This is a genomic window from Streptosporangium sp. NPDC005286 (assembly GCF_040607515.1).
Lineage (GTDB): Bacteria > Actinomycetota > Actinomycetes > Streptosporangiales > Streptosporangiaceae > Streptosporangium.
In genome coordinates, this window is record NZ_JBEXGU010000067.1 from 1 (window position 1) to 44,640 (window position 44,640).

General features: G+C 68.2%; 46 protein-coding genes, 1 tRNA gene and 1 pseudogene. 30 read left to right on the forward strand and 18 right to left on the reverse strand.

Annotated features, from left to right (window positions below):
- Window positions 1-391: 391 nt before the first annotated feature.
- Together ABZU75_RS23725 and ABZU75_RS23730 are read right to left on the reverse strand one after the other, a co-directional pair.
- Window positions 392-1,105: a creatininase family protein gene (locus ABZU75_RS23725; RefSeq protein ID WP_355558016.1), complete on the reverse strand. Its 714-nt coding sequence runs from the start codon at window positions 1,103-1,105 to the stop codon at window positions 392-394.
- The gene (locus ABZU75_RS23730; RefSeq protein ID WP_355558019.1) at window positions 1,102-2,433 is read right to left on the reverse strand and encodes a helix-turn-helix domain-containing protein; all 1,332 of its coding nucleotides are present in this window, start codon (window positions 2,431-2,433) and stop codon (window positions 1,102-1,104) included. The genes ABZU75_RS23725 and ABZU75_RS23730 overlap by 4 nt, the downstream gene beginning before the upstream one ends.
- Before the next feature lie 1,096 nt (window positions 2,434-3,529).
- Between ABZU75_RS23730 and ABZU75_RS23735 the strand changes: the two genes are divergently transcribed.
- The 8 genes from ABZU75_RS23735 to ABZU75_RS23770 all read left to right on the forward strand — a co-directional run bounded on the left by ABZU75_RS23735 (window position 3,530) and on the right by ABZU75_RS23770 (window position 10,103).
- Window positions 3,530-4,261, forward strand: a complete 732-nt coding sequence (locus tag ABZU75_RS23735; protein WP_355558022.1) for a GntR family transcriptional regulator — start codon at window positions 3,530-3,532, stop codon at window positions 4,259-4,261.
- Between the two features lie 122 nt (window positions 4,262-4,383).
- Window positions 4,384-4,809 (forward strand): plasmid replication, integration and excision activator, encoded by a 426-nt coding sequence (locus tag ABZU75_RS23740; protein ID WP_355558025.1) that lies wholly within the window; start codon window positions 4,384-4,386, stop codon window positions 4,807-4,809.
- Entirely contained in the window at window positions 4,806-5,132 is a 327-nt protein-coding gene (locus ABZU75_RS23745; protein WP_355558028.1) for a hypothetical protein, read from the forward strand. Before ABZU75_RS23740 ends, ABZU75_RS23745 begins: the two co-directional genes overlap by 4 nt.
- A gap of 82 nt (window positions 5,133-5,214) precedes the next feature.
- Entirely contained in the window at window positions 5,215-6,639 is a 1,425-nt protein-coding gene (locus tag ABZU75_RS23750; protein ID WP_355558030.1) for an FtsK/SpoIIIE domain-containing protein, read from the forward strand.
- The gene (locus tag ABZU75_RS23755) at window positions 6,636-6,830 is read left to right on the forward strand and encodes a hypothetical protein (RefSeq protein WP_355558033.1); all 195 of its coding nucleotides are present in this window, start codon (window positions 6,636-6,638) and stop codon (window positions 6,828-6,830) included. The genes ABZU75_RS23750 and ABZU75_RS23755 overlap by 4 nt, the downstream gene beginning before the upstream one ends.
- Window positions 6,827-8,551, forward strand: a complete 1,725-nt coding sequence (locus tag ABZU75_RS23760; RefSeq protein ID WP_355558036.1) for a replication initiator — start codon at window positions 6,827-6,829, stop codon at window positions 8,549-8,551. Before ABZU75_RS23755 ends, ABZU75_RS23760 begins: the two co-directional genes overlap by 4 nt.
- Window positions 8,548-8,742 carry a helix-turn-helix domain-containing protein gene (locus ABZU75_RS23765; RefSeq protein ID WP_355558038.1) on the forward strand — a complete coding sequence of 65 codons (195 nt, stop codon included), beginning with the start codon at window positions 8,548-8,550 and terminating at the stop codon, window positions 8,740-8,742. Before ABZU75_RS23760 ends, ABZU75_RS23765 begins: the two co-directional genes overlap by 4 nt.
- A complete protein-coding gene (locus ABZU75_RS23770; protein WP_355558041.1) occupies window positions 8,739-10,103 on the forward strand; it encodes a tyrosine-type recombinase/integrase in 1,365 nt (454 codons plus the stop codon). The genes ABZU75_RS23765 and ABZU75_RS23770 overlap by 4 nt, the downstream gene beginning before the upstream one ends.
- A gap of 233 nt (window positions 10,104-10,336) precedes the next feature.
- On the opposite strand, the gene ABZU75_RS23775 is transcribed toward ABZU75_RS23770, so the two are convergent.
- A tRNA-Tyr gene (locus ABZU75_RS23775) sits at window positions 10,337-10,421 on the reverse strand.
- Between the two features lie 472 nt (window positions 10,422-10,893).
- On the opposite strand from ABZU75_RS23775, the gene ABZU75_RS23780 reads away from it, so the two are divergent.
- Window positions 10,894-11,388 (forward strand): YajQ family cyclic di-GMP-binding protein, encoded by a 495-nt coding sequence (locus ABZU75_RS23780; RefSeq protein ID WP_355558044.1) that lies wholly within the window; start codon window positions 10,894-10,896, stop codon window positions 11,386-11,388.
- A gap of 259 nt (window positions 11,389-11,647) precedes the next feature.
- On the opposite strand, the gene ABZU75_RS23785 is transcribed toward ABZU75_RS23780, so the two are convergent.
- Window positions 11,648-12,310, reverse strand: coding sequence for an SGNH/GDSL hydrolase family protein (locus ABZU75_RS23785; protein WP_355558046.1), 663 nt, complete (start codon window positions 12,308-12,310; stop codon window positions 11,648-11,650).
- 342 nt (window positions 12,311-12,652) lie between these two features.
- On the opposite strand from ABZU75_RS23785, the gene ABZU75_RS23790 reads away from it, so the two are divergent.
- The 7 genes from ABZU75_RS23790 to ABZU75_RS23820 all read left to right on the forward strand — a co-directional run bounded on the left by ABZU75_RS23790 (window position 12,653) and on the right by ABZU75_RS23820 (window position 18,405).
- The gene (locus ABZU75_RS23790; protein WP_355558050.1) at window positions 12,653-13,261 is read left to right on the forward strand and encodes a TetR/AcrR family transcriptional regulator; all 609 of its coding nucleotides are present in this window, start codon (window positions 12,653-12,655) and stop codon (window positions 13,259-13,261) included.
- 172 nt (window positions 13,262-13,433) lie between these two features.
- The gene (locus tag ABZU75_RS23795; RefSeq protein ID WP_355558053.1) at window positions 13,434-14,423 is read left to right on the forward strand and encodes a hypothetical protein; all 990 of its coding nucleotides are present in this window, start codon (window positions 13,434-13,436) and stop codon (window positions 14,421-14,423) included.
- A 21-nt stretch (window positions 14,424-14,444) separates the two neighbouring features.
- Window positions 14,445-15,020, forward strand: a complete 576-nt coding sequence (locus tag ABZU75_RS23800) for a pyridoxamine 5'-phosphate oxidase family protein (RefSeq protein ID WP_355558056.1) — start codon at window positions 14,445-14,447, stop codon at window positions 15,018-15,020.
- Window positions 15,021-15,376: 356 nt separating this feature from the next.
- Entirely contained in the window at window positions 15,377-15,517 is a 141-nt protein-coding gene (locus ABZU75_RS23805; RefSeq protein ID WP_355558059.1) for a hypothetical protein, read from the forward strand.
- 27 nt (window positions 15,518-15,544) lie between these two features.
- Entirely contained in the window at window positions 15,545-16,018 is a 474-nt protein-coding gene (locus ABZU75_RS23810; protein WP_355558062.1) for a carboxymuconolactone decarboxylase family protein, read from the forward strand.
- Between the two features lie 157 nt (window positions 16,019-16,175).
- Entirely contained in the window at window positions 16,176-17,099 is a 924-nt protein-coding gene (locus ABZU75_RS23815) for an RNA polymerase sigma-70 factor (RefSeq protein WP_355558065.1), read from the forward strand.
- A 427-nt stretch (window positions 17,100-17,526) separates the two neighbouring features.
- A complete protein-coding gene (locus ABZU75_RS23820) occupies window positions 17,527-18,405 on the forward strand; it encodes a hypothetical protein (RefSeq protein WP_355558068.1) in 879 nt (292 codons plus the stop codon).
- A 36-nt stretch (window positions 18,406-18,441) separates the two neighbouring features.
- Here ABZU75_RS23820 and htpX read toward each other — a convergent pair whose 3' ends face one another.
- The 7 genes and pseudogenes from htpX to ABZU75_RS23855 all read right to left on the reverse strand — a co-directional run bounded on the left by htpX (window position 18,442) and on the right by ABZU75_RS23855 (window position 26,697).
- The gene (gene htpX / locus ABZU75_RS23825; RefSeq protein WP_355558071.1) at window positions 18,442-19,293 is read right to left on the reverse strand and encodes a zinc metalloprotease HtpX; all 852 of its coding nucleotides are present in this window, start codon (window positions 19,291-19,293) and stop codon (window positions 18,442-18,444) included.
- A gap of 73 nt (window positions 19,294-19,366) precedes the next feature.
- Entirely contained in the window at window positions 19,367-21,001 is a 1,635-nt protein-coding gene (locus ABZU75_RS23830; protein ID WP_355558074.1) for an NADH-quinone oxidoreductase subunit N, read from the reverse strand.
- The gene (locus ABZU75_RS23835) at window positions 20,998-22,704 is read right to left on the reverse strand and encodes an NADH-quinone oxidoreductase subunit M (protein ID WP_355558077.1); all 1,707 of its coding nucleotides are present in this window, start codon (window positions 22,702-22,704) and stop codon (window positions 20,998-21,000) included. Before ABZU75_RS23835 ends, ABZU75_RS23830 begins: the two co-directional genes overlap by 4 nt.
- A gap of 162 nt (window positions 22,705-22,866) precedes the next feature.
- The gene (locus tag ABZU75_RS23840) at window positions 22,867-24,822 is read right to left on the reverse strand and encodes an NADH-quinone oxidoreductase subunit L (protein WP_355558080.1); all 1,956 of its coding nucleotides are present in this window, start codon (window positions 24,820-24,822) and stop codon (window positions 22,867-22,869) included.
- A gap of 299 nt (window positions 24,823-25,121) precedes the next feature.
- A pseudogene (gene nuoK / locus ABZU75_RS23845) lies at window positions 25,122-25,406 on the reverse strand (NADH-quinone oxidoreductase subunit NuoK); the annotation flags it as partial.
- Window positions 25,407-25,408: 2 nt separating this feature from the next.
- The gene (locus tag ABZU75_RS23850) at window positions 25,409-25,945 is read right to left on the reverse strand and encodes an NADH-quinone oxidoreductase subunit J (protein WP_355558083.1); all 537 of its coding nucleotides are present in this window, start codon (window positions 25,943-25,945) and stop codon (window positions 25,409-25,411) included.
- Complete coding sequence (locus ABZU75_RS23855; protein WP_355558086.1) at window positions 25,942-26,697, reverse strand: 4Fe-4S binding protein; 756 nt, start codon at window positions 26,695-26,697, stop codon at window positions 25,942-25,944. Before ABZU75_RS23855 ends, ABZU75_RS23850 begins: the two co-directional genes overlap by 4 nt.
- A 247-nt stretch (window positions 26,698-26,944) precedes the next feature.
- Between ABZU75_RS23855 and ABZU75_RS23860 the strand changes: the two genes are divergently transcribed.
- Entirely contained in the window at window positions 26,945-28,357 is a 1,413-nt protein-coding gene (locus ABZU75_RS23860) for a protein kinase (RefSeq protein WP_355558089.1), read from the forward strand.
- Window positions 28,358-28,375: 18 nt separating this feature from the next.
- On the opposite strand, the gene ABZU75_RS23865 is transcribed toward ABZU75_RS23860, so the two are convergent.
- The 5 genes from ABZU75_RS23865 to ndhC form a co-directional block, all read right to left on the reverse strand.
- The gene (locus ABZU75_RS23865; protein WP_355558092.1) at window positions 28,376-29,344 is read right to left on the reverse strand and encodes a hypothetical protein; all 969 of its coding nucleotides are present in this window, start codon (window positions 29,342-29,344) and stop codon (window positions 28,376-28,378) included.
- A gap of 125 nt (window positions 29,345-29,469) precedes the next feature.
- Window positions 29,470-30,426 (reverse strand): NADH-quinone oxidoreductase subunit NuoH, encoded by a 957-nt coding sequence (gene nuoH, locus ABZU75_RS23870; RefSeq protein ID WP_355558094.1) that lies wholly within the window; start codon window positions 30,424-30,426, stop codon window positions 29,470-29,472.
- Between the two features lie 51 nt (window positions 30,427-30,477).
- Window positions 30,478-31,020 (reverse strand): NADH-quinone oxidoreductase subunit C, encoded by a 543-nt coding sequence (locus ABZU75_RS23875; RefSeq protein ID WP_350918216.1) that lies wholly within the window; start codon window positions 31,018-31,020, stop codon window positions 30,478-30,480.
- A complete protein-coding gene (locus ABZU75_RS23880; RefSeq protein ID WP_350918679.1) occupies window positions 31,013-31,453 on the reverse strand; it encodes an NADH-quinone oxidoreductase subunit B family protein in 441 nt (146 codons plus the stop codon). The genes ABZU75_RS23875 and ABZU75_RS23880 overlap by 8 nt, the downstream gene beginning before the upstream one ends.
- A gap of 100 nt (window positions 31,454-31,553) precedes the next feature.
- Window positions 31,554-31,925 (reverse strand): NADH-quinone oxidoreductase subunit A, encoded by a 372-nt coding sequence (ndhC, locus tag ABZU75_RS23885; RefSeq protein ID WP_350918219.1) that lies wholly within the window; start codon window positions 31,923-31,925, stop codon window positions 31,554-31,556.
- Window positions 31,926-32,104: 179 nt separating this feature from the next.
- On the opposite strand from ndhC, the gene ABZU75_RS23890 reads away from it, so the two are divergent.
- From ABZU75_RS23890 to ABZU75_RS23930, 9 genes are all read left to right on the forward strand, one after another.
- A complete protein-coding gene (locus tag ABZU75_RS23890) occupies window positions 32,105-33,580 on the forward strand; it encodes a polysaccharide deacetylase family protein (protein WP_355558099.1) in 1,476 nt (491 codons plus the stop codon).
- 377 nt (window positions 33,581-33,957) lie between these two features.
- Complete coding sequence (locus tag ABZU75_RS23895; protein ID WP_355558102.1) at window positions 33,958-35,811, forward strand: 2-oxoacid:acceptor oxidoreductase subunit alpha; 1,854 nt, start codon at window positions 33,958-33,960, stop codon at window positions 35,809-35,811.
- 10 nt (window positions 35,812-35,821) lie between these two features.
- The gene (locus ABZU75_RS23900; protein ID WP_355558105.1) at window positions 35,822-36,868 is read left to right on the forward strand and encodes a 2-oxoacid:ferredoxin oxidoreductase subunit beta; all 1,047 of its coding nucleotides are present in this window, start codon (window positions 35,822-35,824) and stop codon (window positions 36,866-36,868) included.
- A 143-nt stretch (window positions 36,869-37,011) separates the two neighbouring features.
- Window positions 37,012-37,962, forward strand: coding sequence for an SDR family NAD(P)-dependent oxidoreductase (locus ABZU75_RS23905; RefSeq protein ID WP_355558108.1), 951 nt, complete (start codon window positions 37,012-37,014; stop codon window positions 37,960-37,962).
- Between the two features lie 105 nt (window positions 37,963-38,067).
- Window positions 38,068-38,481: a DUF3592 domain-containing protein gene (locus tag ABZU75_RS23910; RefSeq protein WP_355558111.1), complete on the forward strand. Its 414-nt coding sequence runs from the start codon at window positions 38,068-38,070 to the stop codon at window positions 38,479-38,481.
- A 38-nt stretch (window positions 38,482-38,519) separates the two neighbouring features.
- Window positions 38,520-38,651 carry a hypothetical protein gene (locus ABZU75_RS23915; RefSeq protein ID WP_355558114.1) on the forward strand — a complete coding sequence of 44 codons (132 nt, stop codon included), beginning with the start codon at window positions 38,520-38,522 and terminating at the stop codon, window positions 38,649-38,651.
- Between the two features lie 185 nt (window positions 38,652-38,836).
- Complete coding sequence (locus ABZU75_RS23920; protein ID WP_355558117.1) at window positions 38,837-39,268, forward strand: hypothetical protein; 432 nt, start codon at window positions 38,837-38,839, stop codon at window positions 39,266-39,268.
- 420 nt (window positions 39,269-39,688) lie between these two features.
- A complete protein-coding gene (locus tag ABZU75_RS23925) occupies window positions 39,689-40,210 on the forward strand; it encodes a hypothetical protein (protein WP_355558120.1) in 522 nt (173 codons plus the stop codon).
- Window positions 40,211-40,330: 120 nt separating this feature from the next.
- Window positions 40,331-40,669 carry an XRE family transcriptional regulator gene (locus ABZU75_RS23930; RefSeq protein WP_329089275.1) on the forward strand — a complete coding sequence of 113 codons (339 nt, stop codon included), beginning with the start codon at window positions 40,331-40,333 and terminating at the stop codon, window positions 40,667-40,669.
- 63 nt (window positions 40,670-40,732) lie between these two features.
- Here the strand turns inward: ABZU75_RS23930 and ABZU75_RS23935 are convergent, their stop codons facing one another.
- Both ABZU75_RS23935 and ABZU75_RS23940 read right to left on the reverse strand, forming a co-directional pair.
- The gene (locus tag ABZU75_RS23935) at window positions 40,733-40,945 is read right to left on the reverse strand and encodes a DUF397 domain-containing protein (RefSeq protein WP_355558123.1); all 213 of its coding nucleotides are present in this window, start codon (window positions 40,943-40,945) and stop codon (window positions 40,733-40,735) included.
- A complete protein-coding gene (locus ABZU75_RS23940) occupies window positions 40,936-41,757 on the reverse strand; it encodes a helix-turn-helix transcriptional regulator (protein WP_355558126.1) in 822 nt (273 codons plus the stop codon). The genes ABZU75_RS23935 and ABZU75_RS23940 overlap by 10 nt, the downstream gene beginning before the upstream one ends.
- A 653-nt stretch (window positions 41,758-42,410) precedes the next feature.
- On the opposite strand from ABZU75_RS23940, the gene ABZU75_RS23945 reads away from it, so the two are divergent.
- The 4 genes from ABZU75_RS23945 to ABZU75_RS23960 form a co-directional block, all read left to right on the forward strand.
- Entirely contained in the window at window positions 42,411-42,764 is a 354-nt protein-coding gene (locus ABZU75_RS23945) for a hypothetical protein (protein ID WP_355558129.1), read from the forward strand.
- Window positions 42,761-43,594, forward strand: a complete 834-nt coding sequence (locus ABZU75_RS23950) for an ATP-binding protein (protein ID WP_355558131.1) — start codon at window positions 42,761-42,763, stop codon at window positions 43,592-43,594. The genes ABZU75_RS23945 and ABZU75_RS23950 overlap by 4 nt, the downstream gene beginning before the upstream one ends.
- Before the next feature lie 154 nt (window positions 43,595-43,748).
- Complete coding sequence (locus tag ABZU75_RS23955; RefSeq protein WP_355558133.1) at window positions 43,749-44,159, forward strand: VOC family protein; 411 nt, start codon at window positions 43,749-43,751, stop codon at window positions 44,157-44,159.
- Between the two features lie 182 nt (window positions 44,160-44,341).
- A partial coding sequence (locus tag ABZU75_RS23960) for a helix-turn-helix transcriptional regulator (protein WP_355558135.1) occupies window positions 44,342-44,640 on the forward strand: 299 nt, incomplete at its 3' end.

Genomic DNA, 44,640 nt, shown 5'->3' on the forward strand with positions numbered 1-44,640 from the left:
CCAGTCTCAGCAAGAAGGACTCAAAGATCCCGGAACGAAGAAGGCATCCGCCCCCCGACCGGGGAACGCGCCCGCACCGTCATTAGGAACGAAGCATCGGATCGTCGATCGCCCCCGGCCATGCGGGGAGATCGACCGAAGGCAGGCGATCGTAAGGGCGAGACCTGGGCGGCGGTGCGGCCCCGGTGCGGCGAGTGACGGTCTGGTACGGCGAGTGTTGGGTGCGGAGCGCGGCCCTGAGTCCCGCGCCGGCCGGGACCGGCGCCCACGCCGCACGCCCGGACGGCAGGCGGGCGGCGGGCCGTGCGGCGGCGTGCCGCGCCGCCGCCTTGATACCCCATGAGAACAATTCGGCAGTGACTCAGGTCGTGATCGGCTGGTGTGCCGTTACTCAGGGCTTCGCGAAGAGATCCAGCACGTCGCCGAAGCTGTTGGTGAGGCTGTCGAGGAGGGCTTTGCCTTTTTCGGCAGTGGCCAGGGAGGGGCGGCCGATGACTCCACTGTCCGTGTAAGCCTGCATGCCCTTCGTTAGAAGATGACGGCGGTCGTCTGCGATCCAGTCGGCGGAGTGGTAGCCGGGGCGGATCACCTCGGGGCAGGCATGGAGCAGGAGGGAGGTCTCCAGTTCTCCGGCGTGCATGTCCTCGTGCATGGAGCTGGTGAGCCGGGCGGCGGCTCGGGCTTCGTTCCAGTCTTCACGGGAGGGGAACAGCGCCATGTGGCGGCCTTCGGCGTTGCCTTCCTGGACGACGTTGCTCAGCACGTAGTTGCCGCCGTGGCCGTTGACGACGACCAGGGCCGCGGGTCCGGAGCGGGTGACGGAGTCGTAGACGTCGGTGACGATCGCGTGCAGGGTCCGCGCGGAGATGCTGACGGTTCCCGGCCAGGCGCTGTGCTCGTGCGAGCAGGAGATCGTCACCGGCGGAAGCAGCAGTACGGGGTAGGCGTCGGCGATCTGGCGGGCTATCAGGGTCGCGACGATGGTGTCGGTGCTGAGCGGTAGGTAGTCACCGTGCTGTTCGAAGCTGCCGACGGGCAGGATCGCGACCTGGGCGTTGCGCTGTCGTTCCTCGGTGGTGGTCGCGGTGGGCAGCAAGGGGGTCACCGGTCTCCTTGTGGCTGGGATGCTGGCAGGGAGAAGGACTCCGAGAGGATGTCGACCCTGGTGAGCAAGTCTGCCATGTACGGATCTGTCGACCATCGGGCCAGGTGAGCGCGTAGCGCTGTGAGCTGGCCGGCGACTCGGCTGGATCGAAGGGCCTGCATGCGGGACAGAGCGTCTTCGGTCACTGCGCAAGCTTGTTCGCGCTCGCCCGCTATGGCGTAGGCGGTGGCCATGCGGGTCAGGAACAGCACATGGTCGCGCGCCTGGCTGGATTCGGGCCATTGGGAGCGGCTGGCTTCGAATATCGGGATGGCCGCGGTGGCCTCGCCCAGCAGTACGCGGGTCGCGCCGGTCTCCATGGCGATGTAGGCGGGAGTGCAGTACGGGGCACGGTCGCTCTCGCTCTGCACCATCCCTGCGGTGGCTTCGACGAGGGCCATCTCTGAATCACGAGCGGAGTCCGCTGCCTCTCCGAGGTAAGCGTTGGCTGTCGCGCGGGTTCTCAAGATGACCGCTCTGAGCCGGGGAGTGAGGACATCGGGGTTGGCCAATGCTGCGTTCGCCATTCCAAGGCCGTGGCCGTAGTCGCCGGCCTCGGTGGCGATGATGCTTTTGCGCATGAGGATGTAGGAGATGACGCGTTGGTCGCCCAGTTCCATCGCGTAGTCCAGGGCCTTGTTGGTCCACGTGGTGGCGCGGGTGAAATCACCCAGGTCCTGGTGCAGCCATCCGCAGAATTCCAGTAGCTCGCTGGCGAAACTCAAGGCTTCGGCGCGGTCGGCTCCCCGGGTCACCCGGCAGACCTGCCCGATCACGGGCACCTGGTCCTGAACGGCGTTGATCAACAGGAGCGGTCCCATGATGGCCTCGGCCTGGATGTGGCCGGTGAGGACGTGCCGGAGTCCGGAGATGACGGGGCGGCTGGACGCTCCGGTCAAACTGGCCAGGTACGGGGTCAACAGACCTGTGCCTGATGACGGCACCGCTTCGTCAGATGGTGGTGTGCGCTGGGGATGCGGGCTGATGGCGGGAAGTCGTCGCGGTGCCAGGCCGAGAGCCAGCCTGGCGGAATCGGGCATGTCCAGGCCGTCGGCGACGCGCTCGAACACCTCGAACGAGGTGACCTTGATCGTTCCCCTCATGATCTCGCTGATCTTGCCCTGGCTGAGATTCACGGCGGTGCCGATGCGGGTTTGGCTGACCCCGGTGTACTGGCGGATTAGTTGAAATACCTGGCCGATATTGCGATTTCGGAGAGCCGTTAGCATTTCCGGGCGCTGCCACAGTTCCGGCAGGATAACGACTGGTTTAGTCGCATCTGCTGGCATACGCGCTATCTCCCCTTACTGCCTCGGCTTCCGAATACCCAACGCTTGCCGCTGCGAGTTATCCCGTCAAGGGATATCGACTATTCGGGGCAAGGATTCCGGCCTGGGATGGGTTGGCCGGCCCCTGATGACGACCCTTGATCCATGGTTGCCGAGGATGAGTCGACGGATCAGGGGTGCGGGACCTGCTGCGGCCGTGGCTGGCGGTGGATCCGTAGGAGTCGCGCCGATGTCGAGTGCCGCATTGACGGCCAGGTCGTAAAGCCGGTCCGCATCGAGTGCTTCGACTGCCTGGGCTCCGGCGAGATGGCGGCCTGATGAGCGGGAATGGGATTCCGGCCATCAGCCGACAGAAAGCGATCACGCCGGTGCGGGCGGCGCGGTGTCTGCGGGCTGAGTTGGCCGCGTTGAACATCGCCTCGGATGTTCATGACGGGTACGGGCTGGCGCTGGTGTCGGTCTGGTTCGGGCTGGTCGTGTGGACCGACGGCCGGGTGTTTCGCTGGTGGGCCGGACAGGAGGAAGGGCGGGCTCGACGTCGGCGCTACGCCTTCTGCCCCGCGAATGATCCGGTGACAGCCGCGCGTCGTGTGGCCGATCGTTGCCTTGAGCTTCGCGAGCGGGGGCCTGTTCCGGTTCCCGGTCCGACTGGTTGTGCTCCGCAGTGATCGAGCTGACGGGCTGCCTGAGCCCACACGTGTCCACACCGCAGCGTGATCACACGCGGCTCGTCTGGCTGACCCCCGACGAGTGGACAACGCGCCTGCGGGTGATCACTTGGACCTGCCGGTGCCGGGCCACGTTGTATGAGCTGTGCCAGGCCGGAGGACAGGGGTTCATCCGCCGCACGCTCCAACTGGACGGCAGTCCGGAAGTTCACGAGACCTATCGATGGCCGATCCGGCAGGCCAGCGATATCTGGAGGGCGTTGCTCTCCGGTGAGGCCCGATAGGCGGGCGCGGCGGCATGGCTGGCCTCGGTCTTCGGTGTCGCCGCGTCATGGGGTGAGGGCTTCCTGTCGGTCGAAGGGCTTCGCATCGTCGACATGCGCTGATAGCCTGCTTGGCTAGGCAAGCATGTTGAATGTGAGGCTTCAATGTCGTTTGAGTACACGCCTCCCAAGTACGCGCAACTGATCACCGAGCTTGAGCGGCGCATCGACTCCGGCGAGTATCCGGCGGGCTCGCTGCTACCCAGCGAACACACGCTCATGGCGGAGTTCAGCATGGCACGGCCCACGGTGGTCAAGGCTCTCGGCGTACTGCGCGACCAGGGATGGATCGTCACCCAGCAAGGCAAGGGCCGTTTCGTGCGCGGTCGCCCGGCGATCCCCAAGGACCAGAAGGCGCGCACGGGCCGCGAGCTCCTCGACCGGACAGAGACCCAGGCCGCGAGCAAGCTGCTGGCGGCCGGACCGGTGGAGGCTCCCAACCGCATCGCCGCCTATCTCGGTCTGGAGCAGAAATCCGCGGTCGTGCTGCGTAAGATCCTGGTGGAGCGCGACGGCGAACCTACCGAGATCTCCGCCACCTGGGTTCCGGCCACTGTCGCCGAGGGTACGGCCCTGGCGGAGTCGGCCGATCTGCGGCAGGGCATCCGGCGCTACGTGGAGAGCGCGGCCGGCGTCTCCCTGGATCACATCATCGAGCACATCACCGCGCGCAACCCCACGGCTGAGGAACGCAAACTCCTGGGCGTGAAGAACTCAGCTGCACTGCTGGCCGTGTACGCCGTCGCCTGCGATGCGACGGGCAAGCCGTGGGTGGTGGTGGAGACCGTACTCCCCGGTGATCTTCACGAGCTGGAAGACGCCTACCCGATCCGGTAATCCAACTTTCCCCACGAAGCCCGCTTGGTGCACTTGACTAACCAAGCGGGCTTCGTGCTTAATGTAGAAGCAACTTGGTCAGTCAAGCAGACTGGCCAACCAAGAAGAGGAGTTGTTGCGCTATGGCCATCCAAGGCCCCATCCCCGTCCGTTTCGAGCAGGTCTTCCCGCACGGCTGCTTCATCGTCGGCGAGGTCGAGCAGGTCAAGGACTTCGACGCCTCGTCCAAGGGCCGCACCGTCTACGCCAAGGACAAGAACACCGGGGAACTGGTGTGGCAGGTCGCGGTCATGGACGCCGATCCGACCGTCAAGGCCGGACAGAAGACGGTCTCGGTCAAGATCCTGTCCCCGGTTCAGCCGATCGTTCCGGCTGCGCTGCCGGGTCTGCCGTTCGTGCCGGTGGAGTTCGACGGCATGACCGCCACCGCCTACGTCGCCCAGAACACCGGACGATTGGCCTGGTCCATCCGGGCAACCGCGATGCGCCCTCCCCGCACCGCGGCGGCTCCGGTCAAGGCTTCGGCCGGTAAGGACGTGGCGGCGTGAGCGAGCACCTTCCCTACACCCGCGCCGTGGTGACGTTCGACGAAGACGGCACCCGGCTCGACACCTCGTTTCGCACTCCGTACCTGTCGGTCACGGTGCTGGGCGCCGAGGGCGGGCGGCCGTTCCTGCACCTGTCCTCCTGTGAGGCACAGGTGATCATCTCCACCACCGGCGGCGGACCGGTCACCGAACGGGACGTGACCCTCGCCCGGCAGATCGCCGAAGCAGCTGCACGCTACCTGGCCGACTGCGAGCGCCTGCACACCGAACAGTCCACCGGCCTCCACCAGGTCGACGAGTCCGAGCAGGGCAAGGCGGCCTGACACGAAGCGGGGCCGCTGGAACTGGCATTCCGGCGGCCCCTCGGTTCTCCCCAGACGCGAATCAAGAGAGGTCTCAAGCCTAATGTTCAAAAAACTGCCCGGCGACGAGGCGCGCACCCTCGTCTCCACGACCCCCGACACCGCCATAGTGTTCCGCCCGGCCGTGGTCCGTACCCCGGCCATCTTCACCATCACCATCTTCCTGTGGCGGCTGCTGGCCGGAATCGTTCGGCTCATCTGGCGTCACCCGATCGCCCTGGCCCTGCTCGCCGTGCCCTCCGTACTCGGTGTTCTGTACGGCTGGCGCGTCGCCCTGGTCGCCGTCACCGTTCCCATCTCACTGCTGGCTCCGTGGCCGTTCTTCGATCGGGCCTCGTTCAACCGCTGGATGGGCTGGCGACTGCTGGCCTGGTGGCGGCTGGTGTGGGTCTACCGGCGGCACTGGCAACCAGTGATGATCATCTCTGGGCTCGGCCGTCACCTTCAGGGCCGGGACTATCTGCCTCACCTCGTCCGCGTCACCTGCACCTCGTGGGCCGATCTGGTCACGGTGAAGATGATCAGCGGCCAAGCGGTCAAGGACTGGTCCGACCGTATCGAGCACCTAGCCCACGGGTTCGGCGCCACCTCGTGCCGAGTGACCGTCGCCCGGTCGGGCCGGCTGCTGCTGGTCTTCCCTCGGCGTGATCCGCTGGCCACCCCCTTACCCGCGCTGCCGATCCCCCAGGTGGCTTCGGTCGGGCCGGTCGAGATCGGCCGGTGCGAGGACGGTACCCCCTGGCGACTCAAGGTCCACGGCACTCATGTCCTGGTGGCCGGTGCCACCGGAGCGGGCAAGGGCTCCATCATCTGGTCTGTCATCCGGGGTCTGCTGCCTGCGGTTCGGACGGGTCTGGTCCAGGTCTGGGCGCTGGACCCCAAGCGGATGGAACTGTCCTTCGGCCGTGACCTGTTCAGCACCCGGTACGCCGCGAGTCCGGCGGCCTGCGCCGATCTGCTGGAAGCGGCCGTGTCGATCATGCAGAAGCGGGCCGATCGGTTCGCCGGAGTTCAGCGCTCCCACACGCCCACCGTCGATGACCCGTTCGTCCTGGTGGTGGTCGACGAGGTGGCGTTCCTGACCGCCTACCAATCCGACAAGGGCCTGAAACTGCGTATCTCGGCTGCGCTGGCGACGCTGACCACGCAGGGCCGGGCGGTCGGGTTCGGCGTCATGGCGGCCCTCCAAGACCCCCGCAAGGAGGTCATGAACGTCCGCAACCTGTTCCCCGACAAGATCGCCCTCCGGCTGGACGAGTCCGAGCAGGTGGACATGGTCCTCGGCGACGGCGCACGCGATCGAGGCGCGCTGGCCGATCACATCTCCCCGGTTCCCGAGCAAGGGGCAGGCATCGGCTACGTCCGTCTGGAAACCTCGCCCGACCCGATCCGTGCCCGTGCCGGCTACGTCTCCGATGCCGACATCCGCGCCATGGTCGCCGACTTCGCCGAGGAGGCAAACCAGTGAAGATCATCATTCAGGGCACCCTCGCCGAGATCGACATGATCCCCTTCCGCCTCCTCGGCTCCCTGGTCGACTCCCCGCCACGGTTTGAGCTGGTGCTGTCCAACCTGGTCAACATCCGGCTGCGCCGCGACCCCTACAGCGCCTCCTACCGGTTCACCGCCGACGTGCTCGCCCCAGAGGAGGACAGGTGACCGACGCCCCCACCTCCCCATCCATCTCCTCGCCGGACGGCTCCGACCGCACTCTTCCCCGCCTCGTCCGTGACACTCTGCCCCTTGCCCTGGACGTCGCGGTGGAAGTCGCCAAACTCAACGGGGTCTGCATCCGCCCCCTCGAACTGCGGCGCCTTGACACCCACACCGGCATGACCGAGTCGTTCAATATCCCCTGCGGGACCACCCAGGAAGCCAAGTGCCCGCCGTGCGCTCAGCGCAACAAGCAGCTGCGCAAAGCCCAGTGCCGCGAGGGCTGGCACCTGGATCACGAACCCATCGCCGAACCCCATCCCTCCACCGAAGACCAGCGGTGGCTGATCGAGTTCCGGGCCGACGTGCAGGCCAAACGGGACGAGGCTGAGCAGGATGGGGAAGACACCCTCGACTGGGACGAGGCAATAGCCGGGATCGATGCGGAGATCAACGCCGCTGGGATGCGCGGCAACGTCCTGGGCGGGCGGACGGCTCCCAAGCGTTCCCGCTCGACAAGGCGGCGCCAAGATGCGCCGGACCTGCCCAAGCGGGCCAAGCAGGACACCACCCTCGGCCGGACCTTCATCGCCCCCGATGGCAGGGTCTACCGGCCGTCCCTGTTCGTCACGCTCACCCTGCCCTCCTACGGCAAGATCCGTTCCGGTCTGGGCGTGCCGGTCGATCCGAGCACCTACGACTACGCGGCGGCGGCTCGCGATGCGCTGCACTTCTCCAAGCTGGTCGACCGGTTCGTGCAGAACCTGCGGCGGGTGGCCGGCTACGACGTGCAGTACTTCGCCACCGTCGAACCACAAAAGAGGCTCGCTCCGCATCTGCACATGGCCATCCGCGGCACCATGCCCCGCGCGGAGATCAAGGCCATTGCCGCCGCGACCTACCACCAGGTGTGGTGGCCATCGGTCGATGAAGTCCGCTTCGACGGTGACCACCTGCCCATTTGGGCGGAACGAGCCGAGCTGGGTGACGGCGCCACCTACCCGGATGGACAGAGCGGCGACTACCTCGACCCTGTCACGGGTGAACTGCTGCCCACCTGGGACGAAGCCCTCGACCAGCTCGACACCGACGAGACGGCCGAACCCCTGCACGTGGTGCGCTTCGGTCCTCAAGTCGATGTTCAGGGCATCGTCGCCGGATCACCGGACGCACACAAGCGCATCGGCTACCTCACCAAGTACCTGACCAAGAACCTCGGTGACCCCCTCGACCCTGACGACCAAGACAACCAGGCCCGTCGTGACCACGCCGTGCGGATGGTCGAAGCACTGCGCTACGAACCGTGCTCACCGACGTGTCCGAACTGGCTGCGCTACGGCATCCAGCCCAAAGGCGCCAAGGCGGGCATGCTGCCGGGCCGGTGCAAAGGCAAGGCACACAAGGCCGAACACCTCGGCTACGCGGGCCGTCGGGTCCTGGTCTCACGCAAGTGGTCCAACAAGACCCTGCGCGAACACAAGCAAGACCGGCGGGCCTGGGTACTCGACATGCTCGGCCTTCCCGACGAGACGGTAACCGACCCGCACCGCTACGTCTGGCGGCCGGTCTCTTCCAAGGATCCCAACCGCACACCGCTGGCCAAACGCCTGCTGCGCGAAGTCGCCAACCGTCAGCGCACCCGCGCACGCCTGATCGAACTTCAAGCCAGAGCGGACGGACAACCCGTTTCAGATCTTTCGGTAATCGAGACTCGGGAGGCGGCATGAGCAAGAACCGCGACCAACTCATGACCGTTCCGGAGATCCTCGACGAACTCGGCGGGGTGTCCCGGCGCACCTTCTACCGCTGGCGGGAGATCGGCCACGCTCCGCAGGGCCTCAAGCTCCCGAACGGCGAGATCCGCATTTACCGCAGCGAGTTCACGGCCTGGCTTGAGACTCTTCGGGAGGCGGCGTGAACACCTCCTACGACGTGAAGTTCTGGGAGATCCGCCGGAACGAGACGAGCAAGACGCCGTCCTACGTGACCCGTTGGAAGGTCGGTGGTCGCCAGAAGTCGAAGACCCTGCGGACCAAGGCACTCGCCGAGAACCTCCTGTCGGACCTGCGGCAGGCAGCGAAGCGGGGGGAAGCCTTCGACATGGAGACCGGGCTCCCGCTCTCCATGCTTCAGGCCAAGAGCGCCCGGACGGTCTTCGAGTTCGTACGGGCCTACATCGACATGAAGTGGCCTCACGCGGCGGCCAAGAGCCGGGACAGCATGTCCGACGCGCTCTCGACGGTGCTCCCCGCGCTGACCAAGGATCGGCCCGGCCGTCCCGATGCCGAGACCCTGCGAACCGCCCTCCGCAAGTACGCGCTCCTCCCGAACTGCAAGAGCCTCGACGTTCCCGCCGAGATGGCGCAGGCGATCCGCTGGCTTGAGGCGGCCTCTCTCGACCTGGTGGACCTGGGCGAGACCAAGGTCGTGCGGCTGGCGCTGGATGCGCTCGCCCTTCGTCTGGACGGCAAGGCCGCGGCGCCGAACACGATCGCCCGTAAGCGGGCCGTCTTCCATGCCGTGCTGGAGTACGCGGTGGAGTTGGAAGAGCTGGCGGCCAACCCGCTGCACAAGGTCAGGTGGAAGCCTCCCAAGACCACCGAGACCGTTGATCCTCGCGTCGCGGTCAACCCCCGGCAGGCTCAGGAACTCCTGACCATGGTCACCTACGTCGGCAGGCGTGGCCGGGGCCGGCGACTCATGGCGCTGTTCGCCTGCATGTACTACGCGGCGTTGCGCCCGGGTGAGGCGGTCGGCCTGCGTCTCCAGGACTGCCACCTGCCCGCGAAAGGCTGGGGACGGTTGACGATCGACGTCTCCCGGCCCGAGGTCAACAGGCAGTGGACGGACAGCGGGGATGCCCACGAGGAACGGGGCCTCAAGCACCGAGGCAATGCCGACGTCCGGCCGGTGCCGATCCCTCCCGAACTCGTGAAGATCCTGCGGCAGCACATCGACGAGTACGGGACTGGCGCGGACGGGCGCATCTTCCGCAGCGAGCGCGGCGGCGTGATCGCCTCGACGGCCTACACCGAGGTCTGGCAGGAGGCACGGGCACTCGCTCTCACTCCGGCTCAGGTCGCCTCTCCCCTGGCCCGGCGGCCGTACGACCTGCGGCACGCGGCGGTCTCGCTCTGGCTCAACGCGGGCGTCCCCGCTCCCGACGTGGCCGAGCGGGCGGGCCATGGCGTGGACGTCCTGCTGAGGGTCTACGCCAAGTGCCTCGACGGACAGAAAGAGATCGCCAACCAGCGGATCAGTGACGCGCTGACCGCATGAGACGCACACCGCACGACCAGGGTCCCGGACACCACCGGGACCCTTCGGCGTTCCAGGGCCGGTTCTCGCCCGTACGGCACTCGGAAAGCCCGATGCCACCTGGGAAAACAGCCTCAAGATCATTGCGCGTATATTGCGCGACCACCGACATAGGGCCGCTCAGAGCGGCATACGGCTGCATGTCCCGGAAAAGCAAAAGAGCCCCTCGCGGGGCTCTGAGCTGGGGAAATCCCTGGTGGCAGGTGCAGGACTTGAACCTGCGTAGGCTGAGCCGACGGTTTTACAGACCGCTCCCTTTGACCACTCGGGCAACCTGCCGCGTCCTCCGCGTGCCGCGGCGACAGGAAAAGAATAGCGGACTTCCAGTGGGGTCGTGACATCCGCGGAGGGCACCCGCCGATAGATGGGCACACTGGGACTTTTGGGGCGGGCGTTGTCGCTCGTGCCGGTCTTGAGCGGGGCGGGCGAGGCAGGAGGGACGTCGCGATACGGGCGTGATACGGGGTTCGGCGGCGGGTATCGGGCGGGTGAGGCGGGCGGGCCGGGGGTGACCTGAGGGAGAGCCGGCCGTGGAGTGGGACGGCGGAGCGGGGTAGCGGAGTGGGACGACACGCTGTGGGCGAGGCGGGACACACTGCCGCCCCAGCATTGACAGGAGATGCTGGATAGGCTGATCCGTTACGTACGCGTCTACCGAACCTGCTCGCGGACGCCGCCGCGGTTCGCGGACCGCGATATTCGGGAGCCGGGCAGCGGGTGATAGTTCCAGCAGTTCAAAGGGGATTGGGCTTTGGCGGATTCATCGTTCGACATCGTTAGCAAGATCGATCATCAGGAGGCCGACAACGCGCTGAACCAGACGGTCAAGGAGGTCGGGCACCGGTTCGACTTCAAGGGTACCGGCGCGACGATCGCCTGGTCGGGTGGTCAGAAGGCCGTCGAGATCAAGGCCAACAGCGAGGAGCGCGCCAACGCGGTCCTCGACGTGTTCAAGGACAAGCTGATCAAGCGTGGCCTGTCGCTCAAGATTCTTGACGCGGACGAGCCCAAGCTGTCCGGCAAGGAGTACCGCCTTCTGATCACCCTCAAGGAGGGCATCGACCAGGAGCAGGCCAAGAAGATCTCGAAGATCATCCGGGATGAGGGGCCCAAGGGGGTCAAGGCCCAGATCCAGGGTGATGAGCTGCGGGTGAGTTCCAAGAAGAGGGACGAACTGCAGGAGGTCATCGCCCTTCTCAAGGGCAAGGACCTGGAGGTCGCCCTCCAGTTCACCAACTACCGGTAGACCGAGGGCCGGGCGGAGCCGTGACTCGCACGGTTACCGCCCTCCACTCTCAGATGCACGCTGCCGAGAGTGGAGTCGACGACAGGCGCTTCGGGCCACTCTCCTCCGGACGCGTTCAAAGCGATCATGAGGCTTGAGTGGCCCAGAGCCACCCGGTATCGGATGGTCCACCGCGACCGGACGGCTTCCTGCTTCCGAAAACGCACCGCCATGCTCAGCGGGTGCCCGCGACGGTTCCAGCGATGGACGCACGCGCCCTTCAGGCCGAGGCGAGGTGACGGCCCAGTCGTCTGATGGTCTCCGCGGCGAGCAGGGCGTGGCCCCGCATCGAGGCATGGATCATGTCTGAGCTGTACGTCGAGATATCGGCGCAGGCGGGGTGGCTCCACATGTCGACGACCAGCGCGCTGTGCCTGGCGGAGACCGCGCTCACCCGCTCGTTCAACCTCAGCAGTTTAGGACTGAGCGCCTCAAGCTGAGGGATGGCCGAGGCGATGTTCATGAGGCGGTACGTGATCACTGTCGCACCGGCCGCCCGTAATCCGCCGATGATGGCGTCCAGCTCGCCCTCGACCGCGTCCATGTCGACCACCGGGCGGAACAGGTCGTTGCCCCCGCAGATCACGGCCGCGAGGTCGGGCCCGAAGTCCAGTGCCCGGCCGAGCTGCTGTTCCCGCACCTCGGCGGCGACCAGGCCGCGCAGGCCGAGGTTCACATAGGCCAGGTCGGGCCGGCACCGGGCCAGCGCCTCCTGGGTCCGGTCCGCCCAGGGCAGGGTGCGGTAGCCGGGGGCAGGCTCGCCCAGCCCTTCGGCGAGGCTGTCGCCGAGCACCGCGAACCGCTTCCACGGGGCGGTGGCGAGGAGCCTGTCGGCCTCCTTCGCCGGGAGGTGGAAATCATCGGTTGAGACGTCTTCGGTCACGTTCACTGCCTTTCTGGGCATCGGTCCGGCCCAGCTGGTGGCCGACCCGCCTGCCGACAGCATAAGAACGAACGATCGTGCTATCAACACCCATCAAGCTGGAAATTGTCTGGTTGATTTAACAGAACGTTCGTGCTTAAAGTTTGACTCGCGAAGGACATGCTCGACAGCTGTTCCGGCACTGCTCGGCTCCGGACCACGGCGGGCCGGTCGCGCCGGGGAGCACGGCTCGGGCAGCCCGCCGCGTATGGTCTCCGCACCGGCTGTCGCCGATCAGTGACGAGCCGCTGTGCCGACGGGATCCAGTGGACGGGAACGGTTGAGATGACACAGGACGGGCGTGTGGTGCGCGGGGACCAGACCCGGCAGCGAATCCTGGACCGCGCGATGGCCATCGCGTCCCAGGACGGGCTCGAAGGGCTGTCGATCGGGCGCCTCGCCACCGACCTCGGGGTGAGCAAGAGCGGGCTGTTCGCACACTTCGGCTCGAAGGAGGAGTTGCAGATCGCGGTCGTACGGGCTGCCGAGGAGGTCTTCACCCGCGAGGTGGTCAAGCCGGCGCTGCGGACCGCGCCCGGCCTGCCACGCCTGGTCGAGCTGTGCGGGGGCTGGCTCGACTACTCAGAACGGCGGGTCTTCCCCGGCGGTTGCTTCTTCTACGCGGCGGGTGCGGAGTTCGACTCACGGCCTGGCCGGATCCGCGATCTGCTGGCCCAGGCACGCCGCGACTGGCTGCGCCTGTACGAGCAGACCATCCAGGACGCCCAGCAACTCGGCCAGCTCGACGCGGATGTCGAACCGGCCCAGCTGGCGTTCGAGTTCGACGCGCTCGCCACCGCGGCGAACTCGGCCGCGCTGCTGCTCGACGACGCCTTGGCGTACCGGCGCTCGCGCGCCGGGATCCGTGCCCGGCTGCGCGCCCTGGCCACCCGGCCGGAAGAGGTTCCCTGACGATTCCACAGCGAGGCCCAGTCCGGGTTACCTGAAATGCCGGTGGCCGAGAACCGGCCCCGGTCCCCCTTCCGCTTCCGCGGCGCGACCGTCTCTCCGGACCTTTCGCCGGCTCTTGACGCAACTTTTCCCGCCGGGGCCCCATCTATCAGGGGGACGGAAGGAAACACCGATGAGACCCTCACACGGATTCGCCGTACTCGCAGTCGCCGCCGTAGCGGCCACCGGCATGATCGCCACTCCGGCAGCGGCGAAGACGGACAACCCGGCCAGGTACGCCTGGCTCAAGAGCTGCCCCAAGGGAGACGGCAGCGTCCCCTGCGGTTCGTGGATGCTGACCCTGCGCAGCGGGAAGACCGTCAAGCTGCCCGACGCGCAGGTCCACCCCAGGTCCGCAGGTGGCAAGGTGGACAGGACCGCCAGCAACTCGATCTCCATCAGCGACGACGGCCGCTTCGTGAACTACTTCAAGGGCGGCGAACTCGTCGTCCGTGAAGTGAGCAGTGGAAAGGTCCACCCGCTGCCGGGTGGTACCGCGAGCCTGCCCAAGGGGATCGGCCAGAGCGACGTGGACACGACGCTCTCTCCTGACGGCTCGGCCATCGCGGTCGACTACTATGACGCCGCGAACAGGCTGCCGACCCTGGTCATCAACCTGAAGACCGGCGAGACGGCCAAGCTGCCGCCGAAGAACAGCCTGATGGGTTTCAGCCCCAGCGGGAAGTACCTGCTCACCTCCCGATTCACCGATGACAACACCACCGAGTTCGTGGTCTTCGACGCCGAAGGCAACAGGACGGCGAGCCAGATCATCCCGCAGATCGTGTCCAACAACGCGCCTGTCGCACTGGCCGACGACGGGAACACCGTGGCCCTGGTCATCTCCAGCGAATCGAGCAGGCCCCGCCTGCGTACCTATGACCTGTCCTCTGACACCGTCTCCGAGGCGATCGGAATCGGCATGCCCAAGGGCGAGGCCGCGCAGCGTCTCTCCTGGGACACGGCCGGCTCGCTCACCCTCTGGACCAGCCGCAGCGACCAGGAGGGCGAGCTGGGCTCCGCCGTGAAGCGAACGCTGAACGCCGAGACCGGGAGCACTCACAAGCTGGACTCCTTCAGACTCAGGAAGAACGCGTGGGTCTGGTGGCTGCCCGGCGAGTGACCGTGAATTATCTTCGCTTTTATGGGGAAAATTCATGACAAGATCAATGACCGGCTGCGCGAGTTCATCAAAGCGCAGCCGGTCTATTTCGTGGCGACGGCTCCCGAGCAGGGCGGTCACGTCAACATGTCCCCCAAGGGATACGCCGACACCTTCGCCGTTCTCGACGACACCACCATCGCCTACCTGGACCTGGACGGCAGCGGGGTGGAGACCATCTCCCACCTCCGCCAGAACGGCCGGATCACGGTCATGTTCTGCGCCTTCTCCGGCCCTCCCAACATTCTTCGCCTGTACGGCACCGGCCGGGTCGTCGTACCGGAGAGCCCTGACTTCGCCACACTGATCAAGAGCTTCGGCCCGCACCCGGGTGTGCGGTCGATCATCGTCGTCGACTGCGACCGCATCGCCGACTCCTGCGGCTTCTCCGTGCCGTTCATGTCCTTCGACAGTGACCGGACGCTGCTGGACGAGTGGGCGGGCCGCAAGGACGTCCAGGAGCGGCGTGCCTACCGGGCGAAGAAGAACCGCGAGAGCATCGACGGCATCCCCGGTCTCTCCTCCGAGGAGACCGACCCGGTCACCCAGCACTCCTGAGACCACCGCCTCACCCGGACCGGCCCCTGAGGACCGGCCTTTTCGCCCTGGTCCGACCGGGCTTTCTCCGAGGTCGGATGACACCCATGATGCCAAGCGACACGAGGGTGTCAGTGCGCGGGCGTTCGGTTCGCCGTGCCTGATGCTCCCAGACCCGCGGGTGGGCCTGTGCGTGGTGTCAGGAGAGGCCTTCGGGGAGGATCGGACCGGATTTCGGCGGAAGCCGTAGATGAGGCTCGGCGTGCGGGTGGTGGCGCGATCAGGACTGGCTGACCGGTGACCCACTGCGCCGCCTCCGCCGCCGGGCACGCGCACCGGACCGGACCCGGGCGCTGCCTCGGGCCGAAATGGAGGCGTTGCCGACCCGCCCGGACCTGGCCCTGCGCGAGCGCGCCCAGCAGATCGACGCCGAGCCGGCCGGGCTCGGTGGCCGGGAGACGCAGGTCACATTCGTCTATGTCACAGGGGGTCGGGCTACCCCGTCTCAGGGGGTGTAGCCATCAACGACCACAGAGGAGCACACCATGGACGCGCGACTCAACTACTTCGCCGACCCGACCGCCGGCAAGGTCCTCAAGTACTTCATGTCGGCGGGAAAGGTGCTCAAGGACTCGCCGCTGCCGACCGCCACGCAGGAACTGGTGGCGCTTCGGGTAAGTCAGATCAACGGCTGCGCCGTCTGCATCGACATGCACACCAAAGAGGCCGTCGCTGCCGGCGAGACCTCGGTGCGACTGAACCTGGTCGCTGCGTGGCGGGAGGCCACGGTCTTCACCGAGGCCGAGCGTGCCGCGCTGGAGCTGGCGGAGGAGGGGACCCGGGTCGCGGATGCGGCCGGTGGGGTCAGCGACGAGGTGTGGGCGTACGCCGCCAAGCACTACGACGAGGGGCAGCTCGCCGCCCTGGTGCTCCTGGTCTCCTTCATGAACACGGCGAACCGGCTGAACATCATCACCCGGCAGCCGGCCGGCGACTACGTGCCCGGGCAGTTCCACTGAACGGCATCGGCAACTGACTCGGGGTCCGGCTGCGGGCTCCGAGCCCCCGGGCTCGGGGGCGTTACTCTGGCGTGCCGGCGGCTCGGATGATCACCAGAAGATGCCTGCGCCGGCGAGTACGGCCGGGTGAGAGGGGTTCAAGGGGAGGGGGTTCGGCGTGAGCAAGGTCGAGGAGTTCGAGGAGCTGCGGCCGCTGCTGTTTTCGATCGCCTATCGGATTCTGGGGAGTGTGGGTGAGGCCGAGGACGCGGTGCAGGAGACATGGCTGCGCTATGACGGCTTGGCGACCCGGCCCACGTCGACCAAGGCTCTTCTGTCGGCCGCGGTGACGCGGATCTCGATCGATGTGCTGCGCTCCGCGCGGGTGCGGCGGGAGGCGTACGTGGGCCCGTGGTTTCCCGAGCCGCTGCTGAGCGATCCGTATCAGGATCCGGCGCGGTCGGTGGAGCTGGCCGACTCGGTGTCGATGGCGGCGTTGCTGCTGCTGGAGCGGCTCAGCCCGCTGGAGCGTGCGGTGTTCGTGCTGCGGGAGGTGTTCGGCTTCGGGTTTGACGAGGTCGCCGCAGCGGTGGGGCGATCGGAGGCGGCGTGCCGGCAGCTGCTGGTGCGGGCGCGGCGGCATATGGAGGCCGGGCGGCCGCGCTTCGAAGCGGTCCGCAAAGAGCGGGAGGAACTGGCGTCGCGGTTCTTCGACGCCCTCCGCGAAGGCGACGTCGCCGGCCTGCGGGAACTGCTCGCCGCCGACGTATCGATGGTCGGTGACGGCGGCGGCAAGGCCCCGCAGCTGGCCAGGGCCGTCATCGGCGCCGAGAACGTGGCCCGGTTGCTTGCCTCCCTCTTTCCCCGGTTGGCCCGGATCGACGTGACGTTCGAGCCGCACGAGGTCAACGGCCAGCCGGGCGCGATCTTCCGCGACCGGGACGGCAAGGTGCTCCACATCCTGGCGCTCGATGTACTCGACGGGCAGATCCAGACGATCCGCTCGGTGATCAATCCCGACAAGCTCGGGCACGTGGGCCCGGTAGCGGACGCCTGGGCAATCGACCGCGAAGTAAGACAGGCACGCCGGCGCACGGAATGACCGCAACACCGGCAGGGCATTTCGCCATCCCGGGGACGAGGCAAGGACCGGCCGGAGTGCACACCGGCCGCACCGCCGCTGACACCGAGGGTCCGGTGGGCACGGAACGGTGAGTCCGGCTTGGTGTCACATTCGCTGACATGATCATCGTGAGTCAGTGTGTTACCAGGCACAACGAGTGTGTTTCCAAAAGCCGGTGTTCGCCCGTGCCCTGCTGCGCGCGTCGGCGGTATCGGCGGTCAGCGGTTGTGGTCGGCCCTGCGTCACCATGCTGCGGTGGCGAGCACGCCCGCTGACACTCTCATGTCGCCTGGCACATGACGGCAGCCGGTCAGCCTTGACCGAGGCGTACAGTAGCCCGTACGTAACGGACGCCCCCCGAATGTCCGGAAGACTCGGGGGGGCCTCAGTGGGATTGTTCCGCCGCTTGAGTGTTTGCGTCGTCGTGGTCGTCGTGGTCATGGGGGCGGGCGTCCCCGCCCAGGCCGGGGGCGCGAGGTCTCCGGTCCGGTACGCGGGGCTCGACGGATGCGTCTGTGCTCCGTGGAAGCTCTGGGTACGCGGCGGCAGGGTGGTCAGCCTCACCGACGCCCGGGTGTTCTCCAGGGGCAGGCAACGGGCTCCGCTGGCCCTGTCGCCCAACGGTAGGTATGTCACTTATTTCCAGCTCGGCGACGGGGCGCTGGTGGTACGGGAGATGACGACCGGCGAGATACGCACGGTGCCCGGCGTGAAGTGGTCGAGCGCCATGCGCGCGGCGCGGATCGAACTCTCTCCCGGCGGGCGGTACGTGGTGCTGGGCATCCGGTGGGGGCACCGGATCCTGGACACGTACAGCGGTAAGAGTGTCCCGGTGCCGCCGGGGCTGCGGCCTTGGAGCTTCAGCCCCGACGCGAGGTTCGTGCTGGTGGTGGATGACTCGTTCCAGGCGGGGATCTACTCGATGTCGCCCTTCGCCGAGTGGGGACGCGTCCCGGTGGGAGGCGCGCTCGGTCCTGACGGGGAGACCGTGGCCCATTTCACGGCGCGTGACGCGGGGATCGGCCTGTGGAACGTGTCCGCGGGCAGCGCGCTGAGGCACGGCCCCATCCCCGTGCCCCGTGGCAGGACCCCTACCAGGCTGCGTTGGAACGGCAAGGGCCACCTCGACCTGCAGACGGTCACCCCGCGCAGGTTAAGGAGAGGGGGAGGCACTCGCTACGCCTGGTATCGGGTCGACCCGGAGTCAGGCCGGACGGAGCGGATCGGCGGCTTCATCGTGCCCGGATCCGTCCACAACCCGATCATCACCGGTCTGACGCCCTGACCCGCCTCATCCGGCGGGGTCAGCGGCGGCAAGCGGTCAGCGGCGGTACCCGGCCATGCGCTCCAGGCGGGCGACGCGCTCGGCGGTGGGCGGGTGGGTGGAGAACATCCGGCCGAGCCCCGCACCGCGGAAGGGGTTGGCGATCATCAGGTGGGAGGCGGAGGCGATCCGCCCGTTCTCCGGGAGGGGCAGATGGCGGGTGCCCATCTCGATCTTTCTCAGTGCCGAGGCGAGTGCCAGCGGATCGCCGGTCAGCCGAGCCCCTGACTCGTCCGCCTGGTATTCGCGGGAGCGGGAGATGGCCATCTGGATCATCCCGGCCGCGACCGGGCCCAGCACGATCATGAGGAGTGCGCCGATGAATCCGGGACCCTCGTCGTCCTCTCCGCCGCCGAAGAACAACCCGACGTAGCCGAGATAGGTGATCATGGTGGCGAGCGCTCCGGCCACCGAGGAGATCAGGATGTCGCGGTTGTAGACGTGGGAGAGCTCGTGCCCGATGACACCGCGCAGCTCGCGCTCGTCGAGTATCTGAGTGATCCCGTAGGTGACGCAGACGGCGGCGTTACGAGGGTTGCGCCCCGTCGCGAAGGCGTTGGGCTGCATGGTCGGCGAGACGTAGAGCCGGGGCATGGGCTGGCGGGCCTGTGTGGAGAGCTCACGCACGATCCGGTAGAGCAGCGGCTGCTCGACCTCACTCACCGGCCGGGCGCGCATGGCCGACAGCGCGATGCGGTCGGAGAAGAAATAGGCGGCACCGTTGGTCACCAGCGCGACCAGAACCGCGATCTGCACGCCTGCGCCGCCTCCGAACCACGCCCCCACCACGATGATCACCGCGGACAGTGCGCCGAGAAGGACCGCGGTACGCAGACCGTTGTGGTGCACTACACCCCCCTTTCGGTTGATGCCGATTCACCTGTGACAACGTTTCCAGCCAGGACAAACGTTCCCAGGTGTTTCAGCCCGCGGCGATCAGTGCTCCGGGGACGAGGTCGAGGACCAGTTGGGGGGCGACCGAGAACGCGACCGCGACGATCCCGGCCACCGCGATCGCCACACCGGCAGGTATCCATCCGGCGGCGCGGCCGGCCGTTTCCGTGCCCTCGGTGGCCGGAGTGAAGATCCGCACCACCCAGGCGATGTAATAGTAGAGGCCCGCGACCGTGTTGACCGCCATCACCACGGCCAGCCAGCCGCCGCCACCGCCGAGAAGCTCCCGGAACACCACGATCTTGGCGAAGAGCCCGGCCAGCCCCGGGGGCAGGCCCGCCAGGCAGATCAGGAAGAAGGCCAGTGCCAGTCCGGCCACCGGGTTCCGGAACGCCAGGCCCCGGTAGTCGTCCAACTCCCCCCTGCCGGAGCGCCTCGACACCAGCGTGACCACGGCGAACGCCCCGAGGTTCATCGCCGCGTAGAAGACCAGGTAGGCGATCGAAGCGTTCATCGCCTCGTGGCGCCCGGTGCCGAGGGGAGCGAGGATGTAGCCCGACTGGGCGACGGACGACCAGGCGAGCAGCCGCACCGCATGGCGCTGGCGCATGGCCAGGAGGTTACCCACGGTCATGGTGAGCGCGGCGATGATCGCGATCAGCGGGACCCAGATGGCGCCCTGGCCGCCCAGGGCGACGACCAGGATGAGGATCAGTCCGGCGAACCCGGCAGCCTTGGAGATGACGGAGAGCAGGGCCGCGACGGGGATGGGCGCACCCTGGTAGACATCGCCCGCCCACGCGTGGAACGGCACCGCCGCGATCTTGAAGGCGAACCCGGCGAGGACCAGCACCACCGCCACGGTGACCACGGCGGGCAGGTCGTAGCCGATCTTTAGTGAGGAGGCGTAGGCGGTGTCGACACCGTCCAGGACGAGCCTCAGGCCGGGCGCCCCGAGAACACGCTGCTGCAGAGCCTGGGCGATCCGGTCGAGGTAGACGGTTCCGGTCGTCCCGTACAGCAGGGAGACCCCGAAGAGCATCACCGCCGTGGAGACCACGGAGACCAGGAAGAGCTTGACCGCGGCCTCGGAGCTCCGGCCGTCGTAGCGTCTGAGCGCGGTGAGCGCGAACACCGGCAGCGAGACGAGCTCCAGGGCGACCACCAGCATGATCAGGTCACGGGAGGCGGGCAGGGCGACGGCACCCGCCAGCGTGCAGAGCAGCAGGAAGTACCACTCGCCGACGGGGATGTCCCCGAAGGAGAGCTCTGCCGCCGAGAGCAGCACCACGACGATTCCGGCCGCCAGTGCGAGTCCCGCGAAGACCAGTGTGAAGTCGTCGACCACGAACGAGCACGGCGCCGCGGCGGCCGGATTCACCGCCTGTTCGGTGTTCAGGGGGGCGATGGCACCGATCACCGCGTGCGGGGAGCCGAGCAACCCCTCCGGCACGCAGAAGGTCCGCAGCGGGTCTCCGGTGCGCAGTGCCTGCGAGACCACCACCGCCAGGGCACCGATCACCCCTGCCAGGGTGACCGCGCCGAGCGCCGGCCGGACGTACGGCCTGCGGGGCAGGAAGGCGTCCAGGAGCAGCACCAGCCCGGCGGTGAGGGCGAGGATCAGCAGCGGCGCGACCGCGTAGTAGTCGATCGACTGGATCACGGTGCCCCCACCAGGGTCCGGACCACCGGATCGGTGAGCAGGAGGAGCGCCTTGGGCCAGAGCCCGAACAGCAGGATCAACGCGATCAGCGGCACCCAGGCGGCCAGCTCGTAGCCCATGACGTCGGGCATCTGCGGCCTGCCCGCGCTCACCGCTCCCGGCGGGTGCGTGTCTCCCCCACCCGCGGCCGCGGGGAGGTCCTCCTCCTCGCCCGCCCTGGATCCGAGGGCGTCGTCCTCGGATCCGGTCGGGCCCGTGGAGGGGAGGGCATCCGTGCCGGCCGCGGCGAGGATCGGGACGTGGACGGTCTCGGTGCTCCGGCCGTGGGTGACGCGGGAGAGCATGAGCAGGAAGTAGGCGGCGGTCAGCACGGTGCCGAGACCTCCGAGAGCCATGAAGACCAGGTAGAGGGGGCCGGACAGGCCCGTGGCCGGTTCGAAGGCGCCGAGGAGGGCCAGCATCTCACCCCAGAAACCCGCCAGCCCCGGCAGCCCGAGTGAGGCGACGCAGGCGAAGGTGAGCAGGGAACCGAGGTGGGGAAGGCGGGTCAGCATGCCGCCACCGAGGGCGGGCATGTCCGAGGTGCCGTAGCGCTCCTTGATTGCCCCGGCGACGAAGAACAGCAGGGCGGTGATCAGGCCGTGGGCGATGTTGCCGAACAGCGCGCCGTTGATCCCGACGGGGGTCAGCGTGGCGAAACCGAGGAGCACGAAACCCATGTGGCCGACCGAGGAGTAGGCGATCATCCTTTTGAGGTCGCGCTGGGCGAGGCAGGCCAACGAGCCGTAGATGATGCCGATCACCGCGAAGGCTCCGAGCCAGGGGGCCACAGCGGCGGCCCCGTCGGGCAGGACCGGGATCGCGATTCTGGCGAAACCGTACGTACCCATCTTGAGCAGCACCCCCGCCAGGAGCACCGAGCCGACGGTGGGCGCCTCGGTGTGGGCGTCGGGCAGCCAGGTGTGCAGCGGCCACATCGGGGCCTTGACCGCGAGACCGATGCCGACGGCCAGGAAGGCGATGATCTGCACCGAGCGGGACATGCCCGTCCCCCGCGCCTGGGCCAGAGCGGTCATGTCCAGGGTGCCGGTCTGCGACCAGATGATCAGTAGGCCGAGCAGGAGGACCACCGAGCCCAGCAGGGTGTAGAGGATGAACTTGGTCGCCGCCGCCCGGCGGGCACGTCCTCCCCAGATGGCGATCACGAAGTACATCGGGATGAGGACGACCTCGAAGAACACGAAGAACAGCAGCAGGTCGAGCGCGAGGAATGTGCCGATCATGCCCACTTCGAGGACGAGCAGCGTGAACACCAGTGCCCGTGGCCGGTTACCGCCGCGTCCGGGGCTCAGCAACTGCCCGGGGCCGTCGGCGCGGCCCCGGCACAGGTAGACGAAGCAGAGAAAGGTCAGCAGCGTGGTCAGCACGACCAACGGCAGTGAGATCCCGTCCACGCCGAGGTGGAACCTGAGGTCCAGGCCGGGGATCCAGGCCAGGTCGGTCACGAACTGCACGCGGGCGGCGTCACCGTGGTCGAACGCGGCGGCCAGCACCACCGACAGTGCGAAGGTGACCCCGGAGACGGCCGGCCCGTGCACCCTGAGCAGCCGCTCCCTTGCCGCCGTATCCGCACCGGACGGCACGAGCAGCACGGTGGCTCCGGCGAGCGGCACGCCGAGAAGTGCGATCAGGAGCCAGCTCATGGCGCGGCCACCTCACAGAAATTCGGCCCCGGATTCGGCTCTGGGTTCGCTTCCAGGTTCGGCACTGAGTTCGGTCGCCGGGGAGAGGTCAACGGCGCGTCACCGCCAGACGGGTGGAGAGCGGTACGGCGGCGCCCACGCCGCCCCGGGGGGACAGAGAGCTCACCCGAAGATCACCGCCCCGGCCGCGATCAGGAGGACGCCCGCCAGCAGGCCGGTGACGTAGAGCTGGGCGTTGCCGTTCTGCACCAGGCGGACCAGCCCCGCCAGTCTCAGGGTCGTCCGGCCCGAGCCGCGTACCGTGCCGTCCACCACGCGGTTGTCCGTGCGGACGACGAGGCGCGCGAGGAGCAGCACGGGCCGGACGAGGAGCCCGGTGTAGACGGAGTCGACGTAGAAGGCCCGCTCGCAGGGGACGCGGAAGGGGCCGAGCACGCGGGCCGGGTCGGTCTGGGGCGCGGAGCGCCACACCGCGTAGACCGCCCCCGCGCCCAGCAGTGCCACCGTGAGGCTGAGGGCGGCGGTGCCCCAGTGGACGTCGCCGATGCGGGCGAAGCCGAGGAGCAGGGCCGGAACGGCCAGCACGACGATGGGCCAGCGCATGCTGGCCGGCACCTCATGTACGGCAGGTACGGCGGCGTGGGCCTCGCCCGCCACGGGCTCGGGCCGCGAGGCACGCTGCCCGAAGAAGGTGCGCAGCCACGCGCGGGTGGCGTAGGCGCCGGTCACCGCGATCGTGGCGAGGGCGCAGCCGTAGAGCAGGAGGGCCGCGGCATCGGTCAGCGGGCCCGCGGACAGGGAGTGCTCGATGCCCGTCAGCATCTCGTCCTTGCTGAAGAAGCCACTGGCCGGAGGCAGGCCCATCAGGGCGGCGAAGCCGATCGTCATCGCGGCGAAGGTGACCGGAAGCCCCCTGCGGAGACCTCCCATCGTGCTCATCAGGTTGGAGCCGACCGCGTGGATCACCGCTCCGGCGCAGAGGAAGAGCAGTGCCTTGAAAGCCCCGTGGGTGATCAGGTGGAAGATCGCGGCGTCCCGTGAGCCTGCGGCCAGGGCACCCGCCATGTAGGCGAGCTGGCTGATCGTGGAGTAGGCGAGGACACGCTTGAGATCGTCCTGGGCCAGGGCGGCGAGGGCCGCGCCGAGCATGCCGAGGGCGGCCAGGACCGCGAGCACGTCCAGGGTGGGCCGGGCGCCGAGGAAGGCGGGGTAGAGCCGGGCGACGACGAAGATCCCGGCGGCGACCATGGTGGCCGCGTGGATGAGGGCGCTGATCGGTGTCGGTCCTGCCATCGCGTCGGGGAGCCAGACGTGCAGCGGAACCTGGGCGCTCTTGCCCGCGACCCCGGCCAGCAGCAGCATGGTGGCGGCGATGAGGGTGCCGGACGACATCTCGGGGACCCCGGCGATGACGTCGGCGATCCTGAAGCTGCCGGCCGCCGTCCCGAGGACGAAGATGCCGAACAGGAAGCCGACGTCGCCGATCCGGGTGACGAGGAACGCCTTGATCGCCGCTCGCGAGTTGGCCCGCTCCTCCCACCAGTGCCCGACCAGCAGGTACGAGCACAGGCCCATGATCTCCCAGCCCACGTAGAGGACCAGGAGGTCCGCCGCGTAGACGACCAGCAGCATGGCGCTGGTGAACAGGCTGATGAAGGAGCTGTAGGACGGGTAGCGCCGGTCACCGCGCAGGTAGCCGATGGAGTAGACCTGCACGGCCAGCGCGACCACGGTGACCAGCACCGCGATCGACGCGGCGAGGCCGTCGACGAGCAGCCCGACCGAGATCGGCACCGATCCCGTCTCGATGACGGTGAACGTCGCGGTGACGCCGTCGGCCGCGGCCTGGCCCCCGCTCCCGATCGGGACCCGCGGCTCGATTCCGCCCTGGCCGGTGGCCGCCCAGGTGGCGTAGGCCAGCCAGATCGCCAGGGCGGTGGAGATCGCGGTGGGCAGCACGGCGATCCAGGCGGCCCGGCGGTTGGCGCCGGCGTTGAGGTCTGTGCCGGGGGTGCGGGACGTCGCGCCGCGAAGCCCCCGGGGGAAGCGGGAGCCGAGAAGCCCGGTGGCCGCGGCGAGGAAGGGCAGCAGGATCACGAGCGAGGCGACAGTGATCATGACGCGTCACCCGGCCTGGTGTCCGTCTCGGATCCGGCGGGAAACCGGGACTGCCGCGTGCGGGTCGCGGTCCGGGTGCGGCCCTGAGGCAGGCTCCGGGTCTCGGCCGGGGCCTGCTCCGGGCTCTGGGTCCGAGGTGGGGAGTGGGCACCGGCCTCGCCGGGGAGTGCCTCTCCGGCGGGGTCGGTGGATCCGGGATCGGTGGGCTGGATGCCATCGGGTCCGGGGTCGACCGGCCCGGGGTTCGTGGCCCCAGGGTCGGTGGGCTCGGGGTCGGTGGGCTCGGACAGGGAGCGGAGGCGGTCGAGGTCGATGGTCCGGCGGTTGCGGTAGAGCGCGAGAACGATCGCGAGACCGAGACCGACCTCGGCGGCGGCGATCACGATGACGAACAGGGTGAGCACCTGCCCGCTGTGCAGCCGGTCGCGCAACCAGACGTCGAAGACGACCAGGTTGAGGTTGACGGCGTTGAGCATGATCTCGACGGACATCAGCACGAGGATCGTGTTGCGCCGGGCGAGCACGCCGTACACGCCGATGGAGAAGAGCAGTGCCGAGACGACCAGGGGGTAGACGACGTGCACCTTCAGTCCCTCCCGCGAATGTCGGTGCGAGACAGGACGATGGCGCCGATCAGTGCCGCCAGCAGCAGGACCGAGAGCACTTCGAACGGGAGCACCCAGTTGCGGAAGATGCTCGCGCCGAGTTCCCCGGCCGAACCGCCGCCGGGCTCAAGCGGGACGTAGGCCATCCGGAAGCCGTCGACGACGACGGTGACCAGCACGGCCGCGGTGGCGATCGCCACGATCACGGCGGTCGGCCGGTTCGAACTGTCGAGGTCGGCGCTCCTGCCGATCGGAGCGCGGGTGAGCATGATGCCGAACAGCAGCAGGACGACGATCGCGCCGACGTAGATCAGCACCTGGACCCAGGCGACGAACTCGGCGGTGAGGACCAGGTAGCACCCGGCCAGCGCGCCGAAGCAGACCACCAGCCACAGGGCGGCGTGGACGAGTTGTCTGGTGGTCACGGTAAGCAGCGCCGACCCGACGGCCACCGCGCCCAGCAGGAGGAAGACGATCTCCTGCCCGGTCGGCGACAGATAGGACGGCGCCTCGGTCATGTCTCCTCCTCGGGCTCTCCACTCGGATCCGTGGAAGAAGTCTGCTCCGGCGGGGCCGCCTTCGGAGGAACGTCACCCTTGCCTGTGGATAACTTCTCGGTGGACGACTCGCCTGTGGACGGAGTGTCCTTCTTGGGGAGGGCACCCGGCGGCCGGATGGCCCGGACGCTCGCGTGTCCCGCCGAGGGACCTGTCCTGGACGGTCTGCCGGGTGGCGGAACACGTCGCGCGGGTGGCTCCTCGGGAACTCCCGGGGCCTCGGGCGCGGGAGTCGCGGCAGCCTGGGGAGCCGGCGTGGGACGGGGGCGGACCGGGCGGGAGGTGGCCGCCAGTTCCTTCGGCGGCTCGGCGCCCGGCTCGTGGGCCGGGGGCGGCGGGACGGTCTGGGCCCAGGCGGCCAGCTTGTCCTTCTCATGGAGGAGGTTGCGGATGTCGCCCTCGGCGTACTCGAACTCCGGAGACCAGAACAGCGCGTCGAACGGGCAGACCTCGATGCAGATCCCGCAGTACATGCAGAGGGAGAAGTCGATCGCGAACCGGTCGAGCATGTTGCGGGCGCGGGGACGGCCCCCCTCCGGGGCGGGGAGGGTCTCCTTGTGGGAGTCGATGTAGATGCACCAGTCGGGGCACTCACGAGCGCAGAGCATGCACACCGTGCAGTTCTCCTCGACCAGCGCGATCACCCCCCTGCTCCTCGGGGGCAGATCCGGCCGGACTTCGGGGTACTGCTGAGTCACCGATCTGCTCAGCATGTGGCGAAGGGTGACGGAGAGTCCCTTCACCAACCCCACTCCTGGTATCCGTGCCACAACTCAACATCATGACGCACAGTGGGGCGCTCGGGAATGCGGTGGGCCCTCCAGACCGTCACAACACAGAGATCACCCGGGTTATCCACAGAAGTTATCCACAGACTGTGTGTTCGATAATCGCCCTCCAACCGCCGAGCCAACGCCGAAGAGACTGCGGACATCCTGAAAAAATCGTATTGTTCGGCACATGTCCCACCAGTACGGACCAGCCTGGCAGCCGCAACCACCGGCACGATCCAACACCGCGTGGAGCGTGGTGTGGGCGCTGGTGCCCCTGTTGACCTGCGGCGTCGGGACGCCGTTCGTCATCGGCCACGCCGCGCGCCGGCTGCGGAGCCCGTTGCTGGCCCTCGCCGCCGCCCTCTACGGCCTCGGCATCGGCACCTTCGTGATCGCCGCCGGGATCTACGGGAGCTCTGATCTCATCCCGGTCTGGCTGGACGCCATCGGGCTGATCGGCCTGTTCGGCAGCTGGCTCGGCGGGCTGGGCCACGCGCTGATCCTCAGGGGAGAGGTGTTCCGGCCGCGGCCGTTCCAGGAGTTCCACCCGCGGCCGGCCCCGGAGTACGGGCGCCCGCCCCAGCCGGTGCCCCACCAGACCGGCCCCACGGTGGTCTCGGTCCAGCACCCGCCCGCGCAACGGCCGGCGCAGCGGCACCCGGGGCCCGCGCAGCACGGCGGATACCAGCAGGCACAGCACCATCAGCGTGACGACCGGCCGCCCCAGTACGTGCAGAGCCACTTCACGCAGGGCCAATTCCCCCAGGGCCCGCCCACCCACGCCGTACAGGGCCAGAACCCCCAAAGCCCGCAGAACACCCCGGCCCCCCAGGGCTGGCTGGGGCCCTACCGCCTGATCGGCAACCTGGGGAAGGGCGGTCAGGGGACGGTCCACCTCGCGCTCACCCCGCAGGGGCAGAAGGTCGCGATCAAGGTGCTGCACGAGCACTTCAACGGCAATCAGGTGGTCAGGGAGCGATTCCTGCGGGAGGTGGAGGCGACGCGCAGGGTGGCGACCTTCTCCACGGCCCGGGTGCTGGACGTGAACATCAACGAGGACCAGGCGTACGTCGTCAGCGAGTACGTGGAGGGCGTCTCCCTGGAGCAGCTGGTCCGCGACAAGGGTCCGCGCGACGAGGACGGGCTGACCCGGCTGGCCCTGGCCACGGCGGGCGCGCTGGCCGCGATCCACCGGGCCGGCGTGGTGCACCGGGATTTCAAACCGGCCAACGTGCTGATCGGCGCCGACGGACCCCGCGTGATCGACTTCGGCATCGCCCGGGCCCTCGACCAGGTCACCGCGACATCGGGCAGCATCATGGGCACCCCCGCCTACATGTCGCCCGAGCAGCTCGCGGGCGAGACGATCGGCCCGGAGACCGACGTGTTCAGCTGGGCCTCGACCATGATCTTCGCCGCTTCCGGCCGGGTGGCCTTCGGTGAGGACACCATCCCCGCGATCCTGAACCGGGTGATCAACCACCAGCCGGACCTGACGGCCCTGCCCCAGTCACTGCGCCCGCTGGCCGCGGCCTGCCTGGACAAGCAGCCCCGCAACCGGCCCACGGCCTCCGACATCATGCTGCGGATCGTGCAGTAGACATGCCCGGCCGGCAGGTCAGGGGACCGCGTCCTTCGCCTCCGCCGTCAGGTCCAGGTATTCCTGGTGGGTCAGCGAGCGAGCCTGGAACTCAAGGCCGTTGCCCGCGGCGAAGCGCTCGACGTCCCCCGCGTTCCAACGTCCCGGCAGGTGGAACAGCCCCCCGCCCACCAGCAGGCCGGTCACGCCGGACTCCGCCGAGTAGAGCAGCAGCTCGGAGGCGTCCAGCTCGCGGGTTCTGCGCGCGGTCTCCAGCAGCAGACGGCCGTGGACGACCACCAGTCGGCAGTGCGGCTGGCCCCCGCGCCTGAGCACGCGCCCCTGGACGGTCTGGTCGCGGGACCTGCGGCGGCCGACCCCGATCACGACGACGGCCCCGACGACCGTCAGCCCGGCCAGCACCAGGGCGGCGACCCCGAGCGGCCCCATTCCCCAGGTGACGTCTCCCTGAGTGACGTCTCCCCTGGTGACGTCGGCGCGGGTATTGGTCAGGTTGAGGAGCACCAGCGCCACGAAGGCCGCCCCATAGGCGAGCACCGCCCACATGAGCACGTACAGCAACTGCTCGCGCCACCACACCTTCGGCGAGCTCAGCGGCGGCCTGAGGCTTCTCGCACCGGGCACGCGCAGGCGCGGCAGGGGCGCGGGCGCCCTGCGCCAGGTCACCGCGCGCCACCTCGGCGACCTGCGGGCCAGCGCGACCCTGGCCTGCTGCGGGGTGTCGAACGCCCGGAACTCGAACTCCAGCCCGTTGCCCGCGGCGAACGCCTCCACCGCTCTCCTCGACCGGGACCCCGGAGCCTCCAGCATGACCAGGCCGGACTCGTCGAGCACCGCCAGGCCGTACCTCGTCCTGCCCCTGCCGGGGTAGCCGAAGATCAGCAATCTGCTCGCCCGGCCCGCACCGGCGAGCGGCAACCGCACCGGTGAGTGTTCTGGCACATCGACGACCAGTTCGTCGTTTTCCACGGCAAGCGCGAGGGTCATCCGTTCCGTCCTTGGCAAGTGATGTCGCAGGGTGCACTGCTCCCTGCCCAGGGTGAGCGCTTCGAACGTCAGATCATCCGTACGGTGGGCCGAGCGGGAAACCGGTGCGGGCGCGCGGTGCGAGGTTACCCGGCGATGACCCTGACGACTCCCGTCAGCGCGAGCTGGACCAGCGCCAGCGGCACCAGGCCGACCCAGGCGAGCCTCTGCAGCTGGTCCTCGCGGAGCCTGGGATAGCTCACCCTCAGCCAGATGACCACGAAGACCAGCAGGAAGACCTTGATGAGCATCCACACCGGCCCCGGCAGGAGGGGGCCGTGCCAGCCGCCCAGGAACAGCACGCTGGTCAGCGCGGAGACCACGATGATCCCCGCGTACTCGGCCAGCATGAACAGGGCGAACCTGATGCCCGTGTACTCGGTCATCGGGCCCATGATGAGCTCGGAGTCGGCGATCGGCATGTCGAACGGCGGGCGCCGGAGCTCGGCGAGTCCCGCGACGAAGAAGACCACGCCGCCGATCGCCTGCCAGGGCAGCCACCACCACTGCCAGGCCGCCACGATGCCCGGCAGGGAGAGCGTACCCGCCGCCATCGCGACGCTGGAGGCCGCGAGGACCAGCGGCAGCTCGTACGACATGAGCTGGGCCGCCGAGCGCACTCCGCCCAGGACCGAGTACTTGTTGCCCGACGACCAACCGGCCATGATCGAGCCGAGCACGCCGACCCCCATCACGGCGAGGACGAAGAACAGCCCGGCGTCCAGGTCGACCCCGACCAGCCCCGGCCCGACCGGGATGACGACCATCACCAGGAGATAGGGGACCAGCGCCACGCCGGGGGCCAGGGTGAAGACCCTGCGGTCGGCGGCGGCCGGGATCACCTGCTCCTTCTGCATGAACTTGACCCCGTCGGCGATCAGCTGTGCCCAGCCGTGGAAGCCTCCGGCGTACATGGGGCCGAGGCGCGCCTGCATGTGCGCCATGACCTTGTGCTCCATCTGCCCGGCGACCAGCGGCAGCACCAGGAAGACCGCGACGATCACGACCAGCCGGACCGCGACGTCGAGCACCTCGGCGATCATGCCTACCTCCGGTCCTTCGGGGGGAGAAGCCTGCCGGGTCGCCGGAATGTCTCAGCCGCCACGCTCGCGCCCCCAGTCGGTGGGCACCCCCGGCGGGAGCGTCTTGCGGCGGCTCGGCGAGCCGTGGTCGGACTCGCCGGGTTCCTTGGCTCCCGGCCACGCCTTGGCGACCCTGGCGGCCAGTACGAAGTCCTTGCGCAGCGGGAACCCCTCGAAGCCCTCGGGGAGCAGCAGCGGGACGAGGTTCGGGTGGCCCTCGAAGACGACGCCGAACATCTCGAAGGTCTCGCGCTCGTGCCAGTCGGCTCCGCGGAAGACGCCGACCGCGCTGGGCAGCCGGGGGTCCTCGCGCGCCACCCTGGTGCGCAGCAGCAGGTGGGCGTGCGAGGCCGGGGCGAACAGGTGTGCGACGACCGCGAAGGCCTCCGGCGGCTCGTCCACCGCGGTCAGCCAGTCGAAGAACTCGTACCCCTGGGATCTGGCGGATTCCAGCAGGGCGATCCAGTCGTCGGCGTCCACGTCGACGGTCCGGTAGCCGAAGGACTCCGACACCCGGGCGCCCTCGCCGTGGGTGAAGGGGTGCAGGTCAGGCATAGCGGTCACCCAGGTTCTCGGCGGCGATCTTCTCCTGGAGCATCATGATGCCGTGGAGCAGCGCCTCGGGGCGGGGAGGGCAGCCGGGGACGTAGACGTCCACCGGGATGATCTGGTCGACGCCCTTGGTCACGCAGTAGGAGTCCCAGTAAGGACCGCCGGAGTTGGAGCAGGCGCCGAAGGAGATCACGTACTTGGGCTCGGGCATCTGCTCGTAGAGCCGCTTGACCGCGGGGGCCATCTTGTCGGTCACCGTGCCCGAGACGATCATCAGATCCGCCTGCCGGGGACCGTTGGCGAACGGGATGACCCCGAACCTGATGAAGTCGTGCCTGCTCATCGAGGTCGCGATGAACTCGATGGCGCAGCAGGCCAGGCCGAAGTTGAACGCCCACAGCGAGTAGCGACGCCCCCAGTTGAGGATGAAGCGCATGGGTTTGGGGGCGAGCCGTGCGGCCGGGCCCACCGTGGGCATCGGGAGATCTGCCATGGCACGCATTCTCCTTCAGGGTCGGTACTCGCGCTCGCCCGGTTCAGGTCCAGGTGAGCACGCGCTTGCGCCAGGCGTACAGGATGCCGAGCGCGATGAAGCCGAGGAAGACGAACATCTCGGCCAGGGTGGTCGTCCCGAAGCCCGGCTCGGCGAAGATCGTCGCCCAGGGGAAGAGGAAGACCGCGTCAACCGCGAAGATCACATACAGGTAGGTGAACACGTAGTAGCGGACCTGGGACTGGGCCCAGCCGTCGCCGACCGGGTCGACGCCGCACTCGTAGGTGAGCAGCTTCTCGGCGGTGGGGCGGTTGGGACGGAGCGCCCGGTTGACGAGCAGCGCCCCGGCGACGATGAGCAGGCCGATCGCGAACAGCGCGAGGACCACCACATAAGAGCCGAAATATCCGCTCATGGCCTCTCCTCTTCGGGGCCTGCCGCACGGCCTCGCTCGATCTGCCGTACGCCCTACCTATAGCAGTATCCGCCCTTCCCGTCATGCGGCGAAGCCCATGTACCCAAGACCGCTAAAGCCTCCGTGCACTTAACCTCAAATCAGGGTAAATGCACTGTTACCGCACCTAAGGTGACTTCATGCCCAACCTGCGATTCGTCGGAGGAATCGCCTGGATGGCCGTGACGATCGCCGGTTGCGGCGCAGCCATCACCCCCTCTTCCGCGAAGGCCCCCATGCCCTCGGAGCCCACATTGATCAATTTTGTGGACCCCTCCGTGGTCCAGGGCCTGAGCACACGGACCCTGTTCTCCGGAGAGACGGGGAAACGGCACGTGCACGCCGTCTATCCGGCCGTCCCCGGCGCCCCCCGCCTCACCGAGAAGCTCCACGGGACCGTGCGCGAAGAGCTCGACGGGTTCACCCGGCACGGCGCCCCCGCCAACGCCCTGCCCAAGCCCGAGTTCAACGTGGACTGGCAGCTCGCCGCCGCATCCCCCGAGGTCCTGGGGGTACGGCTGCGCATCGGTCACTCCATGGAGTCGGGCTGGAGCGAGGCGCGCACCACCGTCTGGTACGACCGGGTGAAGGGGCGCGCCCTCGACTCCGCCGACCTGCTCACCGACCGTCCCGCGCTGGTCACGCTGGCCGGGATCGTCAGGAGCGAGCTGAGGTTGCGGGGACCGCTGGTGACCCCGAACGCGCTCAGGCCGGACCGGGAGATGTTCGACTCCCTCGGTTTCAACCCACGTGGCGACCTCGTCGTGGAGTTCGACGACGAGCAGGTGGGGCTGGGGGTCGCCGGCCGGGTGGCGGTCGCCGTACCGTCCGCGACCGCGGCGCCGCTGCTGTCGGAGATCGGGCTGCGGGCACAGCGCGCGGCCGTGCAGGCGAAGAAGACTCCGGCCCCCACGTCGCGGGAGGAGATCAAGGCCGCGAGCACCGACAAGCCTCCGGCGCGCAGCTTCATGGCGGGCAGCGTGGACTGCGCGAAGCTCAGGTGCGTGGCGCTGACCTACGACGACGGGCCGGGCCCCGAGACCGCGCGGCTGCTCGACGTCCTCCGCGCCCACGGGGCGAGGGCGACCTTCTTCACCCTCGGTTCCAACGCCTCCGCCCGGCCCGACCTGCTCAGGCGGATGCGCGACGAGGGACACCTGGTGGCCAACCACACCTGGTCCCACCGCGATCTCACCATGCTGCCCCCCACCAAGATCGCCGACCAGCTCACCCGCGCGCAGCACGCGGTCGCCCAGATCATCGGCCAGGTCCCCACCCTGATGCGCCCGCCGTACGGCGACAGCGACATTCAGGTGGCCACCGTCGCGGGCCGCCTGAACATGGCCGTGGTGCGCTGGAACGTGGACCCCGAGGATCGCTGGGACCCCGACCCCCGGGCGATCGCCGACCGGACCGTCGCCCGGGCCGAGCCCGGGGCGATCGTCCTCCTGCACGACTCCCACCCCGCGACGGTCGACGCGGCCCCGGAAATCCTGCGCCGGCTATCCGAGGCGGGCTATACCTTTGTCACCGTCCCCGAGCTGTACGGCTCGCGCGAGATGGTGCCCGGCCGGACCTACGACTCCGGGGGCGTTTCGACGGCGCCGGACCGGTAGCCGATGTCATAACCTGGAGCTATGGGGCCATAGCCTGAGGCGATGAGAACGCGGCCGCGACGGGACATATAGTTGGGCAGCGTGACCTCAACTGTCCTCTTCGCCCGCCTGCACGTCGACCTGTGCCGGCTCGCGGCGGGGCTGTGTCGGGACGGCCGTCCGCGATCGTGACCTCCACGTAGGCCGTGATCCGGCCGCAAAACGCGACATCCGCGCCCCAGGTTTCGACTCAGCGGCCGCAGAGGATGCGCGACACGGGTCGCCCTTCTCCGCCGAGTGGAACGCGAAAAGCCTACGCGTGACCCCCGAGGATCTAGCATGGAAAAAAGAATGTGCCACGAGCAACGGCGCCCTGTCGCGTCGAGGAGGACTGAGCTGTGACCAAGCAGGTTCAGCAACTCGAACGCGTGATCATCCGTTTTGCCGGGGACTCCGGCGACGGCATGCAGCTGACCGGCGACCGCTTCACCGCCGGGACGGCTGAGTTCGGCAACGACCTGTCGACACTCCCCAACTTCCCCGCTGAGATCCGCGCCCCCGCAGGCACCCTGCCGGGCGTGTCGAGTTTCCAGCTCCACTTCGCCGACCACGACATCCTCACCCCGGGTGACGCGCCCAACGTCCTGGTCGCGATGAACCCCGCCGCGCTGAAGGCGAACCTCTCGGACCTGCCGCGCGGCGCCGACATCATCGCCAACACCGACGAGTTCACCAAGCGCAACCTGCAGAAGGTGGGCTACGCCGTCAGCCCGCTGGAGGACGACTCGCTCGCCGCGTGGCGGGTCCACTCGGTGCCGCTGACCTCGCTGACCGTCAAGGCCCTCGAAGGCTTCGCGCTGTCCAAGAAGGACGCCGAGCGGTCCAAGAACATGTTCGCCCTCGGGCTGCTGAGCTGGCTCTACCACCGGCCCACCGAGGCGACGATCCAGTTCCTGGAGACCAAGTTCGCCAAGAAGCCCGACATCGCCAAGGCCAACATCGCCGCCTTCCAGGCGGGCTGGAACTACGGCGAGACCACCGAGTCCTTCTCGGTCTCCTACGAGGTCAAGCCGGCCAAGCTGGCCCCTGGCGTGTACCGCAACATCTCCGGCAACCAGGCGCTCGCCTACGGCCTGATCGCCGCCTCGGTGCAGTCGAGGCTGCCGCTCTTCCTCGGGTCCTACCCGATCACCCCGGCCAGCGACATCCTGCACGAGCTCTCCAAGCACAAGCGGTTCGGCATCCGCACCTTCCAGGCCGAGGACGAGATCGCGGGCGTCGGCGCGGCGCTCGGCGCCTCCTTCGGCGGCGCCCTGGGCATCACGACGACCTCCGGGCCCGGTGTCGCGCTGAAGGCCGAGACCGTCGGCCTCGCGGTGACCACCGAGCTGCCGCTCATCGTGGTCGACGTGCAGCGTGCGGGTCCCAGCACCGGCATGCCCACCAAGACCGAGCAGACCGACCTCCTGATGGCCATGTACGGCCGCAACGGCGAGTCGCCGCTGCCGATCATCGCCCCCTCGACCCCCTCCGACTGCTTCGACGCGGCGGTGGAGGCGGCCAGGATCGCGGTGAAGTACCGCACCCCGGTCATGCTGCTCTCCGACGGCTACCTCGCCAACGGCTCCGAGCCGTGGAAGGTGCCCGACGCCGCCGATCTGCCCGACATCTCCACCGAGTTCGCCTCCGGGCCGAACGCCGAGGACGGCGTGACCTTCCTGCCGTTCAAGCGCGACCCCGAGACCCTCGCCCGCCCCTGGGCGATTCCCGGCACCGCCGGCCTGGAGCACCGGATCGGCGGCATCGAGAAGGCCGAGGGCACCGGGAACATCTCCTACGATCCCGACAACCACGACCGGATGGTCAGGATCCGCCAGGCCAAGATCGACGGGATCGCCCACGACATCCCGGCGCTTGAGGTGGACGATCCCGACGGCGACGCCCGCGTGCTGGTGCTCGGCTGGGGGTCCACCTACGGACCGATCGCGGCGGCCGCGCGGCGCATCAGGAAGGCCGGCGGCAAGGTCGCCCAGGCCCACCTGCGGCACGTCAACCCGCTGCCCGCCAACACCGGCGAGGTCCTGCGCGCGTACGACAAGGTGCTCCTGCCGGAGATCAACCTCGGCCAGCTCGCGCTGCTGCTCCGTGCCCGCTTCCTGGTCGACATCATCAGCTACAACCGAGTGCGTGGACTTCCGTTCAAGGCCGAAGAACTTGCCGGCGTGATCCAGGACGTGATCGACAGTGAGTAGTGGTACCGAATTGTCCGTCCCCGGAACCGGCGGGGGGCTTTCGCTGGTCCCGAAGTCCGAGGTCAAGCTCGGAATGAAGGACTTCAAGACCGACCAGGAGGTCCGCTGGTGCCCCGGATGCGGTGACTACGCCATCCTGGCCGCGGTCCAGTCGTTCGTGCCCGAACTCGGCCTCAAGCGCGAGAACATGGTGTTCGTCTCGGGCATCGGCTGCTCCTCGCGGTTCCCGTACTACATGGACACCTACGGGTTCCACTCGATCCACGGCCGCGCCCCGGCGATCGCGACCGGCCTGGCCGCCTCGCGTCCCGACCTGTCGGTCTGGGTGATCACCGGTGACGGCGACTCGCTGTCCATCGGCGGCAACCACCTCATCCACGCGCTGCGCCGCAACGTCAACCTGAACATCCTGCTGTTCAACAACAGGATCTACGGTCTCACCAAGGGGCAGTACTCCCCGACCTCCGAGGTCGGCAAGATCACGAAGTCCACCCCGATGGGCTCGCTGGACAAGCCGTTCAACCCGATCTCGCTGGCCATCGGCGCCGAGGCCTCCTTCGTGGCCAGGACCATCGACTCCGACCGCAAGCACCTGCAGTCGGTGCTGCGCGAGGCCGCCGAGCACCGGGGCACCTCCCTGGTCGAGATCTACCAGAACTGCAACATCTTCAACGACAACGCCTTCGAGCAGTTGAAGGACCCGGAGCAGCGGGACGACATCACGCTCCGCCTGGAGCACGGCCGGCCCATCGCCTCGGCTTCCAAGGCGGTGCGCCGGGCGGCCGACGGCGGTATCGAGGTCGTCCCGAGGTCGTCGGTGAGCGAGGACGAGATCCTCGTGCACGACGCCCACCGCGCCGACCCCTCGCTGGCCTTCGCGCTCTCCCGGCTGGACGAGCCCGCCTTCGAGCACGTCCCGATCGGCGTCTTCCGCAGCGTCGCCCGTCCCTCCTACGACGAGCTCATGACCGAGCAACTCCAGGAGGCCGTCGACGAGCGGGGTCCCGGTGACCTGAACGACCTGCTGCTCGGCGGAGACACCTGGCGTATCGGCTGACAGCACACGATAAGGCCCGCTCCTCGGAGCGGGCCTTATCGCTTTTCCCCGGATTCTCGGCAATGCCTGCCGATATCCGATGTCGCGAGGTATGAATTATCCGGTCCTTCCCCGAGAACCTCGCTCGAACAGGGAGAGCTCACATGCGAAGCCCGGTACCGGCACATGCCCCCGTGCACGGAGCAGAGGATCACTGGCGTGGGAGACGGGTGCTGGTGACGGGGGCGGGCGGCTTCATCGGGGCCCACCTGGTGCGACGCCTGGGCGCGCTCGGCGCACGGGTGCACGCGGTCGGCCGCCGGGTCAGGGAGAGCACGGACGGCGAGACCTGGCACGTCGCCGATGTCGCCGACGAGGGCGCGGTGGAGAAGCTCGTCACCTCCGTCCGCCCGGAGGTCGTGTTCCACCTGGCCAGCGAGGTCGCCGGGGCCAGGGACCCCCGGCTCGTGCTGCCGATGCTGCACAGCAACCTCACCGGCGTGGTCAACCTGCTCACGGCGGTCGCCGGGGCCCCGGGGACCCGGGTGGTGCTGGCGGGCTCGCTGGAGGAGCTACGGCCCGAGGAGGGCGACAGGGCGCCGTCCTCGCCCTATGCGGTCTCCAAGTGGGCCGCGGACGGCTACGCGCGGATGTTCCACCACCTGTGGGGCGTACAGGTCAGCAACCTGCGGATCGGCATGGTCTACGGGCCGGGACCCCAGGACACCCGCAAGCTGGTCCCCTACGCGGCGCTGTCCCTGCTGCGCGGCCAGGAGCCCGAGCTGGGCAGCGGGACGCGCGAGCTCGACTGGGTGTACGTGGACGACGTGGTCGACGCCTTCCTCGCGGCGGGCGAGACCCCGGACGCGGCGGGCCGGGCCTTCGACATCGGCACGGGGAAGGGCACCTCGATCCGCGACACGGTGGACCTGCTCTCCCGGATCGTCGGCGGCCGGATCGGCCCCCGCTACGGCGCGCTCACCGACAGACCACTGGACAGTGCCAGGATCGCCGACCCGGCCCCCGCCTCCGAGATCCTCGGCTGGCGGCCCACCGTCGGTCTTGAGGAGGGGCTGCGCCGGACCGTCGAGTGGTTCGCCCGCGAAAACGACTGAGCGGGTGGCTCGACCGGGCCACCTCGCGCCCTACGAATCCGCTGCTCGATACGAGATCATTGAGCTCCAAGCCGGCCACAAGCAGCCGTCCCTATCGTCGGCCGTATGTGGTGGATCTTTCTGCTCCTTGAGACCGCACCGATTCTGATCCTGTACTGGGGGGTCAAGGGCTCGCGGAGAACGCGGCGGGCCATAGCGGCATCGCGGGGAACACGCGGGTCGGTGCTCTCCCTGTACACCCGGACAACCTCCAAGGGGCGGGCATACACCTATGCCGTGTTGGAGTTCACGAACTCGGCCGGCGAAAAGGTCGAGACCCGCTCGGCCCACGAGATGCGCGAACGCAAGAAGCCCGGCTCGGCGGTAAAGGTGCGCTTCCTACCGAAGCACCCCACGACAGCGTGGATCGAGGGCGAGGCGGAGGCGGAGGCCGGCCGCACACTCTTCATCTCCCTCGCCCTCCCCATCGTGTGGACAGCGATCATGGCCTGGTACATCTTCATCGAGTCGCCGAGCTAGGCAGGTACCAGGGGTGAGCCAGCACGGCGGTTCCTTCGTTGCCATCGCCGCCGCCCCCAATCGACCAGCTCGCCACCCTGATCAGAAGCCGGCTCAAGCCCATGCAGTACCGTTCCGACCTGCTCAACGGGTTCATCGCCGCGACAGGTCTCACGCTCGACTCGCGGTAACCTCCAGCTTTCTCTCTCTCAGTAATCGCCTTTGGCGCTGGCCGCCGCAGGCCGCTGACGCGCCCGGGCCGGGGTAAGCGGCCCGGGTGCACGGATGAGCTTCTCAGCAATCAGCCGGAATGGTACCTAAGGGTGTTCCCAGTAGGCTCCCAAAGAATCGGGGCTTCTCATCTCAAGGGGTGTATATGAGCGGAAAGTTCAATGCTGTGCTGCAGACGGCCGCTATCGCGTTATTCCTCATCCTGAGGGTGGCCAGCGGGGGCTGGCTAGTGGTGATCTTCATCTTCACCGTGATCGGCCCGGTGATCCTCTTCACGCACCTCGTCACCGCTTTCGTCGCCGCCAGGCAGGCTGCGCTCTCCCCGCTCGCCTCCTGGGGCTGGGGGCTGACCGCGTTCTTCCTCCTGCTAGTCGGGCTGGTGCTGCCCGACTTCGGCGACAGCAGCGGAGGATGGGTTCCCCTGCTCGCGCTGACCGGCGGAGAGAAGGTCTACGGCACCGCCTTGAACGTGTTCTCCTGGGTGGGCCTGATCGGCATCGTGGGCTACCTCGCCTCGCTGATCGTCGCCTGGGCGAGCATCAGTCACGGCCGCCCCGCAGCGGCCGGGGGACGCTGACCGGGGGTACGGCAAGCCGCAAAGCGGCGGTCTCTCAGGCACGACGGATGCAGGCCACCGTCCCACTTGGTGGCGACAACCGGCTCTCGTACGGGCATGGCCGCGGCCACGCGATGCTTCGAACCGGCAAGCTGACCGGCTGGGAGGAGACAGCGGCATGAAACTTCGGGACCTTCTGGCCGACTATGAACATGAGGTTCTGCATAGCGACCCGGCCGAGGTCGATGTCGACGCCGGCATCTTCTACGATTCGCGCTGGGAGGGCACAAAGCTCCGGTCTCGCAGAGCCGACCGTTTCTGCGAATCTGTGCCTGCCGAAAATATCATCCGGTCCGGTCACTGGCCTTGCAGGCATTCTTCTCTGACCTGGGCAATCTTCGGTCACCAGGAAAGACAATCCGTGCGGCATGATGATCGTCTGTGCCGCTTCGCCTGGCCTATCTCGCCGTCACGAACACCTTCGCCGCGCTGCGGTTGCTGCCCATGGGCGATCGGGACAAGAACATCGAGATTCTCGCCCTGCGCCACCAAATCAACGTTCTTCAACGGCAGCTCGGCGCCGACGTCCGGGTGAGATTCGCTGCTGAGGACCGGGCCTTTCTCGCCGCGCTCCTGGCACCACTGCCTCGTGAAGTCCTGCGCCGACTGCGACTCCTCGTCCGCCCGGATACCGTTCTGCGCTGGCATCGCGATCTGATGAAGCGGCGTCATGCCCGTACCTGCAGGCCGAACAGGCGAGGTCGCCCGCCCACGGTGCGGTCCATTCGTGTCCTCATCCTGCGACTGGTTCGCGAGAATCCATCGTGGGGATATCGGCGAGTGCATGGCGAGCTCACCACGCTCGGCATCAAGGTGGCTGCGTCGACGGTCTGGGAGATCCTCAAGCAGGAAGGGCTTGATCCGGCACCCGAGAGGGCGAGGAGGCTTTCCAGACCCTGCTGAGCGCCGCTCACGCCCAGCTGGGCGGGCCGGCAACTGGGAGCATTGGTATGACACGAACGTACCGATGGCGGAGAAGCGGTACGCCGAGCACATGGCGGAGCCGGCTGGCAGGGAGTACGAATGAGCGCGGTCAACTGGGACGAGGTGAAGCAGCGGGCGCGGGAGCGGCGCCAGGCTGCGGGACTGCCCGTGCAATCGGATGCCGAGAAGTCCGCCGCGATGGAGCAGCTCGCCGCGGAGGTCAGGGCGCACAAGCTCGCGGAGATCAGGCGTGAGCAGGATCTGACCCAGCGCGACGTGGCCACCACCATGGGGGTCTCCGGACCAAGGGTCTCGGCCATCGAACACGGGGAGGTCGACCGCGTCGAGGTGGCGACCCTGCGCTCCTACGTCGAGGCTCTCGGCGGGCGGCTGCGCGTGGTGGCCGACTTCGGCGACGTCGAATACACCGTGGCATAGCCCGTACGACGACAGAAGCCCTCGGCCACTTGGTCGAGGGCTTCCTTGTTTCCGGGCATGGAGTCAGAAGTCGAACTCGCCCTTCTTGGCGCCGTCTACGAAGGCGTCCCAGACACTCGCGCTCACCACGAACGGCGCCTGCTCGGGGGCCTCGGTGTCCCGCAGGCCCACCCGACCACCCGACAACGGCGCAACCTCTAGGCAGTTGCCCTGGTCGGATCCGCTCTTGGTGGCCTTACGCCAGGCCGCACTCTTCAATTCATCGCTCAAGTCCACAGCTTCGCTGCCTCTCTGATCAACGCGATGGATAGATGCTGAGGCTGCGCCTCAGCTCGCAGGGCGTCGTATCTGCTGTATATAGCTTCAACATCTTTCGGGCGATTTGTCACGTACCCGTGAGTCGCCGACTGGATGTACACGGTGTCTGCACTTCCTGCAACCTGAGCGATCACGAATCCGCCAAGGATCCCTGTCGTTACCCCCAACTCCATGGGAATGATCTGGAGGCAGATACGCGGGGACTCTATCGCCTCCACGAGGCGTTCGAGTTGACGACGCATGACTTCCTTTCCGCCGATAGGGCGGCACAGAACACCTTCGTCCAGCACCACACGAAACATCGGCGGGTTGGGGCGAGCGAAAATCTCCTGTCGCGCTATCCGAGCCATGACAGCCTTTTCTGTCTGCTCGTCGGCTATGCCGGGCTCTCCACGGATAACCGCCCGCGCGTATTCCTCGATTTGGAGAAGACCGGGTATGACAAGTGGCTCCCAGGTGTGCAGCGTGTGCGCTGCTGGTTCGACGTCCAGCCAATCCCGGAACCACTTGGGGCTCGCCCCCCGAGTGACCTGTTCCCATAGATGGACAAGTTCCCCCTTCGCTTCCAGGGCGTCGTCGCAGCGCTGAGCGAAATTGCGGCTTGGGGTGCGCTCACCCCTTTCGATGAAGCCGATCAGACTTTGACTGAATTGGGTGATTTCCGCTAGCTGATCCTGCGACAGGCCAGCCATCTTTCGGCGCCTGCGTAGCTCGGCACCGAAAACAGTCAACGGCCTCACGAACGGGCCAGGGTTGGGGTTTACGGACATTTCAGCTCCGTCCGACAGGGAAGGCTACTCCGTCAGCACAAGAGCACAGCTTCAATACAAGATGTGCGGCAATGTGCTGGGCTTTTCGATACCCAAAGTAGTCATCTAAAGGCACTCTGTGAAGTAGTCCAGGAGAGCGGAAACGCCGCCAGAGTATCCCTCCCACACACATAAAGAGCAACCATCCAAAGCCGTCGAAAAAATCACCGCATATGTCCGGATAAGGGGAGTGGAAATGCTCGTCGATTCAGTGGAAAACGCACTCTCGGCCGCGCTTCACGCCTTTGCCGGATACACACCTGTCACCGCTGAGTAAGTCCTCCGGAGGGGGCGGACGTCACCTCCCTCGCCGTCACCTCCCGCAAGGCGGACACACCCCGGCGCATCGCCCCCAACCCACAAACAGAGCGGGGCCTGCCACGGCACGGCACGCCACGACAAGCCCCTCGACCGGACGTAGGAGGTCCGATCTGATGCACAACCCTAGAGGAAACCCCAGGCCGATCCGGGTACGTTGGCACGCGAACCGGCCGCCGATGCCCCTCGGCTGCCGCTGGTGCGGCCATCCCCCATACGCACACGAGGCCGCCAGCCTCCCGCACCGCGCGCACCATCACTGGGAGCAGCCCACCCCCGCCCAGATACACGCCCGAATGACCACCCGCCGCCGCCTCAGCCTCTCCGGCCACCCGGCGGCCCACCCCACCCACCGCCCCCTCACCCCGCCACCCCCGATCACTTCCCCCGGCCAGGCCACGGCCTTCCCCGAACACCCCCCGATGCCCCCTGCCAAGGAGGTTCCGGCAACCTCCCCCGAACACCCTCCGTTGCTCTCCACCGAGCAGGTTCCGATGTTCCCCTCCGGGCACACACCATCCCCCGGCCGGCACCGGCGACCGGAGCAGGCCGTGACCACGGCCGCCGTGCCGTACCGGCGTGGAAGGCCACTGGGCACCCGTACCCCCTCCGGTAAGCACACCCCGTACCGGCAGGGAGCGACGGCATGAACGGACGCGACCCCCAGGCCCGGCAGAGCGGGCGGCACCGGCGAGGAACGGCCACCGCGCAGGTCGACTCCCAGCCCTGGGACCTGGCCGAGCGAGCCTGCGCCGAGCAGCTCGACCAGATCGAGCCCGCCTGGACCGTCTGGTACGGCCCCGGTACCCGGCGCTTCCACGCCGTCGCCATCTGGCCCGCCCCCGAACCCCTGATCGTCCAGGCCGACACCGCCGACGAACTACGCGACCTGATGCGCGAGGCCGAACACAGCACACCGCCACCCCAAGGAGGGCCCATGCTCGAGACCCCGGACACCCCAACGGCCCTGGACCACTCGCGGACTCCAGACGGCCCGCGCATCATCTGCTGGGACCTGCCACATGACCTGCCGATCATCGGCAAGACCCGCACCATGGTGCGCGAGACCCTCGCCGCCTGGGCGCTCCACCACCTCGTCGACGACGCCGTCCTGGTGGTCGGCGAGCTGCTCGCCAACGCGATCATCCACGGCGAGCCCGTGGTCAGGCTCTCCCTGTGGGCCGGCGCGGACGAGCTCCAGATCCAGGTCACCGACCGGGGCCCCGGACGGCCCCGGCACCTCGCCCTCGGCGTCGAAGCCATCCACGGCCGTGGCCTGACCATCGTCCGAGCCCTCGCCCACGACACCGGCGTCACCCCCCTCCCCAACCATCCGGGCAAAACCATCTGGGCCCGCTGGCGCCTTCCCCTTCAAACCCGCCCGCCCGGCTACCCGGGCATCGCTGTGGGAGGAGCCGTCCGGTCGGGAGGCTACGGCCCGGGAGCAGAACGCGGAGCCGAACCGGCGGCTGGTGGCTGAGCAGGAGGCGCCGTCCCGGTTTGTGATCACCTGGGGACGGTTGAGGAGATCCTGGGCGACGCGCCAGGCAGTGCGCGCGACGGGTGAGACAGGTGGCCGGATCGATCAGGAATCGAGAAGCGCGGGTCACAAAGCCGCAGCTAGCCTGATTGTCATGGACATCACCATTCACACGAGCTTCCTCCCGCATGACGACCCGGACGCGTCCCTGGCCTTCTACCGCGACGCCCTCGGCTTCGAGGTCCGCAGCGACGTCGGACAGGGCAAGATGCGCTGGATCACGGTCGGCCCCGTCGGCCAGCCCGGCACGTCCATCCTCCTGGCGCCGCCGGCCGCCGACCCCGGGATCACCGACGACGAGCGCCGCACCATCGCCGAGATGATGGCCAAGGGCACCTACGGCTGGATCCTGCTGGCCACCCCCGATCTCGACGGCACTTTCGAGAAGCTGCAGGCCGGCGACGCCGAGGTCGTCCAGGAGCTGATCGAGCAGCCGTACGGCGTCCGCGACTGCGCCTTCCGCGATCCCGCGGGCAACCTGGTCCGCATCCAGGAGCTTCGCTGAGCCGTCCGGTCGTCGATTCGGCCATGACGGCCGGCGTCGCGACCACCGGCCTCCATCCCGCCGCCGTCGAGCAGTTGCTCGACCGGCTCGTCGACCCCGGCAAGCCGGTCATCGAGCACCTCGCCGCCTACCCCGGCATGCGCCCCAGCTGCTCACGGACATCGACGAAAAGGAGTTCTCCCATGTGTCACCCCTCGTGGGGGCGCGCACGCGCCGCGGCGCAACGCCTGAACGACCTCGCGCGACTGCGCCGCGTCCGCGACCGGATCGACCGGGAGTACGCGCAGCCACTGAACGTCGAGGCGCTCGCCCGCGGTGTGAACATGTCCGCCGGGCACCTCAGCCGCCAGTTCCGGCTGGCCTACGGCGAGTCGCCGTACTCGTACCTGATGACGCGGCGCATCGAGCGCGCGATGGCGCTGCTGCGTCGTGGCGACCTCAGCGTCACCGAGGTCTGCTTCGCGGTCGGCTGCTCGTCGCT

What these genes read in the sequence shown, in the direction of transcription:
- ABZU75_RS23840 (WP_355558080.1), bottom strand. Translation starts at nt 24,822, where the DNA reads ATGATCACTGTCGCCTCGCTCGTGATCCTGCTGCCCTTCCTCGCCGCG.
- ABZU75_RS23855 (WP_355558086.1), bottom strand. Translation starts at nt 26,697, where the DNA reads ATGCTGAGCAGATCGGTGACTCAGCAGTACCCCGAAGTCCGGCCGGAT.
- ABZU75_RS23850 (WP_355558083.1), bottom strand. Translation starts at nt 25,945, where the DNA reads ATGACCGAGGCGCCGTCCTATCTGTCGCCGACCGGGCAGGAGATCGTC.
- ABZU75_RS23735 (WP_355558022.1), top strand. Translation starts at nt 3,530, where the DNA reads ATGTCGTTTGAGTACACGCCTCCCAAGTACGCGCAACTGATCACCGAG.
- ABZU75_RS23890 (WP_355558099.1), top strand. Translation starts at nt 32,105, where the DNA reads ATGCCCAACCTGCGATTCGTCGGAGGAATCGCCTGGATGGCCGTGACG.
- ABZU75_RS23905 (WP_355558108.1), top strand. Translation starts at nt 37,012, where the DNA reads ATGCGAAGCCCGGTACCGGCACATGCCCCCGTGCACGGAGCAGAGGAT.
- ABZU75_RS23740 (WP_355558025.1), top strand. Translation starts at nt 4,384, where the DNA reads ATGGCCATCCAAGGCCCCATCCCCGTCCGTTTCGAGCAGGTCTTCCCG.
- ABZU75_RS23930 (WP_329089275.1), top strand. Translation starts at nt 40,331, where the DNA reads ATGAGCGCGGTCAACTGGGACGAGGTGAAGCAGCGGGCGCGGGAGCGG.
- ABZU75_RS23800 (WP_355558056.1), top strand. Translation starts at nt 14,445, where the DNA reads ATGGGGAAAATTCATGACAAGATCAATGACCGGCTGCGCGAGTTCATC.
- ABZU75_RS23730 (WP_355558019.1), bottom strand. Translation starts at nt 2,433, where the DNA reads ATGCCAGCAGATGCGACTAAACCAGTCGTTATCCTGCCGGAACTGTGG.
- ABZU75_RS23880 (WP_350918679.1), bottom strand. Translation starts at nt 31,453, where the DNA reads ATGCGCTTCATCCTCAACTGGGGGCGTCGCTACTCGCTGTGGGCGTTC.
- ABZU75_RS23955 (WP_355558133.1), top strand. Translation starts at nt 43,749, where the DNA reads ATGGACATCACCATTCACACGAGCTTCCTCCCGCATGACGACCCGGAC.
- nuoH (WP_355558094.1), bottom strand. Translation starts at nt 30,426, where the DNA reads ATGATCGCCGAGGTGCTCGACGTCGCGGTCCGGCTGGTCGTGATCGTC.
- ABZU75_RS23865 (WP_355558092.1), bottom strand. Translation starts at nt 29,344, where the DNA reads ATGACCCTCGCGCTTGCCGTGGAAAACGACGAACTGGTCGTCGATGTG.
- ABZU75_RS23910 (WP_355558111.1), top strand. Translation starts at nt 38,068, where the DNA reads ATGTGGTGGATCTTTCTGCTCCTTGAGACCGCACCGATTCTGATCCTG.
- ABZU75_RS23950 (WP_355558131.1), top strand. Translation starts at nt 42,761, where the DNA reads ATGAACGGACGCGACCCCCAGGCCCGGCAGAGCGGGCGGCACCGGCGA.
- ABZU75_RS23750 (WP_355558030.1), top strand. Translation starts at nt 5,215, where the DNA reads ATGTTCAAAAAACTGCCCGGCGACGAGGCGCGCACCCTCGTCTCCACG.
- ABZU75_RS23795 (WP_355558053.1), top strand. Translation starts at nt 13,434, where the DNA reads ATGAGACCCTCACACGGATTCGCCGTACTCGCAGTCGCCGCCGTAGCG.
- ABZU75_RS23945 (WP_355558129.1), top strand. Translation starts at nt 42,411, where the DNA reads ATGACCACCCGCCGCCGCCTCAGCCTCTCCGGCCACCCGGCGGCCCAC.
- ABZU75_RS23835 (WP_355558077.1), bottom strand. Translation starts at nt 22,704, where the DNA reads ATGAGCTGGCTCCTGATCGCACTTCTCGGCGTGCCGCTCGCCGGAGCC.
- ndhC (WP_350918219.1), bottom strand. Translation starts at nt 31,925, where the DNA reads ATGAGCGGATATTTCGGCTCTTATGTGGTGGTCCTCGCGCTGTTCGCG.
- ABZU75_RS23765 (WP_355558038.1), top strand. Translation starts at nt 8,548, where the DNA reads ATGAGCAAGAACCGCGACCAACTCATGACCGTTCCGGAGATCCTCGAC.
- ABZU75_RS23920 (WP_355558117.1), top strand. Translation starts at nt 38,837, where the DNA reads ATGAGCGGAAAGTTCAATGCTGTGCTGCAGACGGCCGCTATCGCGTTA.
- ABZU75_RS23940 (WP_355558126.1), bottom strand. Translation starts at nt 41,757, where the DNA reads ATGTCCGTAAACCCCAACCCTGGCCCGTTCGTGAGGCCGTTGACTGTT.
- ABZU75_RS23875 (WP_350918216.1), bottom strand. Translation starts at nt 31,020, where the DNA reads ATGCCTGACCTGCACCCCTTCACCCACGGCGAGGGCGCCCGGGTGTCG.
- ABZU75_RS23860 (WP_355558089.1), top strand. Translation starts at nt 26,945, where the DNA reads ATGTCCCACCAGTACGGACCAGCCTGGCAGCCGCAACCACCGGCACGA.
- ABZU75_RS23810 (WP_355558062.1), top strand. Translation starts at nt 15,545, where the DNA reads ATGGACGCGCGACTCAACTACTTCGCCGACCCGACCGCCGGCAAGGTC.